Source organism: Streptomyces cyaneus, from assembly GCF_004028635.1.
GTDB classification, from domain to species: Bacteria; Actinomycetota; Actinomycetes; order Streptomycetales; family Streptomycetaceae; genus Streptomyces; species Streptomyces cyaneus.
The window spans coordinates 171536-228969 of record NZ_RQJW01000012.1 but is presented as its reverse complement, the minus strand read 5'-3'; the positions used below and the strand labels follow the sequence as shown (position 1 = coordinate 228969).

47 protein-coding genes, 4 tRNA genes and 3 pseudogenes (2 of these 54 running past the window's edge) are annotated in these 57434 nt (G+C 70.8%); 23 read left to right on the top strand and 31 right to left on the bottom strand.

All coding sequences use genetic code 11. The features are described 5' to 3' along the window. The 3 genes in view from EHO50_RS36405 to EHO50_RS36395 are tightly spaced (at most 52 nt apart) and all read right to left on the bottom strand, a layout consistent with a single transcriptional unit that may run on beyond the window. Window positions 1-410, bottom strand: partial view of a MerR family transcriptional regulator gene (locus EHO50_RS36405; RefSeq protein ID WP_128435495.1) — the 5' end (the start) only. 586 nt of this gene lie to the left of the window's left edge; the window shows 410 of its 996 coding nt (coding positions 1-410); it begins with the start codon at window positions 408-410; the stop codon falls past the left edge of the window. Window positions 411-462: 52 nt separating this feature from the next. Next, window positions 463-2220 carry an SDR family oxidoreductase gene (locus EHO50_RS36400; protein ID WP_128435616.1) on the bottom strand — a complete coding sequence of 586 codons (1758 nt, stop codon included), beginning with the start codon at window positions 2218-2220 and terminating at the stop codon, window positions 463-465. A gap of 8 nt (window positions 2221-2228) precedes the next feature. Then, window positions 2229-3080 carry a M24 family metallopeptidase gene (locus EHO50_RS36395; RefSeq protein ID WP_128435494.1) on the bottom strand — a complete coding sequence of 284 codons (852 nt, stop codon included), beginning with the start codon at window positions 3078-3080 and terminating at the stop codon, window positions 2229-2231. A 267-nt stretch (window positions 3081-3347) separates the two neighbouring features. Here EHO50_RS36395 and EHO50_RS36390 point away from each other — a divergent pair, with 267 nt between their 5' ends. From EHO50_RS36390 to EHO50_RS36365, 6 genes are all read left to right on the top strand, one after another. After that, window positions 3348-4337, top strand: a complete 990-nt coding sequence (locus EHO50_RS36390; RefSeq protein ID WP_128435614.1) for an ATP-binding cassette domain-containing protein — start codon at window positions 3348-3350, stop codon at window positions 4335-4337. Then, window positions 4327-5259: an ABC transporter permease gene (locus EHO50_RS36385; RefSeq protein WP_128435493.1), complete on the top strand. Its 933-nt coding sequence runs from the start codon at window positions 4327-4329 to the stop codon at window positions 5257-5259. Before EHO50_RS36390 ends, EHO50_RS36385 begins: the two co-directional genes overlap by 11 nt. Then, a complete protein-coding gene (locus EHO50_RS36380) occupies window positions 5256-6167 on the top strand; it encodes an ABC transporter ATP-binding protein (protein ID WP_128435492.1) in 912 nt (303 codons plus the stop codon). Before EHO50_RS36385 ends, EHO50_RS36380 begins: the two co-directional genes overlap by 4 nt. Before the next feature lie 10 nt (window positions 6168-6177). Further along, a complete protein-coding gene (locus EHO50_RS36375; protein WP_128435491.1) occupies window positions 6178-6897 on the top strand; it encodes an ABC transporter permease subunit in 720 nt (239 codons plus the stop codon). Between the two features lie 118 nt (window positions 6898-7015). Beyond that, window positions 7016-7258, top strand: coding sequence for an SGM_3592 family protein (locus EHO50_RS36370; protein ID WP_164905050.1), 243 nt, complete (start codon window positions 7016-7018; stop codon window positions 7256-7258). Window positions 7259-7541: 283 nt separating this feature from the next. Beyond that, a tRNA-Ser gene (locus EHO50_RS36365) sits at window positions 7542-7628 on the top strand. Window positions 7629-7797: 169 nt separating this feature from the next. On the opposite strand, the gene EHO50_RS36360 is transcribed toward EHO50_RS36365, so the two are convergent. From EHO50_RS36360 to EHO50_RS36320, 9 genes are all read right to left on the bottom strand, one after another. Next, window positions 7798-8634 carry an HAD family hydrolase gene (locus tag EHO50_RS36360; RefSeq protein WP_425472346.1) on the bottom strand — a complete coding sequence of 279 codons (837 nt, stop codon included), beginning with the start codon at window positions 8632-8634 and terminating at the stop codon, window positions 7798-7800. Then, entirely contained in the window at window positions 8631-9908 is a 1278-nt protein-coding gene (gene serS / locus EHO50_RS36355; protein ID WP_128435490.1) for a serine--tRNA ligase, read from the bottom strand. The genes EHO50_RS36360 and serS overlap by 4 nt, the downstream gene beginning before the upstream one ends. A 611-nt stretch (window positions 9909-10519) precedes the next feature. Next, the gene (gene pheA / locus EHO50_RS36350; protein ID WP_128435489.1) at window positions 10520-11452 is read right to left on the bottom strand and encodes a prephenate dehydratase; all 933 of its coding nucleotides are present in this window, start codon (window positions 11450-11452) and stop codon (window positions 10520-10522) included. Window positions 11453-11531: 79 nt separating this feature from the next. Next, window positions 11532-12884, bottom strand: coding sequence for an iron uptake transporter deferrochelatase/peroxidase subunit (gene efeB, locus EHO50_RS36345; RefSeq protein WP_128435488.1), 1353 nt, complete (start codon window positions 12882-12884; stop codon window positions 11532-11534). 8 nt (window positions 12885-12892) lie between these two features. Further along, complete coding sequence (locus EHO50_RS36340) at window positions 12893-14926, bottom strand: copper resistance CopC/CopD family protein (RefSeq protein WP_128435607.1); 2034 nt, start codon at window positions 14924-14926, stop codon at window positions 12893-12895. 52 nt (window positions 14927-14978) lie between these two features. Further along, window positions 14979-15449, bottom strand: a complete 471-nt coding sequence (locus EHO50_RS36335) for a copper chaperone PCu(A)C (protein WP_128435487.1) — start codon at window positions 15447-15449, stop codon at window positions 14979-14981. Then, complete coding sequence (locus tag EHO50_RS36330) at window positions 15446-16099, bottom strand: SCO family protein (protein WP_128435486.1); 654 nt, start codon at window positions 16097-16099, stop codon at window positions 15446-15448. Before EHO50_RS36330 ends, EHO50_RS36335 begins: the two co-directional genes overlap by 4 nt. Before the next feature lie 117 nt (window positions 16100-16216). After that, window positions 16217-16954, bottom strand: a complete 738-nt coding sequence (locus EHO50_RS36325) for a YcnI family copper-binding membrane protein (protein ID WP_128435485.1) — start codon at window positions 16952-16954, stop codon at window positions 16217-16219. Window positions 16955-17195: 241 nt separating this feature from the next. Next, window positions 17196-18050, bottom strand: a complete 855-nt coding sequence (locus EHO50_RS36320; RefSeq protein WP_128435484.1) for a hypothetical protein — start codon at window positions 18048-18050, stop codon at window positions 17196-17198. A gap of 240 nt (window positions 18051-18290) precedes the next feature. On the opposite strand from EHO50_RS36320, the gene EHO50_RS36315 reads away from it, so the two are divergent. After that, window positions 18291-18740, top strand: coding sequence for an ATP-binding protein (locus EHO50_RS36315; RefSeq protein WP_128435483.1), 450 nt, complete (start codon window positions 18291-18293; stop codon window positions 18738-18740). 22 nt (window positions 18741-18762) lie between these two features. On the opposite strand, the gene EHO50_RS36310 is transcribed toward EHO50_RS36315, so the two are convergent. Next, on the bottom strand, window positions 18763-20064 hold the full coding sequence (locus EHO50_RS36310) for a phospholipase D-like domain-containing protein (RefSeq protein ID WP_128435482.1): 1302 nt from the start codon (window positions 20062-20064) through the stop codon (window positions 18763-18765). Window positions 20065-20298: 234 nt separating this feature from the next. Between EHO50_RS36310 and EHO50_RS36305 the strand changes: the two genes are divergently transcribed. After that, window positions 20299-21243: an intradiol ring-cleavage dioxygenase gene (locus tag EHO50_RS36305; RefSeq protein WP_128435481.1), complete on the top strand. Its 945-nt coding sequence runs from the start codon at window positions 20299-20301 to the stop codon at window positions 21241-21243. 11 nt (window positions 21244-21254) lie between these two features. Continuing rightward, window positions 21255-22088 carry a triphosphoribosyl-dephospho-CoA synthase gene (locus EHO50_RS36300; protein WP_128435480.1) on the top strand — a complete coding sequence of 278 codons (834 nt, stop codon included), beginning with the start codon at window positions 21255-21257 and terminating at the stop codon, window positions 22086-22088. Here the strand turns inward: EHO50_RS36300 and EHO50_RS36295 are convergent. The 4 genes from EHO50_RS36295 to EHO50_RS36280 all read right to left on the bottom strand — a co-directional run bounded on the left by EHO50_RS36295 (window position 22063) and on the right by EHO50_RS36280 (window position 27861). Further along, complete coding sequence (locus EHO50_RS36295; RefSeq protein WP_128435479.1) at window positions 22063-23292, bottom strand: MFS transporter; 1230 nt, start codon at window positions 23290-23292, stop codon at window positions 22063-22065. The two genes, EHO50_RS36300 and EHO50_RS36295, sit on opposite strands and share 26 nt — an antisense overlap. A 68-nt stretch (window positions 23293-23360) precedes the next feature. Next, a complete protein-coding gene (gene pdxR / locus EHO50_RS36290; RefSeq protein WP_128435478.1) occupies window positions 23361-24707 on the bottom strand; it encodes a MocR-like pyridoxine biosynthesis transcription factor PdxR in 1347 nt (448 codons plus the stop codon). 103 nt (window positions 24708-24810) lie between these two features. Next, window positions 24811-26268, bottom strand: coding sequence for an aminopeptidase P family protein (locus tag EHO50_RS36285; RefSeq protein WP_128435477.1), 1458 nt, complete (start codon window positions 26266-26268; stop codon window positions 24811-24813). A 144-nt stretch (window positions 26269-26412) separates the two neighbouring features. Beyond that, window positions 26413-27861: a PP2C family protein-serine/threonine phosphatase gene (locus EHO50_RS36280; protein ID WP_425472345.1), complete on the bottom strand. Its 1449-nt coding sequence runs from the start codon at window positions 27859-27861 to the stop codon at window positions 26413-26415. Between the two features lie 563 nt (window positions 27862-28424). Here EHO50_RS36280 and EHO50_RS36275 point away from each other — a divergent pair. Then, window positions 28425-29084, top strand: a complete 660-nt coding sequence (locus EHO50_RS36275; RefSeq protein ID WP_128435475.1) for a bifunctional DNA primase/polymerase — start codon at window positions 28425-28427, stop codon at window positions 29082-29084. Window positions 29085-29140: 56 nt separating this feature from the next. Further along, entirely contained in the window at window positions 29141-29809 is a 669-nt protein-coding gene (locus tag EHO50_RS36270) for a hypothetical protein (RefSeq protein ID WP_246101743.1), read from the top strand. A gap of 243 nt (window positions 29810-30052) precedes the next feature. On the opposite strand, the gene EHO50_RS36265 is transcribed toward EHO50_RS36270, so the two are convergent. The 3 genes from EHO50_RS36265 to EHO50_RS36255 form a co-directional block, all read right to left on the bottom strand. Beyond that, window positions 30053-31042, bottom strand: coding sequence for a DUF5926 family protein (locus tag EHO50_RS36265; RefSeq protein WP_128435474.1), 990 nt, complete (start codon window positions 31040-31042; stop codon window positions 30053-30055). A 149-nt stretch (window positions 31043-31191) separates the two neighbouring features. Next, a complete protein-coding gene (locus EHO50_RS36260) occupies window positions 31192-31830 on the bottom strand; it encodes an ATP-binding protein (protein WP_128435473.1) in 639 nt (212 codons plus the stop codon). A 246-nt stretch (window positions 31831-32076) separates the two neighbouring features. After that, a complete protein-coding gene (locus tag EHO50_RS36255) occupies window positions 32077-32904 on the bottom strand; it encodes a glycerophosphodiester phosphodiesterase (protein ID WP_128435472.1) in 828 nt (275 codons plus the stop codon). 276 nt (window positions 32905-33180) lie between these two features. On the opposite strand from EHO50_RS36255, the gene EHO50_RS36245 reads away from it, so the two are divergent. From EHO50_RS36245 to EHO50_RS36235, 3 genes are all read left to right on the top strand, one after another. After that, window positions 33181-34740: a S1C family serine protease gene (locus EHO50_RS36245; protein WP_128435471.1), complete on the top strand. Its 1560-nt coding sequence runs from the start codon at window positions 33181-33183 to the stop codon at window positions 34738-34740. A 339-nt stretch (window positions 34741-35079) separates the two neighbouring features. Further along, entirely contained in the window at window positions 35080-36651 is a 1572-nt protein-coding gene (locus EHO50_RS36240; RefSeq protein WP_128435470.1) for a serine/threonine-protein kinase, read from the top strand. Window positions 36652-36735: 84 nt separating this feature from the next. After that, window positions 36736-36820 (top strand) — tRNA-Ser (locus EHO50_RS36235). A gap of 96 nt (window positions 36821-36916) precedes the next feature. Here EHO50_RS36235 and EHO50_RS36230 read toward each other — a convergent pair. From EHO50_RS36230 to EHO50_RS36215, 4 genes and pseudogenes are all read right to left on the bottom strand, one after another. Then, window positions 36917-37246: an amphi-Trp domain-containing protein gene (locus EHO50_RS36230; protein WP_128435469.1), complete on the bottom strand. Its 330-nt coding sequence runs from the start codon at window positions 37244-37246 to the stop codon at window positions 36917-36919. A gap of 124 nt (window positions 37247-37370) precedes the next feature. After that, window positions 37371-37844: pseudogene (locus tag EHO50_RS36225) on the bottom strand (DinB family protein); the annotation flags it as partial. A 78-nt stretch (window positions 37845-37922) separates the two neighbouring features. Beyond that, window positions 37923-38354, bottom strand: a complete 432-nt coding sequence (locus EHO50_RS36220) for a hypothetical protein (RefSeq protein WP_164905049.1) — start codon at window positions 38352-38354, stop codon at window positions 37923-37925. 139 nt (window positions 38355-38493) lie between these two features. Continuing rightward, complete coding sequence (locus EHO50_RS36215) at window positions 38494-39360, bottom strand: bifunctional DNA primase/polymerase (protein WP_128435467.1); 867 nt, start codon at window positions 39358-39360, stop codon at window positions 38494-38496. A gap of 387 nt (window positions 39361-39747) precedes the next feature. Here EHO50_RS36215 and EHO50_RS36210 point away from each other — a divergent pair, with 387 nt between their 5' ends. The 6 genes and pseudogenes from EHO50_RS36210 (at window position 39748) to EHO50_RS36185 (ending at window position 45916) form a co-directional block, all read left to right on the top strand. After that, on the top strand, window positions 39748-40074 hold the full coding sequence (locus EHO50_RS36210) for a hypothetical protein (protein WP_128435466.1): 327 nt from the start codon (window positions 39748-39750) through the stop codon (window positions 40072-40074). Window positions 40075-40484: 410 nt separating this feature from the next. After that, window positions 40485-41480, top strand: coding sequence for a bifunctional MaoC family dehydratase N-terminal/OB-fold nucleic acid binding domain-containing protein (locus EHO50_RS36205; protein WP_246101742.1), 996 nt, complete (start codon window positions 40485-40487; stop codon window positions 41478-41480). A gap of 29 nt (window positions 41481-41509) precedes the next feature. Continuing rightward, a pseudogene (locus EHO50_RS36200) lies at window positions 41510-41899 on the top strand (MaoC family dehydratase); the annotation flags it as partial. Between the two features lie 245 nt (window positions 41900-42144). Continuing rightward, window positions 42145-43311: a lipid-transfer protein gene (locus EHO50_RS36195; RefSeq protein WP_128435465.1), complete on the top strand. Its 1167-nt coding sequence runs from the start codon at window positions 42145-42147 to the stop codon at window positions 43309-43311. Window positions 43312-43457: 146 nt separating this feature from the next. Then, entirely contained in the window at window positions 43458-44027 is a 570-nt protein-coding gene (locus EHO50_RS36190; protein ID WP_128435464.1) for a SigE family RNA polymerase sigma factor, read from the top strand. 233 nt (window positions 44028-44260) lie between these two features. Further along, window positions 44261-45916: a long-chain fatty acid--CoA ligase gene (locus tag EHO50_RS36185; protein ID WP_181449751.1), complete on the top strand. Its 1656-nt coding sequence runs from the start codon at window positions 44261-44263 to the stop codon at window positions 45914-45916. A 148-nt stretch (window positions 45917-46064) separates the two neighbouring features. On the opposite strand, the gene EHO50_RS36180 is transcribed toward EHO50_RS36185, so the two are convergent. Further along, entirely contained in the window at window positions 46065-47267 is a 1203-nt protein-coding gene (locus EHO50_RS36180; RefSeq protein WP_128435462.1) for an MFS transporter, read from the bottom strand. 136 nt (window positions 47268-47403) lie between these two features. Between EHO50_RS36180 and EHO50_RS36175 the strand changes: the two genes are divergently transcribed. Continuing rightward, on the top strand, window positions 47404-47982 hold the full coding sequence (locus EHO50_RS36175) for a TetR/AcrR family transcriptional regulator (RefSeq protein WP_128435461.1): 579 nt from the start codon (window positions 47404-47406) through the stop codon (window positions 47980-47982). 70 nt (window positions 47983-48052) lie between these two features. On the opposite strand, the gene EHO50_RS36170 is transcribed toward EHO50_RS36175, so the two are convergent. Together EHO50_RS36170 and EHO50_RS36165 are read right to left on the bottom strand one after the other, a co-directional pair. After that, window positions 48053-52588 carry a hybrid sensor histidine kinase/response regulator gene (locus EHO50_RS36170; protein WP_128435460.1) on the bottom strand — a complete coding sequence of 1512 codons (4536 nt, stop codon included), beginning with the start codon at window positions 52586-52588 and terminating at the stop codon, window positions 48053-48055. A 278-nt stretch (window positions 52589-52866) separates the two neighbouring features. Continuing rightward, entirely contained in the window at window positions 52867-53382 is a 516-nt protein-coding gene (locus EHO50_RS36165) for an SSI family serine proteinase inhibitor (RefSeq protein WP_128435459.1), read from the bottom strand. A 214-nt stretch (window positions 53383-53596) separates the two neighbouring features. Here EHO50_RS36165 and EHO50_RS36160 point away from each other — a divergent pair. Then, window positions 53597-53687, top strand: a tRNA-Ser gene (locus tag EHO50_RS36160). 221 nt (window positions 53688-53908) lie between these two features. Next, window positions 53909-53981: transfer RNA gene (locus tag EHO50_RS36155), tRNA-Arg, on the top strand. On the opposite strand, the gene EHO50_RS45915 is transcribed toward EHO50_RS36155, so the two are convergent. The 4 genes and pseudogenes from EHO50_RS45915 to EHO50_RS36140 all read right to left on the bottom strand — a co-directional run. Then, window positions 53940-54623, bottom strand: coding sequence for an MASE1 domain-containing protein (locus EHO50_RS45915; protein WP_342787032.1), 684 nt, complete (start codon window positions 54621-54623; stop codon window positions 53940-53942). The genes EHO50_RS36155 and EHO50_RS45915 overlap by 42 nt on opposite strands. Continuing rightward, window positions 54587-54793, bottom strand: coding sequence for a hypothetical protein (locus tag EHO50_RS45910; RefSeq protein ID WP_342787029.1), 207 nt, complete (start codon window positions 54791-54793; stop codon window positions 54587-54589). Before EHO50_RS45910 ends, EHO50_RS45915 begins: the two co-directional genes overlap by 37 nt. Before the next feature lie 5 nt (window positions 54794-54798). Next, window positions 54799-55613, bottom strand: a pseudogene (locus EHO50_RS36145) (PP2C family protein-serine/threonine phosphatase). A gap of 87 nt (window positions 55614-55700) precedes the next feature. After that, window positions 55701-57434, bottom strand: the 3' portion of a protein-coding gene (locus tag EHO50_RS36140) for a SpoIIE family protein phosphatase (protein WP_128435458.1). 1236 nt of this gene lie beyond the right edge of the window; 1734 of the gene's 2970 nt are visible here — the last part of the coding sequence; the start codon falls outside the window, past its right edge; it ends in the stop codon at window positions 55701-55703.

Below are 57434 nucleotides of genomic sequence, written 5' to 3'. Positions count from 1 at the left end.
TCGTCCGGGTTGCCGCCGAAGCGCTCGTCCAGCTCGGCGCGCGAGATCCGTGCCGCCTCCTCGTCGGTCCACGGCCCGTCCACCTCGGCGACCAGCCCGAGCACCCCGCCGAGGCCGCGACCGGCGTCCCAGGCCTCCAGGAGTTCCTTGATGGAGGCCAGGGTGTAACCGCGGTCGAGGAGATCGGCGATCTGCCGCAGACGGACGAGGTGGGCGTCGGAGTACACATTGGCCCGGCCGCGGCGCTCGGGGCGGGGGAGCAGGCCTCGGTCCTGGTAGGCGCGGATGGTGCGGACGGTGGCACCGCTGAGGTGTGCGAGGTCCTCGATCCGGTAGGCGGGAGAGGCCGGCCCGTCGCCCGCGTGGCCGACCTCAGCGTGCGGTTCGGACAGACGGCTGACCTCACTCATAGCGGTGGCTTGCCACTCGTAGCGGTGGCTTCCGACCGCGGTGGCTCCCCGCTCACAGCGGCGGCTCCAACCGCGCGATCCTGCGCAGCGCCCGCGGCGTGAACCTCGACATGAGATACGCCCCGCGCGCCTCCGGCGTCACCGGAACCACGGCCTCACCGCGCACCACCGCCCGCAGGATCGCGTCGGCGACCTTCTCCGGCGGATAGTTCCGCAGCCCGTACAGCCGCGCCGATTTCTTCTGGCGCCGCTTCTCCTCCTCGGCATCGACCCCGGCGAAGTGCGCGGTCGAGGTGATGTTGGTGTTGACGAAGCCGGGGCATATCGCCGTGACGCCGATGCCCTGCCCGGCCAACTCCGCGCGCAGGCACTCGCTCAGCATCAGTACGGCTGCCTTGGAGGTGCTGTAGGCGGGCAGCGCCTTGGAGGGCTGGTACGCCGCCGCCGACGCGGTGTTGACGATGTGGCCGCCCTGCCCGCGCTCGGCCATCTGCTTCCCGAACAGGCGGCAGCCGTGGATGACACCCCACAGGTTGACGTCGAGGACCTTCTTCCAGTCCTCCGGTGTGGTGTCGAAGAAGGAGCCCGACAGTCCGATCCCGGCGTTGTTCACCAGGACGTCCACCACGCCGTACTCGGTGGCGACCTTCTCGGCGAGCTTCTCCATGGCCTGTTCGTCGGAGACGTCGACCGGCTCCGCCCAGGCCGCTGGGGCGCCGATCAGACGGGACATCTCGGCGGTGCGGGAAGCGGCCTCGGCGTCCCGGTCGACGGCCACCACGCGCGCGCCGGCCTCGGCGAAGGCGTACGCCGTCGCCCGTCCGATGCCGCTGCCGGCGCCGGTGACCAGGACGAGCTGCCCGCCGAAGCGGTCGGCGTACTTGCCGGTCGCCGTCACCCCGTCCGGCCGCCCGCCCTCCACGGACGTCACGAACTCCGTGATCCACGCGACCAGTTGGTCAGGGCGGCTGCGCGGTATCCAGTGCTTCGCCGCGAGCGTGCGCCGCGTCAACTGCGGAACCCACAGCTCAAGTTCGTCGTAGAGCCGCTCCGACAGGAAGGCATCCCCGAGGGGCGTGATGAGCTGCACGGGCGTGTGCGCGTACGCGTCCGTGCGCGGACGGCGCAGCCGGGCCCGTACGTTGTCCCGGTACAGCCAGGCCCCGTGCGCCGCGTCCGTCGGCAGCGACGAGGTCGGGTAGCCGGCCCCGGGGATCTTCTCCACGCGCTCCAGGATGCGCGGCCAGCTCTTGCCGAGGGGGCCGCGCCAGGCCAGTTCGGGCAGCACGGGTGTGTGCAACGCATACACGTACCAGGACTTGACGCCCTGACCGAGGAGTTGGCCGATCCGGCGCGGGGTGGGGCGCTTGAGGCGGTTGCTGATCCAGTGTCCGAAGTGGTCGAGGGACGGGCCGGACATGGACGTGAACGAGGCGATCCGGCCCTCGGTGCGCCTGACGGTGGCGAACTCCCAGGACTGCACCGAGCCCCAGTCGTGCCCCACCAGATGCACGGGCCGGTCCGGGCTGACCGCGTCCGCGACAGCCAGGAAGTCGTCCGTCAGCTTCTCCAGCGTGAACCCGCCCCGCAGCGGCTTCGGCGCCGTCGACCGGCCGTGGCCCCGGACGTCGTACAGCACCACATGGAAGCGTTCGGCCAGCCGCGGCGCGACCTCGGACCACACCTCCTTGCTGTCCGGATAGCCGTGCACGAGGATCACCGTCGGCTGCCCGACCTCGCCCAGCTCGGCGACGCACAGCTCGACCCCGCCGGTCCGCACCCTGCGCTCGCGCGCGTTCTCGAGAGTCACCGGCACCGTCACTTCTCCTCCGCCCAGCGCCGCACATGCGGCAGATCGTCGTCCAGCCAGAAGGCGCTCTCCACGGGATCCCCGGAGTCGGTGACGACCAGGATCTCCTCGAACTTCGCGCCCGTGCCCCGAAAGCCCAGGTGGGGTTCGACCGCCCACAGGCCCGGCTGCGGCGGGTGGTCGGAGAAGCGGTACGGCGACCACAGCGGCGACCAGCCCTCGCGGTGACCGTGCAGCGCGTCGCTCGCCAACCCCTTCAGGGACTGCGTGCCGAACCCGAACACATGCGGCGACCAGCGGCGCTGCTCGACCCGGTCGACCTTGTGCGCGATCACGCCGAAGGGATACGCGCGGTGTCGGTTGGCGTACCCCTGGCGGACCATGAGCCGGTCCACGTCCTCGTAGATCTCCCGCAGCGGCCGCCGCTCGCGCACCTCGCGCAGGATCAGTTCGCGATGCGCCTCCAGGTCGGCCATCAGCTTGTCCTGTACGGGGTTGATGCCGAGCGATCCCGAGTAGCCGATGTCGGCCGTGTAGCCGTCGTACACAGGGGCCATGTCCAGGATGAACGGCATCCCGGGCTCCAGTCGGCGGTTGGTGGGGAAGAACTGCAGCGGGATGCGGAAGTTCACGAACGCCGTGCGGTCCCCGAACCAGGCGAAGGGGAGATGGAACCAGTCCCGCACCCCGCGCTCACGCAGCCACTCGCGCTGCATACGCGCCGCCTCGCGCTCGGTGATACCCGGCTCCAGCCGCGCCGCGACGGCCTCCGCGCACTCGTACGCCAGCTGCTGGACCTTCTTGAACCCCTGCAATTCCGCGGATTTCGCCCGGAGTTCGCCTGCCACCGCCGTAGTCATGCCACCGCCCCACTTCGTCCACGCTGACTGCGGTACGTGCCCGTAACTTGACACTGGTGAATGTGACAGTTGTTAGAGGCTGCGTCAATAGTGCTGCCCAGGGCTGTGGAAAACCTCGCTGATGTCTCCGCCGATGTGGAAAACCTGGGCCGCGTTGTTCGACCTCAGGGTGACCCCTAGGGTCCCGTAGTCCTGGAGTCTGACCCCAAGACAGCTCTGCGGGGTGACGACCGGCGTGGCCCGCGTCACTACCTTCGAAGCGTGACTGTGATCGCGACCGAAAGCCTGAGCAAGCGGTTCCCCAGGGTGACCGCGCTTGACCGGCTCTCCGTGGACGTCGGGCCCGGTGTGACCGGACTCGTCGGAGCCAACGGAGCCGGCAAGTCCACACTGATCAAGATCCTGCTGGGTCTGTCCCCCGCCACCGAGGGCCGTGCCGAAGTGCTCGGCCTCGACGTCGCCACCAAGGGCGGCGCCATCCGCGAGCGCGTCGGGTACATGCCGGAGCACGACTGTCTGCCGCCCGACGTCTCGGCCACCGAGTTCGTCGTGCACATGGCCCGCATGTCCGGGCTGCCGCCTGCCGCCGCGCGCGAGCGCACCGCGGACACGCTGCGCCACGTCGGCCTCTACGAGGAGCGCTACCGCCCCATCGGCGGCTACTCGACCGGCATGAAGCAGCGCGTGAAGCTGGCGCAGGCCTTGGTGCACGACCCGCAGCTGGTCTTCCTGGACGAGCCGACCAACGGCCTCGACCCGGTGGGCCGCGACGAGATGCTCGGCCTGATCCGCCGTATCCACACCGACTTCGGCATCTCGGTCCTGGTCACCTCGCACCTCCTGGGCGAACTGGAGCGCACCTGCGACCACGTCGTCATCATCGACGGCGGCAAGCTCCTGCGCTCCAGCTCCACCACCGACTTCACCCAGACCACCACGACCCTCGCCATCGAGGTCACCGACACCGACGACCACCCGGACGGCACCCGCGCGGTGCGTGACGCGCTCCACGCGCGCGGGGTGGACGTTCTCGACGGCAGCGGCGGCCTTCCGGGCGCCGGTCACATCCTGCTGCTCACCGCGCAGGGCGAGGAGACCTACGACCTGGTGCGCGACGTGGTCGCCGACCTCGGCCTCGGCCTGGTGCGCATGGAGCAGCGCCGCCACCACATCTCGGAGGTCTTCACGGACAGCGAGCACGGCAGCGAGCAAAGCGCCGACGCACAGCGGAAGGAGGCGGTCGGCCATGGCGGTTGAGCAGCCCACGCGGACACCGGTCACACAGTCGGGTGACCAGACCCGTATCCACAACATCGGGTATCGCACCTACGACGGCCCCCGCCTCGGCCGCTCCTACGCCACGCGCTCCCTCTACTCGCAGTCCCTGCGCGGCGCCTACGGCCTCGGCCGCTCGGTGAAGTCCAAGGTGCTGCCGATGCTGCTGTTCGTGGTGATGTGCGTGCCCGCGGCCATCATGGTGGCCGTCGCGGTCGCCACCAAGGCCAAGGATCTGCCCGTCGACTACACGCGCTACGCGATCATCATGCAGGCCGTCATCAGCCTGTACGTCGCGTCGCAGGCCCCCCAGTCCGTCTCCCGCGACCTGCGCTTCAAGACCGTACCGCTGTACTTCTCGCGGCCCATCGAGACCGCCGACTACGTACGGGCGAAGTTCGCGGCGCTGGCCTCCGCGCTGTTCCTCCTCACCGCGGCCCCGCTGCTGGTGCTCTACGTGGGCGCGCTGCTGGCCAAGCTCGACTTCGCCGACCAGACCAAGGGATTCGCACAGGGACTCGTCTCCGTGGCACTGCTCTCACTGCTCTTCGCCGGCCTCGGCCTGGTCATCGCGTCAGTCACCCCGCGCCGCGGCTTCGGCATCGCGGCCGTGATCGCCGTACTGACCATCTCCTACGGCGCGGTGTCCACGCTCCAGGCCATCGCCGACGCACAGTCCATCGACGGTGGGGGCAGCGCCGACGCCATCACCTGGATCGGCCTCTTCTCGCCCGTCACGCTCATCGACGGGGTGCAGTCGGCCTTCCTGGGCGCGAGCTCCGCGTTCCCCGGCGGGGTGGGCCCGAGCAACGGCGAAGGCGTCGTCTACGTCCTCGTCACGCTGGGCCTGATCGCCGCCAGCTACGGCCTCCTGATGCGCCGCTACCGAAAGGTCGGACTGTGACCACGCTCAACATCGACCACGTCTCGCGCTGGTTCGGCAACGTGGTCGCCGTCAACGACATCACCATGACGATCGGCCCCGGCGTCACCGGCCTCCTCGGCCCCAACGGCGCCGGAAAGTCCACCCTCATCAACATGATGGGCGGCTTCCTGGCCCCCTCCACCGGCACGGTCACCCTCGACGGGCAGCCGGTGTGGCGCAACGAGGCGATCTACAAGCACATCGGCATCGTCCCCGAGCGCGAGGCGATGTACGACTTCCTCACCGGCCGCGAATTCGTCGTAGCCAACGCCGAGTTGCACGGTCTGGGCGCCAAGGCTGCCCAGAAGGCGCTGGCCACGGTCGAGATGGAGTACGCGCAGGACCGCAAGATCCAGACGTACTCCAAGGGCATGCGCCAGCGCGTGAAGATGGCGAGCGCCCTGGTCCACAACCCCTCGCTGCTCCTGCTCGACGAGCCCTTCAACGGGATGGACCCGCGCCAGCGCATGCAGCTCATGGACCTGCTGCGCCGCATGGGTGACGAGGGGCGCACGGTGCTGTTCTCCTCCCACATCCTCGAGGAGGTCGAGCAACTCGCCTGGCACATCGAGGTCGTCGTCGCCGGACGGCACGCGGCGAGCGGTGACTTCCGCAAGATCCGCCGCCTGATGACCGACCGCCCGCACCGCTACCTGGTGCGCTCCAGCGACGACCGCACCCTCGCGGCCGCGCTGATCGCCGACCCTTCGACCTCCGGTATCGAAGTGGATCTGGCCGAGGGCGCGTTGCACATCCAGGCCGTCGACTTCGGCCGCTTCACGACCCTGCTGCCGAGGGTGGCGCGCGACCACGGCATCCGTCTGCTCACGGTCTCGCCGTCCGACGAGTCCCTCGAGTCCGTCTTCTCGTATCTCGTCGCGGCGTAGGAGGCCGAAGATGTACGACCCCACAGTCGCCCGACTCACCTACCGGGCCCTGCTCGGCCGTCGCCGGGCCCTCATCCTGGGCGCGTTGCCGCTGCTGCTCATCGCGGTCTCCGTGGTGGTGCGCGGTCTCGCCGGAGCCGACGACCAGACCGCGTCGGACCTGCTCGGCGGGCTGGCGCTCGCCACCATGGTGCCGATCATCGGTGTCATCGCCGGTACGGGCGCGATCGGGCCCGAGATCGACGACGGCTCGGTGGTGTATCTGCTGTCCAAGCCGGTGAAGCGGTCGACGATCATCTTCACCAAGCTCATCGTGGCGATCGCCGTGACCATGGTGTTCTCGGCGCTGCCCACCTTCATCGCCGGGTTCATCCTGAACGGCAACGGCCAGCAGATCGCCGTTGCCTACACGGTGGCCGCGCTGGTCGCCTCCATCGCGTACGCGGCACTCTTCCTGCTGCTGGGCACGGTGTCCCGGCACGCGGTCGTCTTCGGGCTCGTCTACGCGCTCGTCTGGGAGGCCCTGTTCGGCTCCTTGGTGGCGGGTGCGCGCACGCTGAGCGTCCAGCAGTGGGCGCTGGCGGTGGCGCAGAAGGTCGCCGGCGGGGACATGGTGACGTCGGACGTGGCACTGCCCACGGCGACCGTGCTGTTGGCGGTGGTCACCGTGCTCGCGACCTGGTACGCGGGACAGAAACTGCGGTCGCTGACGCTCGCCGGGGAGGAGTAAGGGCGCCGGTGAGATGTAAAGGAGCGGGCCTCTGACCGGGCTCGCTCCTGACGGGGGCTTCACCTCTGCCCGGGCACACTGGGCAACGGGGATGCACTGTACGAACTGGAGGACGGCGATGGCAGGCGGCATGGCGCAGCACGAGGATCGCGAACAGTCCGGGGACGACACCTGGAGCAACCTGGTCCTGGACGACGACTTCATACGCGCGGCCGAGACCGCCGAGCCGTCCGCCCGCGCCCGCATGCTGGCCGCGCGCTGGCGTCGCGAGAAGCCCGAGCCGCAGCCATGGCGTTCCGACGAACCGCCGGCCGGATGGTTCTTCAGCAAGGCGCGTCGACGCAAGTGGCGCCGCCGGTAAGGGGCGTACGTCGCCTTTCCGGGGCCTTTTAATCAGTGGCGCCCAACTCGCCGTACAGGCACAGTGGTTGTGTCCACACCGCCGGACGAGGAGTTCGGCGCCACGTTCTGGGAGAGGAGCGCGACGATGTCCATGCACGGCAGTACGTCGAGCTCCCGACAGGGCAGCCGGCGGCGGACTCCGGAGTAATCGCTACCCCTCCGTAGAGTCCGTACCGCACGGGGAGCTGCCCGGGGCGGCCGCTTCGAGCACGCGATGTCGCTCTCGCGTGGGTCGCCCACCCGGAGGATTGGCCGAGTGGTAAGGCACCGGCTTGCTAAGCCGTGGTCGGGTCTGAAAGCCCGCGCACGTTCGATTCGTGCATCCTCCGCGAGACGTTGCCACTTTGGCTTGGCCGTAGTGCAGGGCTGGGCGTTCCTTGAGAGGCGCCCGGCGCTGCGGCTGAGAGGTGCCGCCGCAGGCACATAGGCCGACAGCGACGCAGGTACGTCGACCGAGCAACCGCCCGCCGGTGACGGTGGAGCAGCCGCCGACCGATCTCAGCCGAGCAACCGCTCCAGCACCACCGCGATCCCGTCCTCCTCGTTGGAGGCCGTCACCTCGTCCGCCACCGCCCGGAGCTCCTCGTGGGCGTTGGCCATCGCCACGCCACGCGCGGCCCAGGCGAACATCGGGATGTCGTTCGGCATGTCGCCGAAGGCGATCGTGTCGGCGGCCTTGAGGCCCAGGCGGCGGGCGGCCAGGGACAGGCCCGTTGCCTTGGACAGGCCCAGGGGCAGGAGTTCGACGATGCCCTCGCCGGCCATGGCCACCGTGACGAAGCCGCCGGCGGCCTGGCGGGCGGCCTCTGCCAGTTCGTCGTCCGACAGGTCCGGATGCTGTACGTAGATCTTGTTCAGCGGGGCGCTCCACAGATCCGCCGCGTCCGTGAAGGGGGTCGACGGGAGCGCGCCCGTGACCGCGTAGCCGGGTCCGACCAGGACGTCGCCGTCCAGGCCGTCGCGGCTCGCTGCCAGAAACAGCGGGCCGACCTCCGCCTCGATCTTGGCCAGCGCCACGCCCGCCAGTTGGCGGTCCAGGGTCACCGATGTCAGCAGGCGGTGCTCGCCGGCGTCGTAGACCTGTGCTCCCTGGCCGCACACGGCGAGGCCCCGGTAGCCGAGGTCGTCGAGGATGTGGCGCGTCCACGGGACCGCGCGGCCCGTCACCACGATGTGCGCGGCGCCCGCCGCGGTGGCCGCGGCGAGGGCGTCACGGGTGCGCTGGGAGACCGACTCGTCGGAGCGCAGGAGCGTTCCGTCGAGGTCGGTCGCGATCAGCTTGTACGGGAAGCCCCCGGGCACCGTGCCGGAAGCCTCGGGGGCCGCCTCGCTCACTTGGCCACCGGCTCCAGGACCTCCCGGCCGCCCAGGTACGGGCGCAGCACCTCGGGGACCCGGACGGAGCCGTCGGCCTGCTGGTGGTTCTCCAGGATCGCCACGATCGTGCGCGGTACGGCGCACAGCGTGCCGTTGAGCGTCGCCAGCGGCTGGACCTTCTTGCCGTCACGCAGGCGGACCGACAGCCGGCGGGCCTGGAAGCTGTCGCAGTTGGAGGCCGAGGTCAGCTCGCGGTACTTGCCCTGGGTCGGGATCCACGCCTCGCAGTCGTACTTGCGGGACGCCGACGCGCCCAGGTCGCCCGAGGCCACGTCGATGACCTGGAAGGGCAGCTCGAGGCCGGTGAGCCACTGCTTCTCCCAGTCCAGGAGGCGCTTGTGCTCGTTCTCCGCGTCCTCGGGGGCGACGTACGAGAACATCTCGACCTTGTCGAACTGGTGCACGCGGAAGATGCCGCGCGTGTCCTTGCCGTAGGTGCCGGCCTCGCGGCGGAAGCACGGGGAGAAGCCGGCGTAGCGCAGCGGCAGCTTCTCGGCGTCGAGGATCTCGTCCATGTGGTACGCGGCGAGCGGGACCTCGGAGGTGCCGACCAGGTAGTAGTCGTCCTTCTCCAGGTGGTACACGTTCTCCGCGGCCTGGCCGAGGAAGCCGGTGCCCTCCATGGCACGCGGGCGGACCAGCGCCGGGGTCAGCATCGGTGTGAAGCCGGCCTCGGTGGCCTGGGCGATCGCCGCGTTGACCAGTGCCAGCTCCAGCAGGGCGCCGACGCCGGTGAGGTAGTAGAAGCGGGAGCCGGACACCTTGGCGCCGCGCTCGACGTCGATGGCGCCCAGCGCCTCGCCGAGCTCCAGGTGGTCCTTGGGCTCGAAGCCCTCGGCGCCGAAGTCGCGGATGGTGCCGTGCGTCTCCAGGACGACGAAGTCCTCCTCGCCGCCGACCGGGACGTCGGGGTGCACGAGGTTGCCGAGCTGGAGCGCGAGGCGCTTGGTCTCCTCGTCCGCCTCGTTCTGCTCCGCGTCGGCCGCCTTGACGTCGGCGGCCAGCTGGCTCGCCTTCTTCAGCAGCTCGGCCTTCTCGTCTCCGGAGGCCTTGGGGATGAGCTTGCCGAGGTTCTTCTGCTCGGAACGCAGCTCGTCGAAGCGGACGCCGGACGACCTGCGCCGCTCGTCGGCAGACAGGAGGGCGTCGACGAGCGCGACGTCCTCTCCACGGGCGCGCTGCGAGGCGCGCACTCGGTCGGGGTCCTCACGGAGCAGGCGAAGGTCAATCACGCGCTCAAGGCTACCGGGGCGGGGTGACAGCCCACGACTCCCTATTCCGAACCACGGCTTACGTTCAGTTATGGGTGGATTGCGAGGTGTGTCAATGAAAGGTGTCTCACTCCCTGGAACGGGGAGGGTGCGAGGCGGCCGGTTGACTCGATTCCCTTGTGGAGAACGGGATTTGGGCTGCGGTTGTCCACAGGGATCCCCAGCCCGGGAAGAGTTATCCACAGGCTGTGTGGATGGACTGTGGATGCCGGAATTGATCACTCCGTAATGCGCCGAGCAAGTCGAGGATTCCCAGGACAAACCCTATCCATCCGCACTTTCGAGTGGAAAGCGGTCGCCCCAAAGGATTATCCAAAGGAAAAGAGTGGACGAAGGGTGACTTGCGTGATGGTGGACGCCGAGGCGGGCCTGGGGGCGATTTGTCGACAGCCTTACCCTTGCTTGTCGACTTGTCCCCAGGTCGAGAAGAGTACCTGTGGATAACCCCTGTGGATAACGATAATCGGCTGGTAGTACTGGCGTGAAACCTGCGCGGGAGCCGTTCGAACCAGCCGCCACGAGGCCGCCACGAGGTCGCCACGAGGCCGTCGGCACCGGCTTTCACGTGCCGCTCAGAACCGCCCGTCCTGGCACCGCGCCACCCAGTCCGCCGCCGACACGAACGCCTCGTCCGACGTCCCCAGGCGCGGCGGCTGCACATCCTCCGGCTCCATTCCCGCGCGCGGGTACGAGCCCAGGAACCGCACCTCCAGGCAGATCCGCTTCAGCCCCATCAGCGCCTCGGCCACTCGGCGGTCGGAGATGTGCCCCTCGGCGTCGATGCAGAAGCAGTAGTTGCCGATGCCGGCGCCGGTCGGCCGGGACTGCAGCAGCATCAGGTTGATGCCGCGCGTGGCGAACTCGCCCAGGAGGTCGCGCAGCCCGCCGGGATGGTCGTCGCGCTGCCACAGCACGACGGACGTCTTGTCCGCGCCGGTCGGTGCCGCGGGCCGGGCCGGCCTGCCCACCAGCACGAACCGCGTCTGGGCGTTCTCCGCGTCGTGAATCCCGGTCTCCAGGGCCTCGAGGCCGTACCGGGCGGCCGCGAACTCGCCCGCGAAGGCGGCGTCGTACTGGCCCTCCTGGACCAGGCGCGCGGCGTCCGCGTTCGAGGCGGCCGACTCCCAGTGGGCGTCCGGGAGGTTCTTCTTCAGCCAGTTGCGCACCTGCGGCTGGGCGGCCGGGTGTGCAGAGACCGTCTTGATGTCCGACAGCTTGGTGCCGGGTCTGACCAGCAGCGCGAAGGTGATCGACAGCAGCACCTCGCGGTAGATCATCAACGGCTGGCCCGCGACCAACTCGTCGAGCGTGGTCGTGATGCCGCCCTCGACGGAGTTCTCGATCGGTACGAACGCGGCCTCGGCCTCGCCGACGCGCACCGCGTCGAGCGCGGACTGTACGGACACGTAGGGGACAAGTTCCCGGGTCGCGGTCTCCGGGAGCGTGCGCAGGGCGACTTCGGTGAAAGTGCCCTCGGGGCCGAGATAGGCGTAGCTCGCTGGCATGACCTCACCCTAATGGGCCTTGCGAAACGCGGTGGACATATCTCACCCGGCTGCCCCAGGACGGGTTCCGGGCGCGGCGTCACCCCTCCAGCAACCGCTGCCCCACGTACTCGCCCTCCGCCGCCCCACCCGGCACCGCGAACAGCCCGCTCGCCTCGTGCCGGATGAACTTCGACAGCGCGTCGCCGCGGTCGAGCTTGCGCTGGACGGTGACGAAGCCGCGCAGGGGGTCGGCCTGCCAGCAGATGAACAGCAGCCCCGCGTCGGGCACCCCGTCCGTGTCGATGCCGTCGTGGTACGAGAAGGGGCGCCGCAGCATCGCCGCGCCGCCGTTCTGGTCGGGCCGGGTGATGCGCGCGTGGGCGTTGAGGGGCACGACCAGGTTCCCCGCCTTGTCCGTCTTCTCCAGGTCCATCTCGGTCGTCTCGGTGCCCCCGGACAGCGGCGCCCCGTCGGACTTGCGGCGCCCGATGACGTCCTCCTGCTCCTTGACCGAGAGCTGCTCCCAGTCGTCGAGGAGCATGCGGATGCGGCGTACGACGGCGTAGGAGCCGTTCGCCATCCAGGCCGGGTCCGTCGAGCCGGACTCCGGCACGAAGATGCGCTTGTCGAAGTCGGCCTCCGTCGGCTTCGGATTGCGCGTGCCGTCCATCTGGCCCATCAGGTTGCGAGCCGTCATCGGGTGGGCGGTGGCACCCGGAGACCGGTTGAAGCCGTTCATCTGCCAGCGCACCTTGGCGGCCTGGCCGGCGTCCTTCTGGATCGCGCGCAGGGCGTGGAAGGCGACCAGGGCGTCATTGGCGCCGATCTGCACCCACAGGTCGCCGTTGCTGCGCGCCTTGTCGAGCTGGTCGGAGGAGAAGTCGGGCAGCGGGTCCAGGGAGACCGGGCGCTGTTTCTCCAGGCCGGTCCGCGCGAAGAAGCTGTGCCCGAAGCCGAAGGTGATCGTCAGCGACGACGGCCCCGCGTCCCGGGCGACATCCGTGTCGTCCTGCTTGGCCGCCTCGCCCGCCATCAGCCGCCGTGCCGTCTCCGACCAGCGGCGCAGCAATGCCGCCGCCTCCTTGCGACCCGCGCCCGCCGCCAGGTCGAAGGCGACGACATGGCCGCGGGCCTGGAGCGGCTGGAGGATGCCGGGCTGATGTTTCCCGTGAAACATCACCTGATCGGCGCCCACCGAGGCGAGCGGTGTGGCCTCGGCCGGCCGGGCGGCGTATCCCACGGCACCGCCGACCGCGCCGAGCACCAGCCCGCCGGCACCGGCGGAACCGAGCAGCCGCCGCCGCGAAATGCCGTCCTGGTGGGAGGCGCCTTCTGGAGAGCCGTCATTAAGTGCGGTCTCGCCATTAAGTGCCCTCTCGGGATTCCGGGAAGCCTGGGGAGTCTGAGGAGTCCCAGGTGTACGGGCCTCCGGAATGGACTGGTCAGCCATGGTGTGGTTCAGCCGATCTGCGCGTTCTTGGAGACGGTGGCCTGGTCGATGTCGGAGGTCCGCACGGTCACGGCGATCTTCCACTCGCCCGCCATGGGGATCTGCACTCCGTTCGCCGACCAGTGCCCGGTGGTGATGTGGTCGGGGACCACGGGCAGCGGACCGATGTCCTGGGACTCCAGGGTGAAGGCGACCTTCACCTCGGGGATGTCGAAGGCGCGGCCGTTGGGCCGCTCCACGTAGACGTGCATCTCGTTGCCGCCCACGCGCGCGGGATCGAGGTCGATCCGGACGACGCCCTTGCCGTCCTCGCCGCCGGTGTCGAAGGACATGTCCAGGGTCAGCGCCCCGGCCGTCGAGGCGTCGGTGGAAGCGGCCGACGTGGCTGCCTTGGCCGCCTCCTCCGTACGCCCCGGTTCGGTCGACGTCAGCATGGTGGTGACGGCGAGCAGGACGACGGCGACGCCCGCCTCGGCGAGCACCGAGCGGCGCAGTCCGAACCGGTTCGGGTCGGCGTCCCGCTGCTGCTTCTGCCGTGCCGTGTCGATCGCGGCCTGTTGCCGGGCGAGCTGGGCGGCGCGCTTGGAGTCGCTGCTCTTCTTGCCGGACACGGCGGCCGAGGCGCCCTTCTCGCCGGAGGCGGAGGCGGAGGTGGCGGCCCGCGCGGTGGCGTGCTCCCGCTCCCCCTCGGCGGCCTCGCCGTCGACCGCGTCTGTCCCGCCCTCGACCCGGTCCGCCTCGCCCTCGACCGCGTCCTTCTCGTCGTCAGCCGCGCCCTTCGCCCTCCGCGGCTTCACCACGACCGCCTCGGCCAGCCGCGCGGTCCACCGCCGCGAGATCCACGCGATCCCGACCAGCAGCACCACGAGCCCGATCTTGACCAGCAGCAGCTGCCCGTATCGCGTGCCGGTGAACGCCGACCACGATCCGAGCTGCCGCCACGACTGGTAGATGCCGGTCGCGACCAGCGCGAGCACGCTGCCGAAGGCGACGCGCGAGAACCGTCGTACGGCGGAGGCACCGACCGGTGTGTCCACCGGCGCCCGGTAGAGCGCCACGAGCAGTGCGGCCAGCCCGCCGAGCCAGCCCGCGACGGCCAGCAGGTGGACGACGTCGACGGGCATCGCGATCCCGGCCTGGAGCCCGGTCGAGGCGTGCTCGGACATCGCCCAGCTCGCCGCGAGCCCCGCCGCCACGACGGTCCCGCCGATCGCGAGCCCGAAGGTCAGGTCCCGCTTCTCCTCTTCCTCGCGCTTGTCATAGGCCCCGAACAGCACCGCGATGAACAGCGCCGCGGCGGCGAGCAGCAGCAGCCGGGAGACCAGTGCCGCACCCGTCTTGGTCTGCAGCACCTGCCCGAGCAGGTCCAGGTCGAAGATGTCGCCGAGCTTGCCGGTGCGGGTGTACGAGCCGCGTAGGAGCAGCAGCCCGAGCGTGGCGGCGGTCAGCGCCAGCCAGCCGGAGACGACGAGCCGCTGCAGCGCCCGCACACCCGATCCGCGCTGCCAGCAGGCGAGCACGAACGCGGCGCCACCGACCATGACGATGAAGCCGGCGTACGACACGTACCGCCCGAACCCGTAGAGCGCGCCGACGATCCCGCCGCCCGCCGACTGGTCGGAGACGGAGACGGTGGTCTGGGAGGGGGCGCCGATGGAGAAGGTGTAGGCGCCGGCGACGGGGTGGCTGTCCTCGGACACCACCTGGTAGGTGACGGTGTACGTGCCGTCGGGCAGGCCGCTGTGGAGTTTCACGGCGTACGTCGTGCCGCTGAGGTTGGCCGGGTCGCCGCGGTCGATGCGCTTGCCCTTGGGGTCGAGCACGCGCAGCGAGTCGTCGGACAGGGCGACCTTCTCGGAGAACGTCAGTGAGACCTGCGTCGGGGCCTTGTCGACCACCGCCCCCTGCTGGGGGTCGCTGCCGGTCAGCGCGGCGTGCGCGGAGACCGGCCCGGCGCCGGCGAGGAGCAGGCCGGTGGCGGCCAGGAGCAGCAGCACCAGGGTCCGGACGCGCGGGAGCCGCGGGGTCCGGACGTGTGGCAGCACCCGGGGCCGAACGCGGGGGGCGATGGTCTGGGTCAAGGCGATCTCTCCCTCAGTGTCCGGTCTTCGGGCTGTACGTCGCGGACTTCACCGGTATCTCGACCGTCACCGTGCCGGACTCGGCGAAGTGGAGCTGCACGGTCACCTTCTCGCCCTGCTTCGGCTTGCGCTTCAGCTTCTCGAACATCAGATGGCTGCCGCCGCTCTTGAACACGAGTTGACCGTGCGCGGGGACGGCGATGTCCTTGGCCTCCTGCATCGACGCGTCGACGGTCTCGTGGGCCGTCACCTCGCCGACGTCGCTGGTGACGGAGGTCAACTCGTCCTTCGTACCGCCCTTGTTGGTGACCGTCAGGAAGCCGGCCGCCATGGAGTCCGAGACCGGCTGCGGCATGTAGGCGCCGCTGACGGACAGTTCCGCCTTGGAGTCGGCCTGGGAGTCGGCCTGGGTGTCCCCGGAACCACAGCCCGCTAGGACCAGGGCCCCGCTCAGTACCGTGACGGGCGCGACGAGGCGCCTCATGGCTTCTCCCCCTTGATCAGCTTGGGGAGGTCCTTGGTGTAGTCGTCGACGGTGGCGGCCTCGGTGTAGAGGACGTACCCCCCGTCGGTCTTCGGCGAGAACGCGACGACCTGGGTGCCGTGGGTGGAGACCATCTTGCCGTTCTTGTCCTTGTGCGGCGGCTCGATGGTGATGCCGAGGGTGCGGGCGCCGGCCTGGATGGTGTCGAAGTCGCCGGTCAGGCCGACGGCCTGCGGGTCGATGCCCTTGAGCCACTTGCCGAGCGCGGACGCGGTGTCGCGCTCCGGGTCGGTGGTGACGAACACGATGCGCAGTTCGTCCTGCTGCGCCTTGGGCAGCTGCTTCTTGGCGACGGCGACGTTGTTCATCGTCAGCGGGCAGACGTCGGGGCAGTTGGTGTAGCCGAAGTAGATCAGCGTCGGCTTGCCCTGGGTCTCCTTGCGGAGGTCGTATTTCTTGCCGTTCGTGTCCGTGAGGACCAGGTCGGGCTTCTCGAACGGCTTGTCGAGGACGATGGCGGCCTTGTCCGACCCGGCCTCCTCGGAGACCACGGTGACGGGCTGGGCGCTGTCGTCACCGCTGCCGCAGGCGGAGAGGGTGAGGGTGGCGGCGGCGAGCAGTGCGGCCGCGGCGAAGGTCTTCTTACGCATGGCAAGTCTTCTTACGCATAGAAAATGTCCCATTACACACAGAAAAACGTTCCAGTTGTGAGGGCTGCGGCGCGCACCGGGGGTGTGCCCCGGCGCGCGCCGTGAACCGAAGGGGCGTCAGGCGTCGGTGCGCCGACGGCCGGCGATCACGCCGTACGCCACGCCCAGCGCGCCGACGACGATGCCGACCACGCCCAGGACGCGGGCGGTGGTGTCGCTGCTGTCGGCGGGCTCGGCGGCGGCGGTCTTCGCGGCGGCGGCCTCGGCGTCGTCGGAGTCGGAGGCCTTCTCGGACGACGACGAGCCGTGGTGGCCGTCCTCGGCGGCGGACAGTTCGAGCACCGGGGCCGGGTTCTCAGGCTCCTCCTGGCCGTCCTGCGGGACCTCGATCCAGCGCACGACCTCCTTGTTGGAGTACGTCTGGATGGCCTTGAAGACCAGTTCGTCGGCGTCCTCGGGGAGCTGGCCGACGGAGACCGGGAACTTCTGGAAGTAGCCCGCCTTGATGCCGTCGCCGGTGGCGGTCCAGGTGATCTTGGTGACCGCCTCGGAGATCTTCTCGCCGTGCATCTCGATCGGCTTGTCCAGCTTGGACTTGGTGACCTTGATGTCCCAGCCGTCGATCGCCTCCGGCATCGCCGAGGCCAGCGGGTGGTCGGTCGGGAAGTTGACCTCGAGCTTGGTGGTCCTGGCGTTGTCGCGCTCGTTGGGCACCTTGAAGTCGACGACCGCGTAACCGCCCTTGGCGGCGGTGCCCTCCGGCTGCACGCTGACGTGGGCGAAGGCGGGGACGGACAGGGCAAGCACGGCCGTGCCGGCGAGGGTGCCTGCGGCGGCGATGCGAGAGGCCTTCATTCGGAGCACTCCACTGTGGGTGAGATTCGGGATTCCGGTGGTGAAGAGGAGTACGCGTGCGCAGGGGTGCCCGATCAGGCGGGAAAGCGGCGGGAACGCGGCGGGAAGGGCGGCAAGGAGCCGTCCCCCGACGAACCGTCCCTCGAGGAAGCAGTCCCTCGATCGGAAACCCGGGCACACACGCGTGCCGCACGACGGCGGCCCCTCATCCCCACTTCAGTGGAGTGGCGGTCGCGTCGTGTCAGGCGGCGAGGACGAGTGCGGCGGTCGGCGGACCGCGCCTGATCACCGTGTGCTGGAGTGCGAGGGTGGGGGGCTCGGACGGGCCGATCCACCCGGCGCACTGGATGCGCGGACCCGCCTCGGGCGCGCCCGGCAGCCCGGCACGCAGGGCGCGCACCAGCGCGAGCGCCCCGCGCAGGGATCGTACGGACGCCCCCTCGGTGACCGAGTGCGCCGACAGGGCGGACATCTCGACGATCCGCAGCAGGGCCAGATCCCCGCGCCGCAGCAGCCACCCCGCGACGACCGCCGCGAGAACGTGGGCGAGCACCATGGGCAGGGACGGCAGCAGCGAAGCGCCGAAGCCGGTGGCGGAGTCCGTGACGGTGGACAGAGCGTCCTTCGACGGGTGTGCGGCATGCGCCCCGGTGGCCGGACCGATCCGCGCCTCGGTGAGGAGGCGCTGGGCCTGGGCCGGACTGATCGCCGCCACGGCGGTCCCGCAGACGAGCCGCGCCGCCTGCGCCACGAGCGCGGCGTCGGACATGGAGGCGGCGGACGCGGAGGAGGCTGCGGTGGCCGCCCCCGCACTCGCCCCGTGCTGCCCGAGCCCGAACAACGTGTGCAGCACGGTCTGGCCGACCGCGAGCAGCACCGCGATCCCGGGCAGCGAACGCTCACGTCCCGCGAACGGCACCGTGACCAGAAGAACACCGAGGAACCCCGCGCCCAGCGTCCACAGCGGGATCGTGGCGCAGGAGCCCAGTAGGTGCCCGACCGCGGCCAGCACGACGCAGACCGCGGCGAACACCGCGGCCCGCAGTATCCGGAGATCCCTTCCGGAGCGCGCCGTGCGCGGGTGGGGGGCAGTCATGGCGGGCTCATCATCGCACTGGCCTCATGGCCGCCATGCGGCAGGTCCGCAAGATGAGGTACGGGCGGTTGAGGACCTACGACCGGAAGATCACTCTCTGGTATGAGCCGCCCACACATACACCGATTCCAGCGTGGGCGCATCGACCATATGGGCGGCATCACGTCAATGATGTGCTTACAGCGGGGCACTCGCGGCAATACGTAACGGTATGTCGAGCCGCGGCCAGGAGGCTGGAGCATGAGCATCTGGTGGTCACTCCATCTGCGGCGGGAAGCCGCGAGCGTGCCGCTCGCCCGGCGGTTGCTGATCGGCACCATGGAGACCGCGGGCGTCGACCCCGATGTGTCGTACGACCTCTCCGTCGCCCTCAGCGAGGCCTGCGCGAACGCCGTCGAGCACGGCGGCGACACCGCGCCCGACGGCTCCCCCCAGGCCTACCGCGTCACGGCCTACCTCGACGGCGAGAAGTGCCACATCGAGGTCACCGACTCGGGCCCCGGCTTCACCACCCCGCCCCGCGCCCCGCGCCCGGCGGCCACCGATGCCGAGCACGGCCGAGGGCTCTGTCTCATCGAGGAACTCGCCGACCACGTCCAGATCGGCAACAAGCCGGGTCGGGGCGGGGCGGTGGTGAGCTTCGACAAGATCCTCAAGTGGCGGGAGGACGCGCCGCTGATGGCCGTGTAACGGCCCTCACCTCGCGCGCCCGTCAACCGCCGCAAGCAGAGCGGATCCTGTAGAAGGCGCTCAGGTACCTCGAGTGGTACGACGCGCCGGTGATCCGCACGATCGCCTCGTCGGCCGAGCGCAGTGACGACCCGGTCAGGTTGGCGCTGCCCGTGTAGACGCGCGGGGTGATGTCGCCGTTGTAGTCGCCGTCGAGCAGGATCTGCTTGTTGTGCGGGCGGACGTCGATTCCGGGACCGTTGGGAATGCGGCATCTGCGGTGCTGGATGCCGGCGGCGTTCAGCCGGCTGGTGATCACGGAGTCGCTGTCGGCGTAGACGATGTCGATCCAGCAGCCCCGGCCGCGCAGCTGGGCCAGTTTGTCGGCGACCTGGCGGCGGGAGCCGAAGAAGCTGTGCGTCACGATGCGGATGTCGGTCTGGTGCGGCAGCCCGTCCGCGCCGGTGTAGACGCAGCTGACCTCGTTCAGCACGTTGACGACGGTGTCCGTGGCCGGGTTGTTGTACGAGGCGTCACCGCGTGGGAAGAAGTAGCCGCGGTAGGTCGAGCCGGTCGGTGTGGAGAAGTAGGCGTTGTTGTTGCCGCGTGCGAGGGTGCGCCCCTGGCGGAGCTGCTCGTGGTACGAGGCGTAGGCGTTGTAGACCGTGCTGTCCGTGAAGGTGACGGCGTCGTTGAAGGACTCGACCTTGTACCAGTCGGAGAGGTTCGAGGAGGTCTGGAAGACGACCCTCGAATAGCTGGTGCCGTCGTCGAAGGGCCCGATCCTCGAGAAGAGGAAGAACTTGTTGTGGTTGTAGGCCGGTTGGGGCGGAGCCACGGCCAGGCAGCCGCGCTGGACGTCGTCCACCCCGTCGGCGTCCTCGAACCGGTCGTCGCAGACGACGACCCAGGAGCGGGCGGTTGTGCTGGTTCCGAGCGCGGCCCTAAGTGACCGGTAGGGCGTGTTGAAGAACTCGGCGCCGTCAGGGCCCACATAGGTCGAGTCGTCGAGGATGAGCCTGACGTCGACGCCACGCCCATGGGCGGCGATCAGCGCGTTCGCGACCTCCTGGTCGATGAACTCGTGCATCGAGCCGCGGATCTGCGCCCCGGCGGGTGTCGCTTCGATCAGCCGGACGAGCTGGGTGAAGATCGCCTTCTGCTGTGCCGCCGTGCCCAGCGGGTCGTTGAACACGGGCCCGTTGATGACCGGCTTCGTCAGTGCGGCGGCTGGCGTCGCACTGCCGAGGAGGAGTGCGGTCACCAGGGACAGCACGGTGGCGACGGTGGGCAGCACCGAACGGAGAAAGCGCGCCGGGCTCGGGCGTACAGGCGAACGGGTCATCGTCTTCGCTCTCCTGGGCAGGACAGGGCAGATCGCGGAAGTGACCAGTTCTCTTTGCCCGGGAATGCGATAAACCCACCGGTAGCTACTCATTTGGGGTAGCCGGTGAGCTGTACGGGTGACGAACCCATCAACGGACAGCCCCGGCTGCGAACTTCAGCTCCCTCAGGACTCACAGCCTCCGCACAGCGCCACCTCAAGCTCCTGACGGACGGCGTCCCTAATTTCCTGGTCATGACGGGAAGCCACAAGGACAAGTCGATCACTCGGCGCCGCGCGATCGCGGTGACCGGAGGAACGGTAGCGGCGGGCGGGCTCGCGGTCGCCGGTTATCAGGCGGCCTTCGCCGACACCGGCACCACCGCGACGGACGCCGCGGCGACGGCCACCACCACCGCCTCGGAGAGCGCCGGCAGCTGCATGACGCTGATGTCGAGCGTCACCGAAGGTCCCTACTACCTCGACAACGCGCTGGTCAGAAAGGACATCACCGAGGGCAAGAGCGGTGTCCCGCTGACGCTGCGCCTCACCGTCGTCGACGCCACCGACGGCTGCACCCCGGTCTCCGGTGCGGCAGTGGAGATCTGGCACTGCGACGCCTGGGGCTACTACTCCGGCTACACCACGGCCAACCCCGGCGGCTCCGCGCCCGCCGAGAGCGAGGACGGCTCGACCGCCAACGACAACACGTACCTGCGCGGCTACCAGATCGCCAACGCCAACGGGGTGGTCAAGTTCGAGACGATCTTCCCGGGCTGGTACACCCCGCGCACCTGCCACATCCACCTCAAGGTGCACACCGGCGGCCAGAAGGAGGACGGCACCTACGAGGGCGGCAAGGTCAACTACACGGGCCAGCTGTTCTTCGCCGACGACATCGCCGAGGAGATCTTCACGCTGGAGCCCTACTCGAAGCACTCCGGCAGCTACACCACCCTCGACAACGACATGGTCTACGACGGCGGCGGCGCCTCCAGCGGCCTGCTCACCCTCAAGGCCGTGCACAAGAAGGACCCGTCCAAGGGCTACAAGGGCTTCCTCACCCTGGGCGTCGACCCCGACGCCGAGAACACCGGCGCGGGCAGCGGCGGCGGTGGCGGCGAGGGCGGTACGCCGCCGAGCGGCGCCCCCACGGGCACCCCGCCCAGCGACGCCCCGTCGGCCTCGGCGTCCTCGTAGGGGGTACGGCCATGAGCAGCCGCGAGGACGAGGCGCTGGCGCAGGCCGCCGTGACCGCGCTGACCGGGCAGCTGGCCCTGGCTCCCAAGCCGGGCCTGCCCGACCCGCGTGACCTCGGCGCCCGCGTCACCCGCCGGGACCACTGCATGCTGCGCTGGTCGGCCAGGGCGCTCACGCCGGGCCTCACGGCGATGGCCGCCGCAGCCCGGCGCACGGGCGAGCCGACGCCCGGGCTGCGCAGCGAACTGGGCGCGATCGGCAGGTGCACCGAGCACTCGGTCCACCTCGCGGGCGGCGGACACCGGGGCGCGCTGTGGGCGCTCGGCCTGCTGGTCGCCGCGGCCGCGCTCGACCCCCGGGCCGGGGCACGGGACGTCGCCGCCACCGCCAAGCGCATCGCCGCGCACACCGACAAACGCGCCCCACGCAGGCCCTCCCGGGGCTCCTCGGTGTCCGCGAAGTACGGCGCCGCCGGGGCGCGGGGCGAGGCCCGGGCCGGATTCCCGCACGTACGACGGGCGCTGGACGCGCTCGCAACCGCCCGCTCGGCCGGCGCCACGGAGGAACAGGCCCGCCTGGACGCCCTGCTCACCGTGATGTCCACCCTCCAGGACACCGAACTCCTCTACACCGCGGGCCCCATCGGCCTACGGCAGGTCCAGGCGGGCGCCCGCGGAGTCCTGGAAGCGGGCGGTACGGCCACCGAGGCCGGCGCGGCGGCCCTCGTCGCCCTCGATACCGACCTGCACGCACGCGCGTGGAGCCCACGGGGGAGTGCGGGGCTGCTGGCGGGGGCGCTGTTCCTGGACTCGCTGCCCGTCACGGCACGAGCTCGGGCTGCCTGACCATCTGCTCCGCCCGGCGGCCGGCGGCCCACCGTGCCGCCGGTCCCATCCCGTACGACGCCGCCAGCATCGCGGCGCCCAGCAGCAGCCAGCCCGGCGTCCCCCACTCCACGAGCAGGCCCGTCAGAAGGAGCGGGCCGAGGGTGCGGGCGATCGTGACGCCGGTCCCGAACAGGCCCTGGTACTCGCCGACGCGGCCCTCCGGGGCCAGGTCGAACGACAGCTGCCAGGAACCCGCCGACTGCCCCATCTCGGCGACCACTTGAAGCACCGCACCCACCACCAGGAAACCGACGGCCACCCACAGCGAGGCGCCCGCCGACAGCGCGAACACCACACACGCGGCGAGCATCACCCAGCCCGCACGACGCACCGCGCGCGTGGCGGTGGCCAGACCCGTGACGCCGCGCGCCGCCCTGACCTGGAAAAGCATCACCGCACCGGTGTTGAGCACGAACAGCGCCGAGACCAGCCAGGCCGGCGCCTCGGTCCTGCGGGTGATCCACAGCGGCAGCACGAGGCTGAGCAGCGGCAGCCGGAGCAACAGCACGGTGTTGAGGAGCGCGACGGCGGCGTACGGGCGGTCACGCAGGACGCCGAGGGAGCCACGTGGCCGCACGGAAACCGGCTCCACCGACGGCAGCCGCACCAGCACCCCCGCACAGACGACGAAGCTCACCGCGTCCAAGGCGAGCACGCCGAGATACGCCTCCCGCGTCCCGGCGTTCAGCGCCAGCCCGCCCAGCGCCGCCCCCACCGCCAGCCCGGCGTTGAGCGTGGACTGCAGATGCGCGAGCAGCCCGGTCCGGTCCCCGGCGGACACCAGCCCGGCCAGCAGCGCCTGCCGGGCCGCGGCCAGCCCCGACTGGGCGGTCGCGTAGGCGCAGGCGGCCGCCACGAACGGCACGAAGCCGTCGACGACGAGGAAGGACGCCACCGCGAGCGCCGTCGCCAGCGCGAGCAGCACCGCGGTGCCACGCGGCCCGCGCCGGTCGGCGAGCCGCCCGAGAGGCACCCCTGCCAGCGAGCCGACGGCCCAGGCGACGGTCAGTCCGAGCCCCACGCGCGCGGGCGCGAGGCCGACGACATGGGTGAAGTACAAGGCCGACGTCACGTAGTAGGCGCCGTCGCCGATCGAGTTGGCCAACTGGGCCGAGGCCAGCACGCGTTGTGGGCCGGCGGGCGGGAGAAGGCGGGTTGTCATGCCAACGACGTTAAAGATGCCGTGGACCTCTCAACAGGCCCAATACTGAGGCATCTAACTGGTCCAATTCACGCCCTGCCCAGCACCTTCACCAACACCTCCAGCGCTTCCGGATACACCCGCTCCCGAGGTGTCCCGTACCCCACGACGAGCCCCTGCGGCCGTCCCTCGCCGCCGCCCGGCGTATGCCAGTGCTCCCCCAGATGCCCTACCGCGAGCCCTTCCGCCTCCGCCCGCGCCAGCACCTCCGCCTCGTCGTCGACCTCCACCAGCGCGTGCAGCCCGGCCGCGATCCCCCGCACCCGCCGGCGCGCCCCCAGCCGGTCCAGGAGCTGATCCCGGCGCCGCCGATACCGCAGCCGACAGGCCCGCACATGACGGTCGTACGCGTGGCTGTCGATCAGCTCGGCGAGCGCCAACTGGCCGATGGACTCGGTGTGATGGTCACTGTGCAGCTTGGCGTCGGCCACGGCGTCGACCAGGTGCGGCGGCAGCACCATCCAGCCGAGCCGCAGCGCGGGCCCGAGGGTCTTCGACGCGGTCCCCAGATACACCACCTGCCCCGGCGCCATCCCCTGCAGCGCGCCGACGGGCTGGCGGTCGTAGCGGAACTCCCCGTCGTAGTCGTCCTCGACGATCAGTCCGCCACGCGCGCGTGCCCAGTCGCCGATGGCCCGCCGCCGCTCCGGATGCAGGGTCACACCGGTCGGATACTGATGCGCGGGCGTGACGACAACGGCCGAGCAGTCCCCCAACTCCTCCGCGCACGCCCCTCGTTCGTCGACGGGCACGGGCACGACGGCGCCCCCGTTGCGCCGCACCACCTCCCGATGGAACGGCAACCCCGGATCCTCCATGGCGATGACGCCGCCCTCCAACACGCGCGTGAGGAGGGCCAACCCCTGCACATACCCGGAGGTGATCACGATCCGCTCCGGCGGCGCGATCACCCCACGCGCCCGCCCCAGATACCCCGACAGCGCGGTCCGCAACTCGATACGACCGCGCGGATCGCCGTAGTCGTACGCCGGCGAGGGCGCCGTGGCGATGGCCCTGCGCAACGCCCGCAACCAGGCAGCCGCCGGAAACGCCCCCACGTCCGGACTCCCCGGCCGCAGATCAAAACGCGCCTCACGCGCGCGTGCGGCGGCCTCCGGCGGCCCGGCGTCGACGGGAGGCAGCGCGGCCACTCGCGTACCGGCCCCCTGCCGGGCGGTGAGATACCCCTCGGCGACAAGCTGGTCGTAGGCCGCCTTCACGGTGTTCCGCGAGATGCCGAGCTCGTCGGCGAGCCGCCGGGTAGCAGGCAACCGCTCCCCGGGAGCAAGCCGCCCGTCCCGCACGGCATCGCGCAGGGCACGCTCGAGCCCCGCACGACGCCCTTCACCGACGTCGGCCTCCAGATGCAGGTCCACCCCAACCCCCTAGGGGCGCGGGGAACTGCGCGACAAGCCCCCACAACCCGCAGACCGCGACGACGGCCGGACACCCCTTTGGCACCCGGCCATCAATCCGACGTCAGCCCTTCAAAGAGGCCATCCAGCTCTCCACCTCATCCGACCGCCGAGGCAGCCCGGCGCTCAGGTTCCGGTTCCCATCCTCCGTCACCAGAATGTCGTCCTCGATCCGCACCCCGATCCCCCGGTACTCCTCCGGCACGGTCAGGTCATCGGCCTGGAAGTACAGCCCGGGCTCGACGGTCAGCACCATCCCCGGCTCCAGCACACCCTCCACATACGTCTCCGTCCGCGCCGCGGCGCAGTCATGGACGTCCATGCCGAGCATGTGCCCCGTCCCGTGCAGCGTCCACCGCCGCTGAAGCCCCAGCTCCAGCACCCGCTCCACCGGCCCCTCGACGAGCCCCCACTCGACGAGCCGCTCGGTCAGCACACGCTGGGCCGCGTCATGGAAGTCCCGGTACTTCGCCCCCGGCTTCACAGCCGCGATACCGGCCTCCTGGGCGTCGTACACGGCGTCGTAGATCTTCTTCTGGATCTCGCTGTACCGGCCGTTGATCGGCAGCGTCCGCGTCACGTCGGCGGTGTAGTACGTGTGGGTCTCGACGCCCGCGTCGAGCAGCAGCAGGTCACCCGAGCGCACGGCCCCGTCGTTGCGCACCCAGTGCAGCGTGCAGGCGTGCGGGCCGGCCGCGCAGATGGAGCCGTAGCCGACGTCGTTGCCCTCCACGCGCGCGCGGAGGAAGAACGTGCCCTCGATGTAGCGCTCGCTCGTCGCCTCGGCCTTGTCGAGGACCTTCACCACGTCCTCGAAGCCGCGCACGGTCGAGTCGACGGCCTTCTGCAGCTCGCCGACCTCGAACGCGTCCTTGACCAGCCGCGCCTCGGACAGGAAGACCCGCAGCTCCTCGTCCCGCTCGGCGGTGACCTTGTCGGTCAGCGCGGACTCGATGCCGGCGTCGTAGCCACGGACGACACGCACGGGCCCCGTCGCCTCGCGGAGCTTGTCCGTCAGCTCGCGCACGTCGGAGGCGGGGATGCCGTACAGCTTCTCCGCCTCGGTCAGCGAGTGCCTGCGGCCGACCCACAGTTCGCCCTGGCCGGACAGCCAGAACTCGCCGTTCTCCCGGTCGGAGCGCGGCAGAAGGTAGATCGTCGCCTTGTGACCGTCGGCGACGGGCTCCAGGACGAGCACGCCGTCCTCGGTCTGGTTGCCGGTGAGATACGCGTACTCGACCGAGGCCCGGAAGGCGTACTCGGTGTCGTTCGACCGCGTCTTCAGGTTGCCCGCGGGGATCACCAGACGCTCACCCGGGAAGCGCGCCGACAGCGCGGCACGGCGGGCAGCCGTCTCGGCGGCCTGGGGGATCGGCTCCAGGTCGCGCAGCTCCGTGTCGGCCCAGCCGGACTTCATGCTCTCGGCGAGCTCGTCGGACACGCCCGGGTACAGGCCGTTCTTGCGCTGCTTGATCGGCTCTTCCGACTCTTCCGGGGTCTCCGGGGTGAGCTCGTCGGCCACGGTCTTCCTCCTCGATACGGCACTGGACCCCGTCCATCGTACGGTCGTGGAGGGGAGCGCCCAGGGCGAAAGACCGCTTGCCCGCCGCTGCTATGGCGCAGACCACGTGCCTGTTATGGGGAGTGACCGAAGGTCAGCGCGCCGCTACTCGAAGCGAGCCGCCAGCAGTACGACGTCCTCCTCGCTGTCCGTCCGGTCGAGCCCGTCCGGCAGCACGGTGCGCAGGACGTGGTCGACGACGGCGTCCGGGTCGTGCCGGATCGCCCGGGGTACCCCGGCCGCCGCCGCGTGCAGCCGGGCGAAGGCGCGGTCGGTGGCGTCACCGGTGCGGTGCAGCAGCCCGTCGGTGTAGAGCAGGACCGTCTCTCCGGCTTCCGCCGTCAGCTCCACGCTCGGCGCCTCCCAGCAGGCCAGCATGCCCAGCGGCGCGGACACGGAGGTCTCCACGAACTCCGTGCGCCGATCGCCGATCAGCAGCGGCGGGGTGTGTCCGGCACCGGCGAGCGTGATCTTGCGCAGGGAGGGCTCGCAGTAGGCGAACAGGGCGGTGGCGGAGCGGGCCGGCTCGGTGAGTCTGAGCAGCAGTTCCAGGTCGGACAGGACCGCGACCGGGTCCTCGCCCTCCATGACGGCGTACGCCCGCAGGCTGGCCCTCAGCCGGCCCATCGCGGCGACGGCGCTGGGCCCCGAACCGGTCACCGAGCCGACCGCCAGGCCGAGCGCGGCGTCCGGCAGCGGCAGCGCGTCGTACCAGTCGCCGCCCCCGCGCGGGCCGGTACGGTGCCGCACGGCGAGCTGGACGCCGGCCATCCGGGGCAGACGGGAGGGGAGCAGCTCCTCGGCCATCGTCTTCATGCACGCGCGCGTGCGCTCGATTTCGAGGAGCCGGGCCAGGTGCTCGGTGGCGTAGCGCGTGTACAGGCCGACGAGGTGGCGCTGGCGCTCGGCCGGTTCGGCGGGCTCGTCGTACAGCCACACGGCGGCGCCGAGACGGCCCGCGGCCTTGGTGGACAGGGGGAGCGCGTAGCTCGCGGCGTAGCCGAGGCGTGCGGCCACCTCGCGGTGGCGGGGGTCGAGCCCGTCCTCGGAGAGGAGGTCCGGCTGGGCGATCTCACCGTCGCCACCCGGCAGTCCGTCGAGGATCCTGCCGTACGACATCGCACTGCGCGGGACGGTCTCGATGTGGCCGAGGTCGGCGCGGGCGAGGCCCAGCCCGATCGTCGTGTCCGGGCCGAGCCCGTCGGCCGGTTCCAGTACGACGAGACCGCGCCGGGCACCCACGAGGGCGGCTCCGGCGCGCAGCAGTTCCTGGAGGGCTTCGGCGAGGGCGTCCGTGCGGGCCAGCCGCTCGGTGAGTTCATGGAGTGTCGTGAGGTCGGAGACCCAGCCGGCGAGACGGTCCTGAAGCAGCGCCCCTGGTGCGTTGGGCGGGGGGACCGCTGAGGTGCCCGAGGTCGCGGGCGCGGGCGCGACAGTGTGTGCGGGCGAGGGAACCGTCGAATCGATTCCGGCCACTTTCGGAGGGTGAGGGGCGTTCATGGCGTCCGGCTTTCCGACCGGTGCGTATTGCTCAAAAGCATCGCAAACCCCCATGTCATTCTGCGCCGCTAGCAGTGTCTCCACATGTACACGCACTCGTTAGGGGATGTCCAGCATTGTCCTGCCGGGATTCCTGGTGTCCGTGGGTAACCAGAGCACTTGCCGTAGACCTCTTGCGTAAAGGCAAAGTTGGCTTAAAACTGCCTCAGGGAACGGGGTATTGCGGTCGACTGGTTTCGCTCCACAGAGCGTCACAGCGGTCGTGATGGGTACGTACTCGGTGAAGGCCAGGGGTGGTTGACAACCACCCGGAACCTGGTGACGGACCCGGGCGTCTTAGCCACCGACGACCGGCCCCATCCTCCCGTGGCGGAGGCGAAGAGAAATACGCGCGACGCTAAACGCCAGACTTCGCCACCCCACGCCACGCCCATGCTTTTGATAGACGCAGTATGGACGAGGTAGCCGCGGAAGCAGTCAACGTTCGGCCCATAGGGGTTCCCCTTGCCCATGGCAGGGGTGTGATGCGCCAACAGGTACGCACAGTGAAGTGATCGACACATGGTGTGATGTGACCACGGTGTTGCCAGCGGTGCAACGGAAAGGAACGAGCGCTCATGCGCGAGATCCTCGGAAGGCGACGCAGGCTCCTGCGTAGCGACGGGAGGCCTGAACTGATCAGCGCGGCCCTGACCTTCGCGACGGAATGGCGCTGGCCGGTACTCCCAGGCGTGACGACACACCCGCAGGGGCACTCCCGCTGCGGCTGCCCCGACCCGGAGTGCACGGTGCCCGGCGCCCACCCCTTCGACCCCGGCCTCCTTGCGGCCACCACCGACGAGCGCATGGTGCGCTGGTGGTGGGCCAACCGGCCCACGGCGCCGATCATCCTCGCCACCGGCGGCACGGCACCCTGCGCGGTCAGCCTCCCCGCCCTGCCGGCCGCCCACGCACTCACCGCACTCGACCGCATGGGCATGCGCCTCGGCCCGGTCGTCGCCTCGCCCGCCCGCTGGGCGATCCTGGTGAAGCCGTACTCCATGGAGCAACTGGGCGAACTGCTCTACGCCAAGGACTTCGTCCCCGGCTCCCTCCGCTTCCACGGCGAGGGCGGCTACATCGCCCTGCCCCCGTCCGAGACGGGCCAGGGCCCCATCAGCTGGCAGCGCGCCCCGCTGCCCGGCTCGGCCTCCCCGTGGGTGCCGGACGTTCAGGCCGTGGTGGATGCCGTGGTTGAGGCCCTCACTCGTACGGGTGTGAGCGCGCCCGAGTTGTAGGGCTGTCCGGCGCGCGTGGGTCAGCGCACGCGTGTGTGGTCGTTATCTTCCGCTATATGCCGCGTCAAAACAGGGGAAATAGGGCACCGTCGTCGCATCGCCGCGGGCCGAATCGCAGAAGAGTCCGACTGATCGCCTTCGCGTCCGTCGCGGCGGCGGCGGTCGCCCTGCCGCTGGCCTGGGCGGCCGCCGGCCAGGTCGTCGACGCGAGCCGGGCCGCCGAACGCACGTCCGCGCACAAGGCCGCACGGCCCTCCCCCCGTGCTCCGAGGGACGGTGCCGTACGTCCCTCCCGCCCCGCCGACGCCAAGGCGCCCTCCGCCGGGCTCGCCGACTCGTCGCTGCTGCTCGGCCTGGGCCTTGCCACCGCCGCCCGCTGCGGTCCGGAACTCACCTCCCCCGAGGGCGTCGAGGCGCAGACCTGCGTCCTCACGCAGGGGGACGAGACCTGGGCGCGCACCTACTTCCGCAATGCCACCGGCGGCGCGCTGGACTCCGTACTGAGTCTCATGGGGCCCGGTGGACGCACGGTGCAGATGCGCTGCGCCGGAGGCGCCGAGGACGAGCCGGGGACGTGCGAGACGCCCCGGGAGCGCACTCGGGGGAACCTGGACGCCTACACGGCGGTCGCGGAGTTCGCGTCCCGGGCCGGGAGGGGACCGCTGCTGCTGCGCTCCGCGAGCAACTCCTCACCGGGCAATTCCGGGGAACCTACGGGCGGTTGACAGCCGGCGTCATTCCGTAAAGGAGTGCGCACATGGAAAGACCCGGTTGCTGGCGACGGGGGATGCACCAGCAACCGGGCTAATGGAACGGTAACAAGAGATCGGCGGTTCGCAAATTCGATCCGGGCTTTCCAGTCACGGATTCCCTTGCTCCGCAGGGGAGTTGTGATCGGATTCACCCCTCCCGGGCGGACCGGTTCGGCTGAACGGCCGTTCAGCCGAACCCGATCTCCGCAGTGCTCGTCAGCTGAGCGTGACCTGCCGGTTGGTCAGGCCGCCACGCGCGCGACGCTCGTCCGGCGTGAGCGGAGCGTCCGTGGCCAGGGCCGCGGCGAGGCGCTCGGCGAACTCCGCCGCCGGCTTCTCCACGTCCTCCGCGCCGACGCCGCTCGGCAGGTCCCAGACCGGCACGGTGAGGCCGTGAGCGCGGAAGGAGCCCACGAGACGGGTGCCCTCGCCGAGGTTCGACTTCCCTGCCGCGTGCAGCCGCGCGAGAGCGTCCAGAAGCTGCTCCTCGGGGTGCGGCATGACCCAGCGCAGGTGGTTCTTGTCCGGCGTCTCGCACCAGTAGGCGGCGTCCACGCCGGTCAGCCGCACGGTCGGGATGGCCGCGGCGTTGGCCCGCTCCAGGGAGGCGGTCACCTCCGGAGTGGCGTTCTCCGCGTCCGGGACCCAGAACTCGAAGCCGGGGTGCACAACTGGCTCGAACGTGCCTTCGGGGTCGAGCAGATCCTGCAGTCGCGGACCGTCGGCCGGGGCACGGCGGCCCTGGACCGGGGTGCCGGGCTGTGCGGTCAGGGCCTGCTGGAGAGTGTCGGCGAGGTCGCGGCTGATGTCGCCCGAGGCCGTGTCGTTCTGCAGGCCGAGCAGGACCGAGCCGTCGTCTCGGCGCAGCGCCGGCCAGGCCATCGGCAGGACGGTGGCCAGGGTGACGGACGGGACGCCCTCGGGGAGGCCGCCCTTCAGGTGCAGCTCGACCGTGGCGGCCGGCACCAGTTCGCGCAGCGCCACCCAGTCGCACTCGCCCGGCAGGCCCTCGAACGGGCGGTGCACCAGCTCGGTCACCGCCTGCGCGGCGGCCCGGCCGTGGCAGGCCTTGTAGCGCCGGCCGCTGCCGCAGGGACAGGGCTCGCGTGCGCCGACGACCGGAACCTGTCCATCAGCGCCTGCGGCGCGGGCCTCGTCGCTGAGCTGCGGGCGCTTGGCCTTGGTCTGGGGTCGCTTCTTGGCCATCGTGGGTGTCTCCCGGTTACGGCTCGTCTCGTACGGCGCGAGCCTAGCCGTTCATGCCATGCGTGACGGGAGCCTGTGGACAACCCACCGCGTCGTGCCGGGAAGCGGAGCTTCGGCCGGACCGGTGCTTCGAGCCGTTCGTCGGAGTTTCAGTCCAGGTCGTCGAAGGCGTCGGCGAAGTCGAGGCCGGATATCGCGCCCACCGCCGGCGCTGCGACGCGCGTAGCGAAGTCATGGCGGCGGTGCCCGGCATCCGGATCATGAACGTCGTCGTGGACTATGACCCAGACCGTGACCTCGCCCCGGGCGTCGTCGCGTACACCCCAGTCGTCGGCGAGAGCGGTGATGATGTTCAGCCCACGGCCGCCGTGCGCGGTGACCGAGGGCGTGGCCGGAGCAGGGCGGGTGGGCCCGCCGCCGTCCGTCACCTCCACGGTGAGCCTGCCGCTCGCGTCCACGCGCCATGCGGCCCGGACGTCACCGTCCCCGGACAGTGCGTCACCGAGCGGCCGGCCGTGTTTGCAGGCGTTGCTCAAGAGTTCGGAAAGAATCAGTACGGCATCGTCGATGACCGATTCCGCCACGCCGCCCCTGCGCAACTGAGAGCGCATACGGTGTCTCGCTTCCCCCACGCCCGCAGGGCCATGGGGTACGGCCATGCTCGACGACGTGGGCACCTCCTGTGCCACCACCAACGCCACCCCCGAGACCTCCTTTGCCCCACGCCACGGTGTGGATGCCCCATTGGCCTGTACCGGAAACCGGCCAATCAAGGTCCGGTGACGCACTCGCAACGATCGAATACGGACCGAACGCGCCGGAGCACTCCCTGTAATCGAGATGGCTGGAATTCGACGGTGTGACCGAGAGTGGAGGATGGGGCTGAAGGGGCTGTGGGGTCAAGAGGTTGCGCAGGGGTTGATGAGGTTTTAGTGGTTTCCGGGTGTGCGGTTTGCGGAGGCCACTTGGTTCGGCCGTTTGCTTTGGCCGTGCGTCGGCCGCATGGCGGGCCGTATGTCGGCCACGCGCGCGTGTCAGCGGCCGAGCTGGCGCAGCACCGCGCGGGGGCGGTTGGTGATGATGGCGTCGACGCCCAGTTCGGCGCAGAGGTCGACGTCCTGGGGCTCGTTCACGGTCCAGACGTGCACCTGGTGGCCGGCCTTCTTCAGGCGCTCCACATACGCCGGGTGACTGCGCACGATCCGGATCGAGGGACCGGCGATGTGGACACCCGCGGGCAGCCGTCCGTCCCGCAGCCTGGGCGAGACGAACTGCATCAGATAGACGGTCGGCAGCGTCGGCGAGGCGGCACGCACGCGATGCAGCGAGCGCGCCGAGAAGCTCATGACCCGCACCGGGGACTCGTCGGCGGAGGCGGGCGCGTCGAGCCCGAACCGCTTCAGCAGGACCAGCAGCCGCTCCTCGACCTGCCCCGCCCACCGGGTCGGGTGCTTGGTCTCGATCGCCATTTCCACCCGTCGCCCCGCGTCCGCGACGAGCTCCAGCAGCCGCTCCAGGGTGAGGACGGAGGTGTCCTCGGGGTCCTCCGGCCGGAACTCCCAGTCGGGCTCCTCGGCCCGGTTCTTCCATGAGTCGCGGTTCTTGCGGGAGCCGAAGTCCAGGGCGGCGAGCTCGGCGAGCTCCAGGGCCGAGACCGCGCCGCGGCCGTTGGACGTACGGTTGACGCGGCGGTCGTGGACACAGACGAGATGGCCGTCCGCGGTGAGACGTACATCGCACTCGAGGGCGTCCGCACCGTCCTCGATCGCCTTCTTGTACGCGGCCAGGGTGTGCTCGGGAGCGTCTTCGGAGGCTCCGCGATGGGCGACGACTTGGATCTGCTGCTGCCGTGCTTGGGTCACCGCGTCATGGTCCCACCGCAGGCGGGTAGACGTGCGGCCGGAGCAGTCTCGAAGGTGCTGGGATTGCGCCTGTTCAGTCACACATGCCCTATATAAAGAATGGCCGTGGACCCACAGCCACCGCTTATGGTGCTCTGACGGCCCGTGGGAAAAGCTGACGGCATACAAAAAGACATGCACAGCTGAAGCGCACCGACCGCCGACAAGTACTGCCAGCGTGAACGGGCGTGACCGAGTGCGACCGAAAACTACAGCCGTGGATCGAGGAGAGAAGCTGTGAGCACCGAGAACGAGGGCGCCGCGGTACCCCCGGCCCCGTCCGCACCTCCCGTGCCGGTGGATGCTCCTGCTGCTCCGGCATCCCAGGAGCGCCCGGCTCCCGAGGGCGATGCCGCCCCGACCACCCCGCTCCCCCCGGTGCCGAACGGCGCCCCGGCGAACTCGAACGGCACGCAGCCGTACGCCACCGACGCGGGCGCGAACGGTGCTCAGCCGCCCGCCGCCCCGGCCGCCTCGAACGGAGCCCAGCCGCCCGCCTCCCAGGGCTCGGCCCCCGACGCCTCCTGGCCGCCTCCGCCGCCGCCCACGTCGCCGTACGCCGACAGCGGTGTCGCCGCAGGTGGTGCCGGTGCCGGTGCCGGTGCCGGTGCGGGTGCGGGTTCCGGTGGTGGTGCGGGCTTCGGCTGGGGTGCCAGTTACCAGCAGCCGGCGCCGAAGTCCGACCGGGGACGCGGCGGGCTGCTCGCCGCGGTCCTCATCGCCGCGCTGGTCGCGGGCGGCCTGGGCGGCGGCCTCGGCTACACCCTGGCCAAGAACGACGACAACAGCTCCTCGACGACCGTCTCCGCCGCCGACAGCGGTGGCGACATCAAGCGCGACCCGGGCACGGTCGCGTCCGTGACCGCCAGGGCGCTGCCGAGCACCGTCACCATCGAGGCCGAGAGCAGCAGCGGCGAGGGCGGCACCGGCACCGGCTTCGTCTTCGACACCGAGGGCCACATCGTCACCAACAACCACGTGGTGGCCGACGCGGTGGACGGCGGCAAGCTCACGGCGACCTTCCCGAACGGCAAGAAGTACGACGCCGAGGTCGTCGGCCACGCGCAGGGCTACGACGTGGCGGTCATCAAGCTCAAGAACGCCCCGTCGGACCTCAAGCCGCTGACGCTGGGCAACTCCGACGATGTGGCGGTCGGCGACTCGACGATCGCGATCGGCGCCCCCTTCGGCCTCTCCAACACGGTCACCACGGGCATCATCAGCGCCAAGAACCGCCCCGTGGCCTCCAGCGACGGCACCGGCAGCAACGCCTCCTACATGAGCGCCCTGCAGACGGACGCCTCGATCAACCCCGGCAACTCCGGCGGCCCGCTGCTGGACGCGCAGGGCAACGTCATCGGCATCAATTCCGCCATCCAGTCCGCCGCCAACGGCTTGGGCGGCACCAGCCAGTCCGGCTCGATCGGCCTCGGCTTCGCCATCCCGATCAACCAGGCCCAGTACGTCGCCAAGCAGCTGATCAAGACCGGCAAGCCGGTGTACGCCAAGATCGGCGCCTCCGTCTCCCTGGAGGACACCACCGGCGGCGCCAAGATCACCGAGCAGGGCGCCAGCGGCTCGGACGCGGTCGAGGCGGGCGGCCCCGCCGCCAAGGCCGGCCTCAAGCCGGGCGATGTCATCACCAAGCTCGACGACAGGGTGATCGACTCCGGCCCCACCCTGATCGGCGAGATCTGGACCCACAAGCCCGGCGACAAGGTCACGATCACCTACGAACGCGGCGGCCAGTCCCACACGGTCGAACTCACCCTGGGCGCCCGCACGGGCGACAGCTGACGCAATCGGCCACGCGCGCGTACGTCCGGCTCCGACCAGAGTCGACGTCACGCGCGCGTGTCCGTTGTCGCCCTCGCCGCGGGAAGAGGCGGGCGCCTTCGGGAGAAGCGGGAACCAGGACCCACGCACCCGCGTCCTCCCCGCCGGGAGGGCGCCCTGTCGCACTGTCGTTCGCTGAGGCGACGGCATGGGTGGACGGCCAGGGAACCGCTCGCCGGGCTGTGGATCGCGCTGCGCGCGCGGGGAGTTGCCGTCGGAAGGCGACCGTGTCCATACGTTCGGATGGGCTATCGTGCCTTCTCGACCTCGACTGTTCGCGAATGGGAAGCGGAGCCGCGAATGGGAAGCAGACAAGGGGACGGTCTCGCGGTGTCCGATCTCGGGCGGCTCGTCGCCGGCAGGTACCTGCTGGTGGAGCGGGTGGGCAGCGGCGGTATGGGAACCGTCTGGCGTGCCGAGGACAAACTGCTCGGCCGCCACGTCGCCGTGAAGAAGCTGCGCATCCCGCCGCACCTGCAGGACGACGAGGTCCGCACGCTCTACGAGCGCACTCGCCGCGAGGCCCGCAGCGCAGCCCGGATCACCCACCCCAACGTGATCGTGGTGCACGACGTCGTCGATGACGAGGGCCTGCCGTGCATCGTCATGGAGTACGTCCCCTCGGTCACACTGAGCGACGTCCTGAAGCGCCGAGGCGCACTGCCACCCGAGGAAGCCGCCCGGATCGGCCGTGCCATGGCCGCCGCCCTGCGCGCCGCCCACGACGCCGGGGTCCTGCACCGGGACGTCAAACCCGCCAACGTTCTGCTCGGTGACGACGGGCGGATCGTCCTCACCGACTTCGGGATCGCCATGGAGTCGGGGACGTCCTCGCTGACCAAGCCCGGCGAGTTGATCGGCTCCATCTGCTACCTGGCGCCCGAGCGGCTCAGGGGCGCGCATCCCGAGACCGGTCCCGCCAGTGATCTGTGGGCCCTGGGGGCGACGCTGTACCAGGCCGTCGAGGGGCAGGACCCGTTCCGCCGCGCCACCCCGATCGAGACCGCGTACGCCATCGCCACCGATCCGTACGAGCCCTCGCGCAGGGCCGGCGAACTGACCCCGGTGATCGAGGGTCTGCTCGTCAAGGATCCCGAACAGCGGATGGACGTACACGAGGTCGAACGCCGCCTGGACGAGGTGACCGGCACCCGAACCGCCCGCCTCGATTCACCCACGCGCCCGGACCGCGCAGAGGACCTCACGCCTCCTGGCGGGAAGGGCAAAGACAAGGGCAACCGCCGCCGTACGGTGGTCCGGTCGGTCCTGGCGGTGACCCTCGCCGCCTGTCTGGCGGGCGGCGCACTGTGGTGGCTCAAGGCCGGCGCCGATGGGCCGAGTAAGCACACGTCCGGCTCCGAGGCGTCCACTCCCTCCCCGACCACCAGCCCCAGCCCCAGTCCCAGTCCCACCGTGCCGCCGGTGCCCGCCGGGTACCACCTCGAGAACCCGGACACCGGCATCTCCGTGCCCGTGCGAGACGGCTGGACCCGCAAGACGTTGCCCGGCGGTGAGGTCGGCTACATAGACCCGTCGGGCCTGGTGGGCCTGAGGGTCAACGTCGTCGAGTTCGCGGGCACCGATCCACTGCAGCACTGGCGTGAGACGGAAGAGGAACAGACCGCCCGCGACAACCCCGGCTATGAACGCGTGAGGATGGCCGAGACGACCTTCCGGGGACAGCCTGCCGGGTACTGGGAGTTCACCTTCGACGGCAGGGCCCGCAAGTACCGAGCGGCGGAGCTCGCCTTCGCGAGAGCCGACGGCACCCAGTACGTCATCTACCTCTCCGCGCCGGACGAGCAATGGCACGAGTACCGGCCGATCTTCGACACCGCCGTCAACGGAGTCCGCCTGAACGACGACGCGTGAACGACGACGCCTGGACCTCGCATCCCGCACAACGCGTCAGGCCGGTACGCTGTATCCGCTCCGCCCCTGGTGGGCAGGAGCCGAGGTGGGTTGCCCGAGCGGCCTAAGGGAACGGTCTTGAAAACCGTCGTGGCGCGAGTCACCGTGGGTTCAAATCCCACACCCACCGCTTGTCAGGCGGCATAAGGCCAGGTGAGAAGGGGTGCCCGGATTTTCGGGCACCCCTTCTTGCAGTCGCCTCTGCAGTCACCCTCTTGCAGTCGGCTCACGACTTCGTCGCGGCAGTCCGCTTCGAGGTTCTGCTTCCGCCGGTGCGGCTTCGCCCGGGGCCGGCAGCCGCCTTCTGCGACGACGCTGTCCCTGCGGCCGACGCGGTCGGCCACTTGAACTCGATCTCCAGCTCGATCTCCCCATCACTGACCTCGACCTCGATCTCGCCGCGGAGGTTGTCCGGGATCCGCAGGCTCAGCTTCCAAGGGTCGAGTTCCAGTTCGGCGTCCCCGCCTTCCCGCAGCGCGGCCGCCAGTGCCTCGAGCTGATCCGCCGCCTCAAGGCGGGACAGCGAGCGCTTCTGCTCAAGCTTGAGATCATTCATGACGTCTCCGATCCAGCGCAAGAACAGCATGTAAAGACCATTTTGGTGCTAATTGCCAAGCTGGACATCTTGCTGGACATCTTGCCGAGAGACACCCCCCCAGCGCCGCGCGGACGGCGACGGATCAGTGCTTCGGCTGCTGGGCCCGCAGCAACCTCAACTGCCCGATCTCCGCGGCGTTCTTCATCAGCTCGGCGTTCACCCAGCCGATCATGTGGGCGACGGTGTACTGCGGGTCGTTCGGCCAGGGGAACGGCGCCGTGGCGTCCAGGTCCGTGTCGTCGAGTCGGTCCAGCGCGGCCAGCCACTCCGTGCGCAGGTCGCGCAGCCAGGCGACGGTCGCCTGCCCGTCGCCGGGCCAGGTCACGTCGGTCCGCTCCCGGGGCGGACGGCCCCGCAGATGGTCGGTGGCCACGCTCCACCACCAGCCGATGTGCCAGCTCACCCAGGCGATGGTCGGCACGGGGACGGGATCGGGCTCGGTCTCGGCCCAGTCCGGCACCCAGGTGCCGTCGGCGGCCGGGCGCACCGTCCAGCAGTGAGGTCCCGGTTCCCATAGGAAGTCCTCGGGCCGGAGCCGTTCTAGGTGGTACTCGAACGCTGTCGTTGGAGGGGCGTCTCCAGAACTCGCAGTCCTGTCCGGAGCTCGTAGCCACGCCTAGAGCTGTGGTCCCGCCTATAGCTCGTAGTCCCGCGCCAGCCCCTCCCACTCGACCTCCCGCAGCGCGTCCTCCGCGTCACAGCCGGACGGCACGCGCGCGGTGGGCTGGAACCAGATGATCGTGAGGGCGGAGCGATACAGGACCGGGTCGTGGTCGCGGTCGAGGGCCGTGGAGTGGAAGGCGCCCACGCAGGCCACGGACGGCAGCACCTCGACCGGGCCGAACGCGCCCGCGTACTGGTCGGGATACTCGCGCGGCGGCGGGACGAGGTGCACCGGCGTGGAGGGACGGGCGTGCTCCGCGGCGCGGACGAGGCCCTTGATCTTCATGTCGTTGACCGGCTTGCACGGGTAGCCCTCCAGCATTCCGCCGTACGTCGAGGAGAGCTGTAGCTCGGAGAGGTCGAGCGAGCGGCCGGACATGAGGATGACGCGGGTCAGCGACATGGTCGGCACTCTAGGGCGGTGGTGCATCGAGCTCCCGTGAATTTCAAGTCCTGTCAGGAGCCTGCGGGCTCCGGATGCCCGGTCGGACGTTTGCGGATCCCGGAGCCCCGTCGGGCGCCTGCGGATCCCGGACGCCCGGTCAGGGCCGGTGCCCCGTCATCCGCGCAGCCGACGCGATCGTCGCGCGGGCCTCGCGTTCGGTCAGGCCGGTGTTCAGTGCCGCCTCGACGAGGGGATCGACGAGGGCGGGGCCGATGCCGTCCTCGTAGGCGCGGCAGGCGGCCCAGAACAGGCGGGTGTTGCGCTGGCCCTCGTGGGCGGCGAGCACGAACTGGACGAGCCCCTGCCCGTGGCCGCCGGCCGACGGGGGCGTGGGGTGGTGCGAGCGGGGCGGAGGGAGCAGGAGGCGCAGGAGGGCGCGCGGGCAGGGCGCGGGGGTGATGTGGGAGGTACCGGGGGCGGTGCTGTAGACGCCGTGATCGGTGCGGGAGCCGGGGCCCACGAGGTAGCCGCCGGCGCCGCGGATGTCGATGCCGGGCGCGAGGCGGCCCGCCGAGTTGGGGACGACGACGTGGGGCGGGCCGGTCAGCCAGAGGTGGCGGCCGCCGCTGGGGGTCAGGACGACCACCGTGGGCGGGATGGTGAACAGGTGGCGCAGCGCCAGTTCGCGCAGGGCGGCCGAGGAGTCCGTACCGGATTTGGTGTCGAGGTCGATGCCGATCAGGTGGTGCGGGGGCAGGCCGCACGCGATGCCGTAGCCCGTGGCCCAGGGGGCGGCCGCGAAGAGTTCGCGGATGCGGACGGGGTCGGTGGAGGCGTCGTAGACCCCGTGCCCGAAGCGGCCGCACTCGCCGTGGCAGGGCGCCGGGCCGGGGTCGTCGCGGTGTGGGGAGCGCAGGGCCGGGAGCTTCGTCCGGGACAGGGGGATGACGGCCAGTCCGCGTTCGGCGGCTGACAGGGCGTGTGCGAGGGCCAGCGTCGTGGCCTGCCGGTCGGTGGTGGCCATGGCTCTATGTTCGTACGAATGTTCGAAAAAGGAAAGAGGGAGGGGTGTTCATCCGTTGGGCGACACGCCGGGTGACTGCCGGGCGGCGGGGTTGGTCGGCAGTCTGCTGGAACCTTTCACCCCTTGTGGTGCTTGGGGTTGAGCTGTCCGTACTGCTCCGGCTTGGAGGATAGAAGTAGCGAAAGGGGTTTATCGACTTGTCATCACGCTTCAGGGCGAATAGGGGCTTCTGGTGTGGTTCGCCGGGGATTCGGTGGGCAACTCTGATCTCGCGACGTCGTGCACAGCTCCGAGGTGGTCGGCCAACTGCCTTGGAACGAGCAGTACTTCATGCACCACCTATGCGTCCGGCTGGGGAGCCTGGGCGCACTGTTCTGGAGGAACAACATGGCAAGCATCCGTACCGCCCGCGTCATCGCAGCCCTCTCCGCACTCCCGCTCGCCGCCGCACTGTTCACCGGCGTCGCGACGGCGGACAACGGCGCCTTCGCGGACGACGGATCCAGCGCGGCCGTCTCGAACGCCGCCCAGGGCCTCATCGGCAGCGGGGGCGGCGGCGACAACTACGGCACCTCGTCCACCACGCAGCAGCAGGCGACCGGTTCCGGTGCCTCGAACCAGAGCAACACGGCTCAGGTCAACGGCTCCGCGTTCACGGCCGTCAACGAGGGCGACGACAACACGTCCGTCAACTTCACTCCGCTCTGGTGGTGAGCTGAGGGGGCCGGCGCCCCGGTGCTCACGCGCCGGCCCTCTCGGAATCTGTGGGGTGTGCTGTGGGGTGCAAGGCGTCTGCGTGGCGGTACTTCGGTGCCGCCGCGCAGGCGTTTTCCGTGTTTTGCCTGGCTTTTCTACGGCCTTCTGGTGATCTTCGGCGGCCTGCTGCGGCCTTGACAGTGGGTTGTATCTGACGGACAGTCAGAAACCTTCGTGGGGCCTGAGATCCGGGGCCTGAGATCCGGGGCCTCAGATCCGGGGCCTGAGATCTGCGGCCTGGGGCCTGGGCCCGGCGCCCCGTGAAGGTCCCAAAAACTCGTGGGAACCGGATCGGCGGTCGCGGTGTACCAGAAGTGTCAGTGCGATGCGCCGTGGGCGACGAGGCCGATGAGAGCGAGGGGGCGACGGTGAGCTACGAGCCAGTGGTGGGCCATGAGGCGGAAGCGAGCGACGAGTTCGAGACGCGGCTGAAGGTCTACGAGGGGCAGCGCGCCGCTGTGGCGCGTGCGGGCAAGGATCCCGTCAACGCGCCCATGATCCGGCACTGGTGCGAGGCCATGGGCGACACCAACCCTGCGTACTCGGGACCGGACGCCATCGCACCGCCCACCATGCTCCAGGCGTGGACCATGAGCGGCCTCTCCGGCCATACGAGAGGCACGCACGCGTACGACGAGCTGCTCGGCCTGCTCGACGATGCGGGCTACACCTCGGTGGTCGCCACCGACTGCGACCAGGAGTATCTACGGCCCTTGCGGCCCGGGGACGAGATCACCTTCGACTCGGTGATCGAGTCGGTGTCGGAGAAGAAGACGACGAAGCTCGGCACGGGGTACTTCGTCACGACCCGCATGAACATCCGTGTCGGCACCGACCTGGCGGGCACCCACCGCTTCCGCATCCTCAAGTACGCACCCATACGTCGGGAAGCTGGTCGGGAAGGTGAGCCGGACCGGCGGAAGAAGCCTTCTCGCCCCCGCCCCGTCGTCAACCGTGACAACGCCGCCTTCTGGGAGGGCGTCCAGCGGCGCAGCCTGCTCATCCAGCGTTGCACCGGCTGCGGCACCCTGCGCCATCCCTGGCTGCCCGGCTGCAACGCCTGCGGCGGCCTGGACTGGGACTCGGTCGAGGCGAGTGGCGAGGGGACGGTCTATTCATACGTCGTGATGCACCACCCACCGTTCCCCGCCTTCGACCCTCCCTACGCGGTCGGCCTGATCGAACTCACCGAGGGTGTGCGGATGATCGGCAACGTGGTGGGGGTGCCGTACGACAAGGTGCGGATCGGGCTGCCGGTGCGGCTCGAATTCCAGGAGTACGGCCTTCAGGAGCGCGACGAGGGGTGGGTGCTGCCTGTCTGGCGTGCTCAGGAGGCTCAGCAGATGCAGGAGGTTGTCGCATGAGGGCCGGTGAGGGCGCGATGGGGAGCTGCATCAAGGCCGGTGAAGAACTGCCGCCGCTGGAGGTCCCGATCACTCGCACGCTGATCGTCGCCGGGGCCATCGCCTCGCGCGACTACCAGGACGTGCACCACGATGCGGAGTTGGCCCGCCAGAAGGGCTCTCCCGACATCTTCATGAACATCCTCACGACCAATGGCCTCGTCGGCCGCTACATCACCGACCACTTCGGACCGACGGCCGAACTGCGCAGGGTGGCCATACGACTCGGGGCGCCCAACTACCCAGGAGACACGATGGTGTTGACGGGCAGGGTCGAGGAGGTCGACGGCGATACGGCGACGGTACGGGTGGTCGGCGCGAACGGCATCGGCAGACACGTGACCGGCACGGTGACAGTGACGGTCCCGGCGGGGGCGGCGGTCACCGTCCCGGCTGGCGCTGCGGTCACCGTGCCTACGGGGACTGCGGTCACCGCCGTGCCGGCTGGGGCTGCGGACACCTTGCCGACGGGGGTTGCGGGCACCACGCCGACGGGGGTTGCGGGCACCACGCCGACGGGGGCTGCGGGCACCACGCCAACAGGCGCGACGGACAGCGCACGGGGCGGGGCGGCTGACAGCCTGCCGGCGAGGGCCGCGGTCACTGCATCGTCGGAGGGTCCCGCATGAGTGTCCGCGCGCGGGACGCCCTTGCCGGTCGGGCGGCGATTGTCGGTGTCGGGGCCACCGAATTCTCCAAGGACTCAGGACGTAGCGAGCTCCGGCTGGCCGTGGAGGCGGTGCGGGCCGCGCTGGACGACGCGGGGCTGACGCCCGGGGACGTGGACGGGATGGTGACGTTCACGATGGACACCAGCCCGGAGATCACCGTGGCCCAGGCCTGCGGGATGGGCGAGCTGTCCTTCTTCTCCCGGGTCCACTACGGCGGCGGCGCGGCCTGCGCGACCGTCCAGCAGGCGGCGCTCGCCGTGGCGACGGGGGTCGCGGAGGTGGTGGTCTGCTACCGGGCGTTCAATGAGCGGTCGGGCCGGAGATTCGGCTCGGGCGTGCAGCACCGGGAGCCCTCGGCGGAGGGCGTGGCGCTCGGCTGGTCGCTGCCGTTCGGGCTGCTCACCCCGGCCTCCTGGGTGGCGATGGCGGCCCAGCGATATCTGCACACGTACGGGCTTACGCCGGAGGTGTTCGGGCATGTGGCCGTCGTCGACCGCAAGTACGCGGCGACCAACCCGGCCGCGTACTTCCACGGCAGACCCATCACCCTCGCCGACCACGCGGCCTCGCGCTGGATCGTCGAGCCACTGCGGCTGCTGGACTGCTGCCAGGAGACGGACGGCGGCCAGGCGCTCGTCGTCACGTCCGTCGACCGGGCCCGTGACCTGCCCCGTCCCCCGGCCGTCATAGCGGCGGCGGCCCAGGGGGCCGGCCGAGGGCAGGAGCAGATGACGAGCTTCTACCGGGGCGACCTCACCGGTCTGCCGGAGATGGCCGTGGTGGCGCGGCAAGTGTGGCGGACGGCGGGGCTGGGGCCGGGGGAGATCGACGTGGGGATCCTGTACGACCACTTCACTCCTTTCGTGCTGATGCAGTTGGAGGAGTTCGGGTTCTGCGGAAAGGGGGAGGCGGGGGACTTCGTGGCCGAGGAGCGGCTACCGCTCAACACACACGGGGGGCAGCTCGGGGAGGCGTATCTGCACGGGATGAACGGCATCGCGGAGGGGGTGAGGCAGGTGCGGGGGACGTCCGTGAACCAGATACCCGGGGCGGGGCGGGTGCTGGTGACGGCGGGTACGGGCGTGCCGACGTCGGGACTGGTCCTTGCTGCCGACGGGTGACCCCCAGGGGTAATCCCGCAGTATGTGTCCCCCGCTCGTCCACCTCCAGTAGGTGGAGTCAGCCCCACCCCTACAACCTGAGGCGGACGTTGCTTCGGCACCTGCGGCCGATCCGCTGAACCAGGGGCCGCTCATAGCGTGGAGCCATGACCACACCCGTCTGCACCAGCGCTTCCGACGCCGCGACATCGGCGAGGCAGACCCGTCCGAACGCGACGTATCCCTCCTTCACGTCGTACGTGCGGGCCCGCCAGCCGGTGCTGCTGCGTACCGCCCGGTCGCTGACCGCGAACCCGAGCGACGCGGAGGACCTGCTGCAGACCGCGCTCACCAAGACGTACGTCGCCTGGGAGCGCATCGAGGACCATCGCGCGCTCGACGGTTATGTGCGCAGGGCGCTGCTGAACACGCGGACGTCGCAGTGGCGCAAGCGCAAGGTCGACGAGTTCGCCTGTGACGAGCTGCCCGAGCCGGAGCCCATGCCGGGCCACGACGACGACCCGGCGGAGCGGCAGGCGCTGCATGACGCGATGTGGTGCGCGATCATGCGGCTGCCGGCACGGCAGCGGGCGATGGTCGTCCTGCGGTACTACGAGGACCTCAGCGAGGTACAGACGGCGGAGGTGCTCGGGGTCTCCGTCGGCACGGTGAAGTCGGCGGTGTCACGAGCGCTCGGGAAGCTCCGCGAGGACCCTGAGCTGGGGCTGGTCCGCTAGCGATGGCGCAGGGCTGATGGTGAGGTCTCGGAGCCGCACCGCCACCCACCCCACCACCTACCCCGCCCCCGAGCCACCCCGATCGAGCCCGCCTCCCCCGTTATCGTCACGCCCTCATGAACGCAACGTGACATGATCGATCGCCCGCCCCTAGTGACATACCGCGCGGTATGCGCGCAGAATCTCCGCATCCCTTACTACCGCGTAGGCAATGTCGCCCCCGGGAGGACGCCGTGCTGAGCACGATGCAGGACGTACCGCTGCTGATCTCGAGGATCCTGACCCACGGGTCGACGATCCACGGCACATCGCAGGTCACCACCTGGACCGGAGAGGCGGAGCCGCACCGCCGTTCCTTCGCCGAGGTCGGTGCGCGTGCGGCCCAGCTGGCGCATGCCCTGCGCGAGGACCTGGGCGTGGCCGGCGACGAGCGGGTCGCGACACTGATGTGGAACAACGCCGAGCATGTCGAGGCGTACTTCGCGATCCCCTCGATGGGCGCGATCCTGCACACCCTCAACCTCCGCCTGCCGGCAGAGCAGTTGGCCTGGATCGTCAACCACGCGGCCGACCGGGTGGTCATCGCCAACGGCTCGCTCCTGCCCCTCCTCGTCCCGCTGCTGCCGCACCTCAAGACGGTGGAGCATGTGGTGGTGTCGGGGCCGGGTGACCGTTCCGGTCTGGCGGATGCGTCCGTGCAGGTGCACGAGTACGAGGAGCTGATCGCCGGAAAGCCGACCACGTACGAGTGGCCTGAGCTGGACGAGCGTCAGGCCGCCTCCATGTGCTACACCTCCGGGACGACCGGGGACCCGAAGGGCGTCGTCTACTCCCACCGCTCGGTCTACCTGCACTCCATGCAGGTCAACATGACCCAGTCGATGGGGCTGACGGACCAGGACACGTCGCTGATCGTGGTGCCGCAGTTCCACGTCAACGCGTGGGGACTGCCGCACGCCACCTTCATGACCGGCGTCAACATGCTGATGCCGGACCGCTTCCTGCAGCCCGCGCCGCTCGCCGAGATGATCGAGGGCGAGAAGCCGACGCACGCGGCCGCCGTGCCCACCATCTGGCAGGGCCTGCTCGCCGAACTGACCGCCAAGCCGCGGGACGTTTCCACCCTCGGTCAGGTGACCATCGGCGGCTCGGCCTGTCCGCCCTCGCTCATGGAGGCGTTCGACAAGCTGGGCATGCGGGTCTGCCACGCCTGGGGCATGACGGAGACCTCCCCGCTCGGCACCATCGCCCGGCCGCCGGCGCATGCGGTCGGCACGGAGGAGGAATTCGGGTACCGGCTGACGCAGGGCCGTTTCCCGACGAGCGTCGAGGCCCGCCTCACCGGCCCCGGCGGCGAGCGCATCCCCTGGGACGGCGAGTCGGCCGGCGAGCTGGAGGTGCGCGGCCCCTGGATCGCGGGCGCCTACTACAACGGCCCGGCCGCCGAACCCCTGCGCCCCGCCGACAAGTTCAGCGAGGACGGCTGGCTGAAGACCGGCGACGTCGGCACGATCTCCGCCGACGGCTTCCTCACCCTCACCGACCGCGCCAAGGACGTCATCAAGTCCGGCGGCGAGTGGATCTCCTCGGTCGAGCTGGAGAACGCGCTGATGTCCCACCCGGACGTCGCCGAGGCCGCCGTGGTCGCCGTCCCCGACGACAAGTGGGACGAGCGCCCGCTGGCCACGGTCGTCCTCAAGGAGGGCGCCACCACCGACTTCGAGGCCCTGCGCGACTTCCTCGCCAACGAGGGCAAGATCGCCAAGTGGCAGCTCCCGGAGCGCTGGACGGTCATCGCGGCGGTGCCGAAGACGAGCGTCGGCAAGTTCGACAAGAAGGTGCTGCGCAGGCAGTACGCCGAGGGCGCCCTGGACGTCACCAAGCTCTGACACGCATACGGCGGCCGGGCCGGGACGGGCACTTCCGTGGCCCGCACTGCTCCCGGCCGCCGACTGCCACTGACTGCCGCCGACTTCATTGCCGCGCGGCTCTTCACTGCCGTATGCACCACTGCCGTACACCTCACTGCCGTACACCTCACCGCCGCACCGCAGTGAGCCCCCACCCCAGCACCAGCCAGACCCCCGCCACCGCACACACCCCGCCCCAGCCCCAGTGCACGAAGGCAAGCCCCGCCAGGGCCGAGGCCGTGGCGCCGCCTGCGAAACCGGCGACCACGTAGGCGCTGTTGGCGGTCGCGGGGGAGGTCGTGGTCGTCAGGGCCAGCGTCTGGTTGGCGACGTGGGAGGCGACCAGGGCGGCGTGGACGGCGACAGCGGCCAGGAACAGTGCGACCATCACCTGCCCGCCCAGCCAGAACAGCGGCACGGACACGGCGGCGAGCAGATACGCGGACCGTACGACCTTGGCGGCACCGAAACGGTCCACCAGGCCGCCCGCGAGCGGCGCCACGACACTCGCCGCCAGCCCGAAGAGGCCGAAGAGCCCGGCGGTCGCGGTCGAGAGGGCGTACGGCTTCCCTGTCAGCAGCAGGGCCAGCGAGGTCCACAGCGCACTCCAGGCGCCGTACATGCCGGCCTGCCGTACACATGCGCGCCACAGGTCGGGCGAGCGGCGCACCAGGCCTGGCATCTCGGTGAGGCCGGAGAAGAGGCCGGCGAGGCCACCGGTGCGGTGGGGGCGTTCGGCCGGTAGAACGGCGGCGGTCAGCAGGCCGAGTGCGCCGGTGAGGACGGCCGCGCCCACGAACACCCACCGCCAGCCGAAGGCCTGCCCGGCCAGGCCGCCGAGGACCCGCGCCGCGACGATGCCGGTGAACAGGCCGGCGATGACGGCGGCGACATGGCGGGCGCGGCGGTCGGCGGGGGCGCGTTCGGCGACGAGCGGGACGAGCAACTGCGGGACGACGGTCGCGGCGGAGGCGACGAGGACGGCGGCCGCGAGCGCGCTGGTCCCGGACGCCGCCGCACCCGCGGCCAGGGCGGCCGTCGTGGCCAGCGACAGGACGGCGACCAGCGGGCGGCGACTCACTCGGTCACCGAGCGGGGCGAAGAAGAGCAGGCCGGCGGCGTAGCCGAACTGGGCGATCGAGGCGATCCAGGCCACGGCCGAGGCGTCGGTCCCGAAGTCCTGGGCGATGACCGAGAGCAGCGGGGCCGCGAGATAGATGTTGGCGGCCGTGACGGCGGAGCACAGGGCGATGAGGGGGAGGAAGAGGCGTGACGTCTTCGTCTCCGGGGTGGGCGTGCGGAGACGGCGGGCTGGGGTGGTCGACTGCATGAGCGGAGCGCTTCCTTCGAGCCTTCGAGGGTGCTCTAACAACTAACTGGTTGGTTGGATTTCTGCCCAACAGTCTGCGCCGCACATCCATTCCCGTCAACCAAACAGTTGGTTACCTACCCGCTACCCTGACCCCATGGCAGTAAGGGACCCCGAGGCCACCAAGGCCCGGATCTTCGACGCGGCGGTCGCCGAGTTCGCCCGGTACGGCATCGCGGGCGCCCGGATCGACCGCATCGCGGCCGAGGCCAAGGCCAACAAACAGCTGATCTACGCCTACTTCGGCAACAAGGCGGAGCTGTTCTCCCAGGTCCTCGGCCGCTCCATGGTCGACCTCGCGGCAGCCGTCCCCGTCGACCCGGACGACATCGAAGGCTGGCTGGACCGGCTGATGGACTACCACGCCGCCCACCCCGAACTGCTGCGCCTCCTCTACTGGGAGGGCATCCAGTACGGCACCACCGAACTGCCCGACGAGACCGAGCGCCAGGACCACTACGCCCACAAGGTCGCCGCGGTCCAGGACGGCCAGGACCGCGGCGTCATCACCGATGCGATCCCGGCCCAGGACCTGCTGTTCCTGCTGGTCGCGATGGCCAACTGGGCCACCGTCGTGCCTCAGATGAGCCGCATCCTGGTGGGCGGCGAGGACGACGACCGTGACCGTCTGCGCGCCTCGGTCAAGGAGGCGGCGCGCAGGCTCGTCGCACGCTGACGTACGTCAGCCGGTACCGCGTCCCGACGTACTTCAAGAGGCGCCGTCAGTTGGTCTTCAAGAGGCGCCGTCAGTTGGTCCCGATCCGAGACAGCAGGTCCACGATCCGGGACTGCACCTCGCCGCTGGTGGACCGCTCGGCGAGGAACAGCACCGTCTCGCCGGAGGCCAGCCGCGGCAGATCGGCCTGGTCGACGGCGGCCGTGTAGACGACGAGCGGTGTGCGGTTGAGCTGCCCGTTCGCGCGCAGCCAGTCCACGATCCCGGCCCGGCGACGGTGCACCTGCATCAGGTCCATCACGACCAGGTTCGGCCGGAAGTCACCCGCCAGCGCCACCGCGTCGGCGTCGCTCGCGGCCCGCGCCACCTGCATCCCGCGCCGCTCCAGCGTCGCGGTCAACGCCAGCGCGATCTCCGCGTGCTCCTCGATCAGCAGCACGCGCGGCGGGTGCTGCTCGGTGTCCCGCGGCGCGAGTGCCTTCAGCAGTACGGCGGGATCAGCGCCGTACGCAGCCTCCCGCGAGGCCTGTCCGAGCCCCGCCGTCACCATCACCGGCACCTCGGCCGCGACGGCGGCCTGCCGCAGCGACTGCAGCGCGGTCCGGGTGATCGGCCCGGTCAGCGGGTCGACGAACAGCGCGGCCGGGAACGCCGCGATCTGCGCGTCGACCTCCTCACGCGAGTGCACGATGACGGGCCGGTAACCGCGGTCGCTCAGCGCCTGCTGGGTCGTCACATCCGGCGCCGGCCACACCAGCAGCCGCCGCGGGTTGTCGAGCGGCTCCGGGGGCAGTTCGTCGTCCATCGGCTGCGGGCGCGGGGTGTCGGAGACCTCGACGGCCCCGCCCGGCCCGTCCAGCGGTTCGGGCCCCTCGGCGGCGTTCTCGTCCGGCGCGCCTATGGCGTACGACCGCCCGGCGCCCTCGGTCATCGGCGCCAGCCGCGACTGCCCGGCCTGCGACGGCTGGGGGGATTGCCCGCCGAGCGACGGCTGCGACGGTGCGGGAACCGGCTGCTCGGTCGGCGGATGCGGCCGTGCCGCCTGCTCCACCGAGGCGCCGGTGCCGGTCCGTGTGGCGGGATCGGGCGGCGTACCCAGCTTGCGGCGCCGTCCGCCGTTGGTCTGATGCGGGGGAGGCGTGGCCGACGGCTGCTGCACCTGCGCCGCCTGCCGAGTGAACGGCACACCCTGCCCCAGCGTCCGCACACTGATCGCCCGGCCCTGCGTCGAGTTCGGGTCGACGGGGGCGCCGGGAGCGGCAGGAGCGGCGGCTTCGGCCGGGAGAGGCTGCGCCGCACGCTGCTGCTGGGCGTCCTGGCCGGCCGCGGCCGCCTCGGGAGGCAGCGGGGTGCCCGGAGCCGGTGTGCCGGGGGCGGGCTGGGGCTGCGCCTGCTGGGGGGCGTTCGGATTGGGCGATACGGAGGTGGCGGCGCCCTGCGCAGGCACGGGAGCGCCGGCCGCGTGCGGGGGCGCGGGGCTCGCCGCAGCGACGTTCGCCGGTACGGCGAGCCCGGCGCCGGAGGTCTCGTCGGCAGCGGGCCACGGCTGCGGGGCCGGGGTGCCCTGCGCGGGGGTGCCTTGACCGGGGGCCGCCTCGGCGGGGAGGGGTTGGCCCGGCACAGGCTGCGCGGAGGCGGGCTGACCAGGCACCGGGTGGGGCTGCTGACCCTGCTGACTCTGCTGCACCGGAACCGGCCGACCCGGAGCGACCTGCCCCGCAGCGCCCTGCCCCGGCACGTCCTGCGCCGGCGTCCCGGCCGCTTCGGCCGGCTGACCCACGGCCCGGCGGCGACGCCCGGTCGGCGCGCTGGTCGGATGCGGCTGCGGCGGGGTGTGGTCCTCGGACTGGTCGTGCGGCACGGCATCGTGCCGACCGTCGTCGAGGGGTACGTCACCGGGAGCGCCCTGTCCAGGGACCTGGGCCTGACCCGGAACCTGGACCTGCCCCGGAACCTGGACCTGGCCGGGAACCTGGGCCTGCCCCGGAACCTGGGCCTGGCCGGGAACCTGGGCCTGACCCGGGGCCGGAGCCGGCACGGGAGCCGGCGCCTGCCCCGGAACCGCACCCGCACCCGCACCAGGGACCTGCCCCGGAGCCACAGGCGAAGCCGGAGTCATAGCCGCAGGCGCAGTCGCAGCCGTGGTCGGAGTCATGGCAGGAGCTGCAGCCGCAGCCGCAGCCGGATCCGCGCCGCCCTGCCCCTCCACACCGTCGGCGGGGGCAGTCCGGTCCGCCGCCGCGGGCGGCAGCGCGAACACCTGACGGGGCCCCGCATCCTGCGCCTGCGCGGCACTACGCTCGGCCGCCGCGGCCAGCGCACGCCGCCGACGCCCGGTCGGCTGACCACCCTCACCCGAGCCGGCCGTTCCGGCCGCACCGACCCCGGAACCCGGCTGAGCGGAGTCACCGCCCGCAGGCAACGCGGGCGGCAGCGCGTGTTGCTCCCCGCCGTCACGCCGGGCACGGCGCCCACTGGGTGCGGGCACTCCTTGCGGGGGTACGGTCCCGCCGAGCCCGTTGCCGACGGCCGCGGTCCCCGCCGCATGCTCGGCGGCCGTGACGACGGCTCCCTCGGCGACACCGTCCTGGCCGCCGTCGCCGCCCTCGCCGATCTCGGCCGGTCGCCCACGACGTCGTCCGGTACCGCCGGAGGCCTCGCCGCCACCGTCCCCCGCACCCTGCGGGAGCTCCGGCGCGGGCGCGGCCGCGCGCCTGCGCCGCCGTCCGGTGGGCACCGAACCCTCGGCCTCGGCTGCCTCGGCCTCGGCACCGGGCGTGTCGCTCTCCAGGAAGGCGTCGACGGAGGACCGCCGGGCCCGCCGCCGACCGCCCCCGGCACCCTGCTCGCCGCCCTCGACGGCACCCTCGGTCCCGTCACCGGCCTCCGCCGCGGTGGTCGCGGTGGCCGCGGCGACCTCGACAGGGGCGGCGGGAACGGCCCCGGCCCCACCGCCGATCGGCACTTCGAGGACGTACGCACTGCCGCTCATCCCCGGCACCTCGTGCGTCTGCAGCACACCGCCGTGGGCCCGCACGATGCCGCGCACGATCGGCTCGTGCACCGGGTCTCCCCCGGCGTACGGACCCCGCACCTCGATCCGTACGACCTCACCGCGCTGCGCCGCCGCGACGACCACGGTGTTGTCCATGTAACCGCCCGCCGACACGGGCGAGTTGCCGGTCGCGTCGACCCCCGCGACATCCGCGACGAGATGCGCGAGCGCGGTGGCGAGGCGCTGCGGGTCGACCTCGGCCTCGATGGGCGGCGCGTGCACGGCGAACTGCACCCGCCCCGGCCCGATGAGCTCGACGGCCCCGTCGACACCCGCGGCGACGACGGCGTCGAGCATCACCTTCGTACGGGTGACCCCCTCGCCGCCCGAGTCGAGCCGCTGGTACCCGAGGACGTTGTCGATCAGCGTCGTGATCCGCGAATAACCGGCCGACAGGTGATGCAGCACCTGGTTGGCCTCGGGCCACAACTGCCCCGCGTCGTCCGCGGCGAGCGCGGCCAGCTCACGCCGGAGTTCGTCGAGCGGACCCCGCAGCGAACCCGCGAGCAGCGTCAGCAGCTGCTCGTGCCGCCCGGCGAGGGCCTCGTAGCGGTCCTTCTCCCGCTCCCCGAGCGCGGCGTACCGCTCCTCGCCCGCGGCGAGCTCCTCCTCGTGCCGCTCCTTGAGCTCCTCGAGTTCGCTCACGTGCTTCTGCCGCAGGGCGGTCAGCTCGGAGGCGTGCTCCTCGGCGAGCCGCTCCAGCTCCGCCGCGTGCCGCTCGTCCTCTGCCGCCTTCTCCTCGGCGAGGGCGTCGTAGGGCCGCCGGTCGGTGAAGGTCATCACGGCGCCGACGAGCTGGTCGCCGTCGCGCACGGGCGCGGTCGTCAGGTCGACGGACACCTTGTCCCCGCCCTTGGACCACAGCACCTGCCCACGCACCCGGTGCTTGCGCCCGGAGCGCAACGTGTCGGCGAGCGGGGACTCCTCGTACGGGAAGGGGGAGCCGTCGGTGCGGGAGTGCAGGACGAGCGTGTGCAGCTCGCGACCGCCGAGATCACTGGCCCGATAACCCAGTATCTGAGCGGCGGCCGGGTTGACGAGAACGATCCGCCCGTCGGTGTCGGTGCCCACGACACCTTCCGACGCGGCCCGCAGGATCATCTCGGTCTGCCGCTGCGAACGCGCCAGCTCGGCCTCGGTGTCGACGGTCCCCGAAAGGTCCCGTACGACGAGCATGAGCAGCTCGTCACCGGTGTAGCCGTAGCCGTCGTAGGCCTGTTGCCCGTTCTCAAGATTCGCGGACGTGACCTCGACCGGGAACTCGCTCCCGTCGGTCCGCCGGGCCATCATCCGGGTCGGCTTGGTCCGCCCCTGCGGATCCATGTGATCGGGCCGCCGCATGGACCCCGGGATCAGCTTCGAGTCGAACTGGGGCAGCAGATCGAGCAGCCCCCGCCCCACCAGAGCGGTGCCCGGCGCTTCGAAGGTCTCCAGGGCGATGGTGTTGGCGTTGACGACGGTCCCATTGGCGTTGACCAGCACCAACGCGTCGGGAAGCGCGTCGAGTATGGCTGCGAGGCGAGCAGCGCCTCGGGATGGCCTGCTGCTCACGAGACGCTTCCTCCCTGTTACCGCACCTTGCCGACCGCTCGGGCCATCTTGCCAACCGTCCCGCAGCGTGTCACGCGAGGGAGTCTAAGGGTTGGGGTTGCGCTCGCGACGCCGGATGAGAGGGAGGTCGCACGACGAAGTGACCCAGAACGTATGACCGCCTGTGCAGACGTCCTTCTGGCTTCCAGGCGGCTTCCTCCCGGCTTCGCGAGACCTTCGCGGGAGTTTTACGGAGTCGGTGTGTCCGGTATGGAAAGCCTGTGCGACGGAGGACGCGCCTACGCTCGCTGCCCTTCGGCCCGTAGGTCGGGAAGGAGCGGCACGAGCCGGTCCCATCGGGCGATCTGGCACCCGTCACTGCGGTCGTACCGCGCGTCGACGCGCCGCCCGGCCCAGGTCCCGGTGACATGTGCGGTGGCCGGCCCGCCGTACTGCATGGTGCAGAAGCCGCCCTGCGGTGCGGGTGCGAACGCGTCCTTGCCCCATCGGGTACCGCGGTCGAGCGCGGCACAGGCGCCGTCGGCGTCGGGGTGATCGCCGCCCGCAGGATGGCAGGACAGCTCATAGGTCCGGTTGTCACCACTGCTGCCGGTGTTGCGGATGGTGACGGTGAGGTGATCGCCGGAACGGCCCAGGTCCTTGAGGGCCGGGGGCGCGAGGGGGAGGGGCGCGGCCTGGGCGTGCGCGGAGGCGGGCACGACGGAGGTGGAGCCGACGGCCGCGAGGGAGCCGGCGGCAATGAGGAGAAGCCGGCGAAGGCGCCGGGGCGGGGCGGAACGGTTGGCCTGCAACATGACCTGACTAACGCCGCACGCCCCCGGACGTTGCGCACTGCACCCTCCACCTTGGGCCCTTCGGCGTACGCCTCGACGCGGGCCTCGGCGCACGCCGGGAAGGGCTTTGCCCTGCAGCCTCCCTGCCTAGTACCGTGGGAGCCGATTGGTGACACCACGCTCGACTGTGTCATCATCTGCACGCACCACTCGCGCTCGCGCGAGCGGCTGTGCTGGAGGCGTCGCCTAGTCCGGTCTATGGCGCCGCACTGCTAATGCGGTTTGGGCCTTAAAGCCCATCGAGGGTTCAAATCCCTCCGCCTCCGCGCCTGATCACGAAGCCCCGGTCCACTGGACCGGGGCTTCGTCGGTTTCGGTGGTGCGACGCCATGCGGCCGACTAGGGGCTCTTCAGGTCGTTTCCGCAGGTCACAAGGGGTGCGGCAAACGGATTTCACATGGCGGCGGCAGTCATGTAATGTTCTTCCTGTCGCCGCGAGCGGGCCGGAAGGGCCGGGAGCGGCGGGAGCGGCGGGAAAGCAGAACAAGCACTCGTAGCTTAACGGATAGAGCATCTGACTACGGATCAGAAGGTTGCAGGTTCGAATCCTGCCGAGTGCACATAGAGCCAGAGGCCCCGGAGTTGTCCGGGGCCTCTGGTGTTTCCATCGGGCATGCGACGACGGAGAGTGCAGCAACTTGCCAAGGCGGTGGGCTGGTTTGCGCGTCGGCGACTGACGTGGGGCTTGCTACTTCCGTTCCTGCTTCGTCCGTTCCGGCAAGAGCTGGGACAGGGATGACCATCTTGGCGAGGAGGTCATGGCCGGAGAACGGACCCACCCCGGCCGCACCCGCGTAGATCGCGGCCACGGAGCTGATCAGCGCACAGGGTGCGGCGCGTGGCCTGCGTACGGTGCGTGCGGCCAGCAGGAGTGGCGCGATGACGAGGACTCCCATCGCGTCGCCCGTCCACCACACCGACCAGGTCGGCCAGAAGTCGTGGGCCGACAGGGCCTCGGAGGCCACCAGGACGGTGGTGCCGATCGTCGCGCTGATCACCATGCCGGCCAGGGCCCCGAGGAAGACCAGGGCCAGGGCGTCCTGCAGCCGGTCGAGGGCGATGCGGAATCCCACGCGCCGCAGCAGGAGGTAGGCGCAGACCGGGGCGAGCGTGTTGCCGATCACGATGGCGAGCACGGGGAAGAAGGACGGCCCGAGCGGCGCGTTCACCGCCAACGCCCCGAGAGCGATGCCCGGCCACATGCGAAGGCCCACACCATCACGGCGACCAGGGCGATGCCGGTGGGTGGCCAGAACGGCGTGACTTGCCCGCGTACCAGTTCCTGCTGCAGCCCGATCTTGGCGCTGACGTAGTGGGCGGCCGCGACCGCGACCAGCAGTAGGCCCTCGGTGACGACCGGACCTCGGTGCATGCCGCTCACCTGCTGCCGCCCGGCTCGTCCGCGTGGCCGCCGTAACGAAGTACGAGGACCACGGCGTCGTCGTTGTGGCCGGTGTTGTCCGCCACCTTGATCACCTGCGTGGCCAGCTCGTCCGGGTCGGCCACCGTCTTCAGCCCGTCCTCGATCGGGTAGCCGGGGCCTTCCACGACTCCGTCGGTGAGCAGCACGAACGCGCCCGCGTCGGTCAGCAGCCGGCGGGACGACGGGTAGCGCTCGCCGGCGTGGATGCCCAGCGGCAGACCGCCTTCGCTCAGGACGATCTCGCATCGGCCGTCGCTCGTGGCCCAGACGGCCGGGACGTGCCCGGCGCGGGCGTCGCAGAGCTCCCTGGTGACCGGGTCGAAGCGCAGGAACGAGCAGGTCACGAACAGCTCGGTGGCCATCGCGACGAGCAGGTCGTTGGTGCGCCGGAGTACTTCCGCCGGGTCCGTGGTGGCGGTCGCGACGGCGCGCAGACAGATGCGCACCTGCCCCATGAAGGCCGCGGCCTCGACGTCATGGCCCTGTACGTCGCCGATCGCGAAGCCCACCGAGCCGTCCGGCATGACGCTGCAACTATCAGCGGGCTCCGCCCGCGGGTGTCGTACCAGTCGCCGCCGATGTCCAGACCGACCCGCGCGGGTGTGTACCGCCCCGCCACCCGCAGGCAGGGCAGGTCGAGGAGCTCGGCGGCGAGCTCGACGCGTGCCTGCTGGAACTTGATCTGGTCCAGTATCCGGCCGGTGAGATCCCCGAGCTGCTGCAGCAGCGCTCTGGTCGCACTGGCCGAATCGGTGCGGCGGTGGGCCATGGCCTCACACTCCGGGTGGATTCGGAGCGCCATATGCTCCGTTCTCACGGTGCCCCCGTGACGGGAGGCCCTTCCTGGGAAGCCGCGCTACAAGTCCTGGTCCCCGAACGTCAGCGCGTCCAGGTCGCCGTCGAAGCTCTCCCCCAGGCCCCCCAGGCCCCCCAAGCCCGCCAGGCCCAGGAACATCCGCTCCAGGGCGTGGTCGGCCGGCCGCTCGTCCCGGGTCGTGTCCGGCGTCGTATGGAGGGCCTGTTCCGTCCAGATGCACTTGCCCGTGGGGGTGTATCGGGTCCCCCACCGCTGGGACAGCGCGGTGACCAGTTGCAGGCCCCGGCCCCCTTCGTCCGTCTCCGTCGCCCGGCGTATACGCGGCATCGTCAGGCTGCCGTCGAAGACCTCGCAGATCAGGTCGGCGCCATGGAGGAGCCGTAGGCGCAGCGGGCCCTTGGCGTGGCGGATGACGTTGCCTATGAGTTCACTGGCCAGGAGCTCGGTCGTGGGGGTCAGGTCCTGAAGGCCCCAAGCCGCTAGCTGGTCGCGGATCAGGCTGCGGGCCTGGCCCGCTGCTCGGGGGTCGTCGAGGAGGGGCCAGGAGGCGATGCGGGAGGAGGGCAGGGCGTGCAGGCGGGCCAGCAGGAAGGCCGCGTCGTCGGCCGCCTGGTGGTCGGAGGGGAGGAGGGCGGAGGTGATCCGCTCGCAGAGGTGCTCCAGGTCCTTCGCCGTGCCGTCCGCGTGCGAGGTCCGCAGGACTTCGGCGAGCGCCGCCATGCCCTCGTCCATCTCGCGCTTCGACGACTCCACCAGGCCGTCGGTGTACAGGGCCAGCACGCTGCCTTCGGGGACCGGGATCTCGGTCGTCTCGAAGGGGGGTTCCGCCGCGCCCAGGGGCGGGTCGGCCGCCAGGTCCGGGAACAGCACGGTGCCGTCGGGGTGGAGCAGGGCGGGCGGCGGATGGCCCGCCCGCGCTATGGAGCAGATCCTCGTCGTGGAGTCGTACAACGCGTACAGACACGTCACGTACGACTCCTCGCCCATGGCGCCGACGATGTCGTTGAGGTGGCTCATGATCTCGTCGGGGGGCAGTTCGAGGTCGGCCAGGGTGTGCACGGCCGTGCGCAGACGGCCCATGGTGGCCGCCTCCGGCAGGCCGTGGCCCATGACGTCGCCCACGACCAGCGCCACCTGGCCGCCCGACAGCGGGATGATGTCGTACCAGTCGCCGCCCACGTCCATGCCCTGGCCCGCGGGGAGGTAGCGGGCCGCTGCCGTGCAGGCGGCAAGCGTGGGCAGGTCGCGGGGGAGCAGGCTGCGCTGGAGTTCGCGGGACCGGGTGTGCTCGGCGTCGAAGAGGCGCGCCCGGTCCAGGGCCTGGGCCACCAGGGCGCTGGTCGCGGTGAGGAGGGTGCGCTCCTCGTCGGTGAGGCGGCGGGGGTGGTCGAAGGTGACCGCGCAGATGCCGAAGGTGTGGCCCGAGGCGGTCAGGGGGAGCAGCGCCCAGGCCTGCTTGCCGGCGCGGGCCGGCAGGTTCGCGAGCTCGGGGTACCGGGCGGCGAACTCCCGGGGGGAGGAGAGGAACAGCGGGGCGCCGGCGAGTATCGCGTCCCAGAGCGGGCTGGGTTCCGTGCGCTCTCGGCCGTCGAGGATGGCGAGGATGTCGTCCGGGTAGCCGACCGAGCCCACGGTGTGGAGGCGGTCGCACTCCACCGTCTGCACCACCAGTCCCGTCGCCTCGAACGGGGGCAGCACCCGGCGGGCGACCGCGTCCACCACGTCCTTCGAGGTCGTCGCCTTGGCGAGCGCGGCCGTCAACTCCGCTACCCG

Coding starts and splice junctions, on each gene's coding strand:
- EHO50_RS36395 (WP_128435494.1), bottom strand. CDS start 3,080: ATGACTACGGCGGTGGCAGGCGAACTCCGGGCGAAATCCGCGGAATTG.
- EHO50_RS36385 (WP_128435493.1), top strand. CDS start 4,327: ATGGCGGTTGAGCAGCCCACGCGGACACCGGTCACACAGTCGGGTGAC.
- EHO50_RS36375 (WP_128435491.1), top strand. CDS start 6,178: ATGTACGACCCCACAGTCGCCCGACTCACCTACCGGGCCCTGCTCGGC.
- EHO50_RS36370 (WP_164905050.1), top strand. CDS start 7,016: ATGGCAGGCGGCATGGCGCAGCACGAGGATCGCGAACAGTCCGGGGAC.
- pheA (WP_128435489.1), bottom strand. CDS start 11,452: ATGCCAGCGAGCTACGCCTATCTCGGCCCCGAGGGCACTTTCACCGAA.
- efeB (WP_128435488.1), bottom strand. CDS start 12,884: ATGGCTGACCAGTCCATTCCGGAGGCCCGTACACCTGGGACTCCTCAG.
- EHO50_RS36335 (WP_128435487.1), bottom strand. CDS start 15,449: ATGAGGCGCCTCGTCGCGCCCGTCACGGTACTGAGCGGGGCCCTGGTC.
- EHO50_RS36330 (WP_128435486.1), bottom strand. CDS start 16,099: ATGCGTAAGAAGACCTTCGCCGCGGCCGCACTGCTCGCCGCCGCCACC.
- EHO50_RS36325 (WP_128435485.1), bottom strand. CDS start 16,954: ATGAAGGCCTCTCGCATCGCCGCCGCAGGCACCCTCGCCGGCACGGCC.
- EHO50_RS36320 (WP_128435484.1), bottom strand. CDS start 18,050: ATGACTGCCCCCCACCCGCGCACGGCGCGCTCCGGAAGGGATCTCCGG.
- EHO50_RS36315 (WP_128435483.1), top strand. CDS start 18,291: ATGAGCATCTGGTGGTCACTCCATCTGCGGCGGGAAGCCGCGAGCGTG.
- EHO50_RS36310 (WP_128435482.1), bottom strand. CDS start 20,064: ATGACCCGTTCGCCTGTACGCCCGAGCCCGGCGCGCTTTCTCCGTTCG.
- EHO50_RS36305 (WP_128435481.1), top strand. CDS start 20,299: ATGACGGGAAGCCACAAGGACAAGTCGATCACTCGGCGCCGCGCGATC.
- EHO50_RS36300 (WP_128435480.1), top strand. CDS start 21,255: ATGAGCAGCCGCGAGGACGAGGCGCTGGCGCAGGCCGCCGTGACCGCG.
- EHO50_RS36295 (WP_128435479.1), bottom strand. CDS start 23,292: ATGACAACCCGCCTTCTCCCGCCCGCCGGCCCACAACGCGTGCTGGCC.
- EHO50_RS36280 (WP_425472345.1), bottom strand. CDS start 27,861: ATGGGGGTTTGCGATGCTTTTGAGCAATACGCACCGGTCGGAAAGCCG.
- EHO50_RS36275 (WP_128435475.1), top strand. CDS start 28,425: ATGCGCGAGATCCTCGGAAGGCGACGCAGGCTCCTGCGTAGCGACGGG.
- EHO50_RS36270 (WP_246101743.1), top strand. CDS start 29,141: ATGCCGCGTCAAAACAGGGGAAATAGGGCACCGTCGTCGCATCGCCGC.
- EHO50_RS36265 (WP_128435474.1), bottom strand. CDS start 31,042: ATGGCCAAGAAGCGACCCCAGACCAAGGCCAAGCGCCCGCAGCTCAGC.
- EHO50_RS36240 (WP_128435470.1), top strand. CDS start 35,080: ATGGGAAGCAGACAAGGGGACGGTCTCGCGGTGTCCGATCTCGGGCGG.
- EHO50_RS36230 (WP_128435469.1), bottom strand. CDS start 37,246: ATGAATGATCTCAAGCTTGAGCAGAAGCGCTCGCTGTCCCGCCTTGAG.
- EHO50_RS36220 (WP_164905049.1), bottom strand. CDS start 38,354: ATGTCGCTGACCCGCGTCATCCTCATGTCCGGCCGCTCGCTCGACCTC.
- EHO50_RS36215 (WP_128435467.1), bottom strand. CDS start 39,360: ATGGCCACCACCGACCGGCAGGCCACGACGCTGGCCCTCGCACACGCC.
- EHO50_RS36210 (WP_128435466.1), top strand. CDS start 39,748: ATGGCAAGCATCCGTACCGCCCGCGTCATCGCAGCCCTCTCCGCACTC.
- EHO50_RS36195 (WP_128435465.1), top strand. CDS start 42,145: ATGAGTGTCCGCGCGCGGGACGCCCTTGCCGGTCGGGCGGCGATTGTC.
- EHO50_RS36190 (WP_128435464.1), top strand. CDS start 43,458: ATGACCACACCCGTCTGCACCAGCGCTTCCGACGCCGCGACATCGGCG.
- EHO50_RS36180 (WP_128435462.1), bottom strand. CDS start 47,267: ATGCAGTCGACCACCCCAGCCCGCCGTCTCCGCACGCCCACCCCGGAG.
- EHO50_RS36175 (WP_128435461.1), top strand. CDS start 47,404: ATGGCAGTAAGGGACCCCGAGGCCACCAAGGCCCGGATCTTCGACGCG.
- EHO50_RS36165 (WP_128435459.1), bottom strand. CDS start 53,382: ATGTTGCAGGCCAACCGTTCCGCCCCGCCCCGGCGCCTTCGCCGGCTT.
- EHO50_RS45915 (WP_342787032.1), bottom strand. CDS start 54,623: ATGTGGCCGGGCATCGCTCTCGGGGCGTTGGCGGTGAACGCGCCGCTC.
- EHO50_RS45910 (WP_342787029.1), bottom strand. CDS start 54,793: ATGCACCGAGGTCCGGTCGTCACCGAGGGCCTACTGCTGGTCGCGGTC.